Annotated in this window: 48 protein-coding genes and 1 pseudogene (1 of these 49 running past the window's edge); 48 read left to right on the forward strand and 1 reads right to left on the reverse strand. The window is 54.7% G+C overall.

Features of this window, described 5'->3' with window-relative positions; genetic code table 11:
- The 41 genes and pseudogenes from BUA65_RS02560 to pdxA form a co-directional block, all read left to right on the forward strand.
- On the forward strand, positions 1-287 hold a 287-nt coding region (locus BUA65_RS02560), incomplete at its 5' end, for a group II intron maturase-specific domain-containing protein (protein ID WP_278246248.1).
- A gap of 99 nt (positions 288-386) precedes the next feature.
- Positions 387-1,067, forward strand: a complete 681-nt coding sequence (modB, locus tag BUA65_RS02565) for a molybdate ABC transporter permease subunit (RefSeq protein WP_072867212.1) — start codon at positions 387-389, stop codon at positions 1,065-1,067.
- A 2-nt stretch (positions 1,068-1,069) separates the two neighbouring features.
- Complete coding sequence (locus BUA65_RS02570; protein WP_084061990.1) at positions 1,070-1,738, forward strand: ATP-binding cassette domain-containing protein; 669 nt, start codon at positions 1,070-1,072, stop codon at positions 1,736-1,738.
- Between the two features lie 527 nt (positions 1,739-2,265).
- The gene (locus BUA65_RS02575; protein ID WP_072867288.1) at positions 2,266-3,648 is read left to right on the forward strand and encodes an ammonium transporter; all 1,383 of its coding nucleotides are present in this window, start codon (positions 2,266-2,268) and stop codon (positions 3,646-3,648) included.
- Positions 3,649-3,710: 62 nt separating this feature from the next.
- Positions 3,711-4,049: a P-II family nitrogen regulator gene (locus BUA65_RS02580; RefSeq protein WP_013824337.1), complete on the forward strand. Its 339-nt coding sequence runs from the start codon at positions 3,711-3,713 to the stop codon at positions 4,047-4,049.
- A gap of 236 nt (positions 4,050-4,285) precedes the next feature.
- Complete coding sequence (gene nifH, locus BUA65_RS02585) at positions 4,286-5,113, forward strand: nitrogenase iron protein (protein WP_072867214.1); 828 nt, start codon at positions 4,286-4,288, stop codon at positions 5,111-5,113.
- Between the two features lie 84 nt (positions 5,114-5,197).
- Positions 5,198-5,515 (forward strand): P-II family nitrogen regulator, encoded by a 318-nt coding sequence (locus BUA65_RS02590; protein ID WP_072867215.1) that lies wholly within the window; start codon positions 5,198-5,200, stop codon positions 5,513-5,515.
- A 93-nt stretch (positions 5,516-5,608) separates the two neighbouring features.
- Positions 5,609-5,964, forward strand: a pseudogene (locus BUA65_RS02595) (P-II family nitrogen regulator).
- A 114-nt stretch (positions 5,965-6,078) separates the two neighbouring features.
- Complete coding sequence (locus BUA65_RS02600; protein WP_165613180.1) at positions 6,079-7,539, forward strand: nitrogenase component I subunit alpha; 1,461 nt, start codon at positions 6,079-6,081, stop codon at positions 7,537-7,539.
- Positions 7,530-9,008: a nitrogenase component 1 gene (locus BUA65_RS02605; RefSeq protein WP_072867216.1), complete on the forward strand. Its 1,479-nt coding sequence runs from the start codon at positions 7,530-7,532 to the stop codon at positions 9,006-9,008. The genes BUA65_RS02600 and BUA65_RS02605 overlap by 10 nt, the downstream gene beginning before the upstream one ends.
- 23 nt (positions 9,009-9,031) lie before the next feature.
- The gene (locus tag BUA65_RS02610) at positions 9,032-10,420 is read left to right on the forward strand and encodes a nitrogenase component 1 (protein ID WP_072867217.1); all 1,389 of its coding nucleotides are present in this window, start codon (positions 9,032-9,034) and stop codon (positions 10,418-10,420) included.
- The gene (locus BUA65_RS02615; protein ID WP_072867218.1) at positions 10,401-11,216 is read left to right on the forward strand and encodes a radical SAM protein; all 816 of its coding nucleotides are present in this window, start codon (positions 10,401-10,403) and stop codon (positions 11,214-11,216) included. The genes BUA65_RS02610 and BUA65_RS02615 overlap by 20 nt, the downstream gene beginning before the upstream one ends.
- Positions 11,217-11,285: 69 nt before the next feature.
- The gene (locus BUA65_RS02620; RefSeq protein ID WP_072867219.1) at positions 11,286-12,128 is read left to right on the forward strand and encodes a hydroxymethylglutaryl-CoA lyase-like TIM-barrel protein; all 843 of its coding nucleotides are present in this window, start codon (positions 11,286-11,288) and stop codon (positions 12,126-12,128) included.
- A gap of 129 nt (positions 12,129-12,257) precedes the next feature.
- Positions 12,258-13,766 carry a methyl-accepting chemotaxis protein gene (locus tag BUA65_RS02625; RefSeq protein ID WP_072867220.1) on the forward strand — a complete coding sequence of 503 codons (1,509 nt, stop codon included), beginning with the start codon at positions 12,258-12,260 and terminating at the stop codon, positions 13,764-13,766.
- 447 nt (positions 13,767-14,213) lie between these two features.
- Positions 14,214-15,959: an NAD+ synthase gene (locus tag BUA65_RS02635; protein WP_242656214.1), complete on the forward strand. Its 1,746-nt coding sequence runs from the start codon at positions 14,214-14,216 to the stop codon at positions 15,957-15,959.
- Positions 15,960-16,080: 121 nt separating this feature from the next.
- Positions 16,081-16,278, forward strand: a complete 198-nt coding sequence (locus tag BUA65_RS02640; protein WP_072867223.1) for a cold shock domain-containing protein — start codon at positions 16,081-16,083, stop codon at positions 16,276-16,278.
- 126 nt (positions 16,279-16,404) lie between these two features.
- A complete protein-coding gene (gene hpf, locus BUA65_RS02645) occupies positions 16,405-16,926 on the forward strand; it encodes a ribosome hibernation-promoting factor, HPF/YfiA family (RefSeq protein WP_072867224.1) in 522 nt (173 codons plus the stop codon).
- Between the two features lie 133 nt (positions 16,927-17,059).
- Positions 17,060-19,699 (forward strand): preprotein translocase subunit SecA, encoded by a 2,640-nt coding sequence (secA, locus tag BUA65_RS02650; RefSeq protein ID WP_072867289.1) that lies wholly within the window; start codon positions 17,060-17,062, stop codon positions 19,697-19,699.
- Positions 19,700-20,125: 426 nt separating this feature from the next.
- Positions 20,126-21,227 (forward strand): peptide chain release factor 2 gene (gene prfB / locus BUA65_RS02655; protein WP_114281447.1). Its coding sequence is split into 2 segments (ribosomal slippage): positions 20,126-20,194 and positions 20,196-21,227, totalling 1,101 coding nucleotides; the frame shifts between segments, so codons are not numbered across the junction.
- Positions 21,228-21,352: 125 nt separating this feature from the next.
- Positions 21,353-21,949 carry a hypothetical protein gene (locus tag BUA65_RS02660; protein ID WP_242656215.1) on the forward strand — a complete coding sequence of 199 codons (597 nt, stop codon included), beginning with the start codon at positions 21,353-21,355 and terminating at the stop codon, positions 21,947-21,949.
- Positions 21,950-22,403: 454 nt separating this feature from the next.
- A complete protein-coding gene (locus tag BUA65_RS02665) occupies positions 22,404-23,066 on the forward strand; it encodes a response regulator transcription factor (protein ID WP_072867227.1) in 663 nt (220 codons plus the stop codon).
- A 72-nt stretch (positions 23,067-23,138) separates the two neighbouring features.
- The gene (locus tag BUA65_RS02670; protein ID WP_072867228.1) at positions 23,139-24,506 is read left to right on the forward strand and encodes a sensor histidine kinase; all 1,368 of its coding nucleotides are present in this window, start codon (positions 23,139-23,141) and stop codon (positions 24,504-24,506) included.
- Positions 24,507-24,541: 35 nt separating this feature from the next.
- Positions 24,542-26,077, forward strand: coding sequence for an HlyD family secretion protein (locus BUA65_RS02675; RefSeq protein ID WP_072867229.1), 1,536 nt, complete (start codon positions 24,542-24,544; stop codon positions 26,075-26,077).
- Positions 26,078-26,218: 141 nt separating this feature from the next.
- A complete protein-coding gene (locus BUA65_RS02680) occupies positions 26,219-26,974 on the forward strand; it encodes an ABC transporter ATP-binding protein (protein ID WP_072867230.1) in 756 nt (251 codons plus the stop codon).
- Complete coding sequence (locus BUA65_RS02685) at positions 26,971-28,188, forward strand: ABC transporter permease (RefSeq protein WP_072867231.1); 1,218 nt, start codon at positions 26,971-26,973, stop codon at positions 28,186-28,188. The genes BUA65_RS02680 and BUA65_RS02685 overlap by 4 nt, the downstream gene beginning before the upstream one ends.
- A gap of 235 nt (positions 28,189-28,423) precedes the next feature.
- Positions 28,424-29,566, forward strand: coding sequence for a TolC family protein (locus BUA65_RS02690; RefSeq protein ID WP_072867232.1), 1,143 nt, complete (start codon positions 28,424-28,426; stop codon positions 29,564-29,566).
- 456 nt (positions 29,567-30,022) lie between these two features.
- Positions 30,023-31,897: a methyl-accepting chemotaxis protein gene (locus BUA65_RS02695; protein WP_207543839.1), complete on the forward strand. Its 1,875-nt coding sequence runs from the start codon at positions 30,023-30,025 to the stop codon at positions 31,895-31,897.
- Between the two features lie 369 nt (positions 31,898-32,266).
- Positions 32,267-34,297, forward strand: a complete 2,031-nt coding sequence (locus BUA65_RS02700; protein WP_072867233.1) for a sensor domain-containing diguanylate cyclase/phosphohydrolase — start codon at positions 32,267-32,269, stop codon at positions 34,295-34,297.
- A 43-nt stretch (positions 34,298-34,340) separates the two neighbouring features.
- The gene (locus BUA65_RS02705; protein ID WP_072867234.1) at positions 34,341-35,906 is read left to right on the forward strand and encodes a methyl-accepting chemotaxis protein; all 1,566 of its coding nucleotides are present in this window, start codon (positions 34,341-34,343) and stop codon (positions 35,904-35,906) included.
- A 149-nt stretch (positions 35,907-36,055) separates the two neighbouring features.
- A complete protein-coding gene (locus BUA65_RS02710; RefSeq protein ID WP_084061992.1) occupies positions 36,056-37,102 on the forward strand; it encodes an IclR family transcriptional regulator in 1,047 nt (348 codons plus the stop codon).
- Positions 37,103-37,266: 164 nt separating this feature from the next.
- Positions 37,267-38,115: a 3-methyl-2-oxobutanoate hydroxymethyltransferase gene (gene panB, locus BUA65_RS02715; protein WP_072867236.1), complete on the forward strand. Its 849-nt coding sequence runs from the start codon at positions 37,267-37,269 to the stop codon at positions 38,113-38,115.
- Positions 38,116-38,135: 20 nt separating this feature from the next.
- Positions 38,136-39,164 (forward strand): TRAP transporter substrate-binding protein, encoded by a 1,029-nt coding sequence (locus BUA65_RS02720; RefSeq protein ID WP_072867237.1) that lies wholly within the window; start codon positions 38,136-38,138, stop codon positions 39,162-39,164.
- 104 nt (positions 39,165-39,268) lie between these two features.
- Complete coding sequence (locus BUA65_RS02725) at positions 39,269-39,742, forward strand: TRAP transporter small permease (protein WP_072867238.1); 474 nt, start codon at positions 39,269-39,271, stop codon at positions 39,740-39,742.
- A 25-nt stretch (positions 39,743-39,767) separates the two neighbouring features.
- On the forward strand, positions 39,768-41,045 hold the full coding sequence (locus tag BUA65_RS02730) for a TRAP transporter large permease (protein WP_072867239.1): 1,278 nt from the start codon (positions 39,768-39,770) through the stop codon (positions 41,043-41,045).
- A gap of 46 nt (positions 41,046-41,091) precedes the next feature.
- Complete coding sequence (locus tag BUA65_RS02735; protein WP_072867240.1) at positions 41,092-42,495, forward strand: FAD-binding oxidoreductase; 1,404 nt, start codon at positions 41,092-41,094, stop codon at positions 42,493-42,495.
- 21 nt (positions 42,496-42,516) lie between these two features.
- Positions 42,517-43,599, forward strand: a complete 1,083-nt coding sequence (locus tag BUA65_RS02740; RefSeq protein ID WP_072867241.1) for an FAD-binding oxidoreductase — start codon at positions 42,517-42,519, stop codon at positions 43,597-43,599.
- Complete coding sequence (locus BUA65_RS02745; protein WP_072867242.1) at positions 43,592-44,821, forward strand: (Fe-S)-binding protein; 1,230 nt, start codon at positions 43,592-43,594, stop codon at positions 44,819-44,821. The genes BUA65_RS02740 and BUA65_RS02745 overlap by 8 nt, the downstream gene beginning before the upstream one ends.
- A complete protein-coding gene (locus BUA65_RS02750) occupies positions 44,818-46,062 on the forward strand; it encodes a nickel pincer cofactor-dependent isomerase, group 22 (RefSeq protein ID WP_072867243.1) in 1,245 nt (414 codons plus the stop codon). The genes BUA65_RS02745 and BUA65_RS02750 overlap by 4 nt, the downstream gene beginning before the upstream one ends.
- Before the next feature lie 39 nt (positions 46,063-46,101).
- Positions 46,102-47,820: a dihydroxy-acid dehydratase gene (gene ilvD, locus BUA65_RS02755; protein WP_072867244.1), complete on the forward strand. Its 1,719-nt coding sequence runs from the start codon at positions 46,102-46,104 to the stop codon at positions 47,818-47,820.
- A 19-nt stretch (positions 47,821-47,839) separates the two neighbouring features.
- Positions 47,840-49,099, forward strand: coding sequence for a four-carbon acid sugar kinase family protein (locus BUA65_RS02760; protein WP_072867245.1), 1,260 nt, complete (start codon positions 47,840-47,842; stop codon positions 49,097-49,099).
- Positions 49,096-50,100: a 4-hydroxythreonine-4-phosphate dehydrogenase PdxA gene (pdxA, locus tag BUA65_RS02765; RefSeq protein ID WP_072867246.1), complete on the forward strand. Its 1,005-nt coding sequence runs from the start codon at positions 49,096-49,098 to the stop codon at positions 50,098-50,100. Before BUA65_RS02760 ends, pdxA begins: the two co-directional genes overlap by 4 nt.
- Before the next feature lie 258 nt (positions 50,101-50,358).
- On the opposite strand, the gene BUA65_RS02770 is transcribed toward pdxA, so the two are convergent.
- Positions 50,359-50,835: a CBS domain-containing protein gene (locus BUA65_RS02770; protein ID WP_072867247.1), complete on the reverse strand. Its 477-nt coding sequence runs from the start codon at positions 50,833-50,835 to the stop codon at positions 50,359-50,361.
- A 526-nt stretch (positions 50,836-51,361) separates the two neighbouring features.
- On the opposite strand from BUA65_RS02770, the gene BUA65_RS02775 reads away from it, so the two are divergent.
- The 7 genes from BUA65_RS02775 to BUA65_RS02805 all read left to right on the forward strand — a co-directional run.
- A complete protein-coding gene (locus BUA65_RS02775; protein ID WP_072867248.1) occupies positions 51,362-52,204 on the forward strand; it encodes a YitT family protein in 843 nt (280 codons plus the stop codon).
- A gap of 40 nt (positions 52,205-52,244) precedes the next feature.
- Entirely contained in the window at positions 52,245-53,063 is an 819-nt protein-coding gene (locus tag BUA65_RS02780) for a transketolase (RefSeq protein WP_072867249.1), read from the forward strand.
- Between the two features lie 19 nt (positions 53,064-53,082).
- Entirely contained in the window at positions 53,083-54,027 is a 945-nt protein-coding gene (locus BUA65_RS02785) for a transketolase family protein (protein ID WP_072867250.1), read from the forward strand.
- Positions 54,028-54,319: 292 nt separating this feature from the next.
- On the forward strand, positions 54,320-55,006 hold the full coding sequence (gene ftsE / locus BUA65_RS02790; protein WP_072867291.1) for a cell division ATP-binding protein FtsE: 687 nt from the start codon (positions 54,320-54,322) through the stop codon (positions 55,004-55,006).
- Positions 54,996-55,883 (forward strand): permease-like cell division protein FtsX, encoded by an 888-nt coding sequence (ftsX, locus tag BUA65_RS02795; RefSeq protein WP_072867251.1) that lies wholly within the window; start codon positions 54,996-54,998, stop codon positions 55,881-55,883. The genes ftsE and ftsX overlap by 11 nt, the downstream gene beginning before the upstream one ends.
- A 19-nt stretch (positions 55,884-55,902) precedes the next feature.
- Positions 55,903-57,036, forward strand: coding sequence for a murein hydrolase activator EnvC family protein (locus tag BUA65_RS02800; protein ID WP_084061995.1), 1,134 nt, complete (start codon positions 55,903-55,905; stop codon positions 57,034-57,036).
- A gap of 169 nt (positions 57,037-57,205) precedes the next feature.
- Positions 57,206-57,671, forward strand: the start of a protein-coding gene (locus tag BUA65_RS02805) for a S41 family peptidase (RefSeq protein ID WP_072867292.1). 695 nt of this gene lie beyond the right edge of the window; only the first 466 of its 1,161 coding nucleotides appear in the window; its start codon is at positions 57,206-57,208; the stop codon falls past the right edge of the window.

Genomic DNA, 57,671 nt, shown 5'->3' on the forward strand with positions numbered 1-57,671 from the left:
TTGCCCTGGCCGAAACGCCCAGCATTTTCAAGAACCTGGAAGGCTGGATGCGGAGGAGGCTGCGCATGTGCCTCTGGAAGCAGTGGAAGCGAGTGCGGACAAGATACCGCGAGCTGCGTGCACTGGGACTGCCTGAATGGGTAGTACATGAATTCGCCAACGCTCGCAGAGGGCCATGGCGGATGGCCCACGGGCCAATGAACAGAGCCCTGGGCAACGCCTACTGGCAGTCCCAGGGCCTGATGAGCTTAACCGAACGCTATCAAAGTCTTCGTCAAGCTTGGTGAACCGCCGGATGCGGACCCGCATGTCCGGTGGTGTGAGAGGACGGGGGCTAGCCGCCCCCTCCTACTCGATACGGGAGTTCGTGGGAAGGAGGACGGGTTATGTCGGACGAAGCGCTGACCGCTTTACTTCTATCCTTGCGCGTGGCTCTTCTGGCCACGGCGGTGGCGTCTGTAAGCGGGGTAGCATGTGCCCGCCTGCTTACCCGCGCTCATTTTCCGGGAAAAGATACGTTGGAAGCTGTTTTGCTTCTCCCCCTGGTACTTCCTCCTACGGTGGTGGGGTTTGGCCTGCTTTTGTTCCTTGGCCGGAACGGCCCGCTGGCCTGGGTTTTTCCGGGCCAGATACTTTTTACCTGGTGGTCAGCGGTGATCGCTTCGGCGGTGGTAGCTTTCCCCTTGATGTACCAGAATGCCAAGGCGGCCTTTGAAAGTGTGGATATCAACCAGGAACGCGCCGCCCGTACCCTTGGGGCCGGAGAGGTACGGGTTTTTTTCACGGTGAGCCTGCCCCTGGCCTGGCCGGGGATCATGGCAGGTCTGGTGCTGGCCTTTGCCCGGGCGCTGGGGGAATTCGGCGCCACCCTGATGGTGGCCGGGAATATCCCCGGCAAAACCCAAACTGCTCCCATGGCCATTTACTTTGCCGTCGAGGCAGGTGATTATGGGACGGCCGTGCCCCTGGTGGTCATCGTTTTGCTCTTTTCATTTGCCGTCATTTTCTGGCTGAACTGGTGGTCGAGGAACAGGGTTGCGCGCCATGCGCTGCGGAGGAGGGGATGAGCATGCTCGAAGTTGACTTTCAGAAAAAACTACCGGATTTTATCTTGACGGCCAGGTTTGCTGTCCGTGAGGGAGAAATCCTGGTCCTGTCCGGTCCTTCGGGTTCCGGCAAGACGACCATCCTGGAGTGCCTGGCCGGGTTGCAAAAGCCCGATCGTGGATACATCAACCTGCGGGGGAAAATGCTTTTTAATAAGACAAAAAGAATTAACCTGCCACCGCACAAGAGGGGTATCGGTTTTATTTTTCAGGCGTATGCTCTCTTTGAGCACATGACGGTGAAGGACAATATTTTGTACGGGGCAGCAAGGGTTAATGGAAGAAAGAAGCGGGAACAGATCTTACGGGAAGTTTTGGAACTGCTGGGTATAAGCCACCTTCAGGACCGTTATCCCGCCCAGCTATCAGGCGGGGAAAAACAGCGGGTGGCCCTGGCCAGGGCGCTGGTGAGCGAACCAGCTCTTTTGCTACTGGACGAGCCCCTGTCAGCGCTGGATAGAAACCTGCGGGAGAGACTCCGCGGGGAATTAAAACAACTGCACAGGCAGTGGGGGATCCCCTTTGTGCTGGTAACCCACTGCCGGTGTGAGGAGGAACTGGCGGACATGGTTTTGCGACCGGTGGCGAGCATAAATGAGAAGGGCGAACAGGCCATTTGCTTTAGTATGTAACTAGCCCCGGCATATACTGGCTGATCCTGGGTTATGAGAAAGCCTGGATAAGAGAGTGCCTTCCAGCCGTTTTCTTTAAACTTTAAAAAAGGTGTTGACAAACAAATTCTCCCTGACTTATAATCTGGAACAGAGGCAGATACAGGGGAGTATCTAAGGAGGCAGTGGCACTTTCTAACGGAAGGTTCCGTTAGGAGGCGGTTTATCCCATACAAACGGGTTATCCAATGGTGGAGATCAAGCAAAGGCGCTTTTTCAGAAGGTGTGTCTTCTGAAGGGCGCCTTTTTATCTTACCAGCGTGAGCTCAAAGCAAGGGTGCTTTAAAGGGAGCAATGTTGCTCCATTAAAGCACCCTTTTTACGTTTTGCAGGAAACGTCCGGCCGGTGAATTGGCGCCGTTCACCACGGGCGATAAGATACAGGCCATCTTCGGCCGTTACAGCAGGATCCGGAGGCTGCAGCGGCTGGAGGTGCAGAAACCAGGGTTGGTTTGGATAGGAGGTTGGTGTAAGTGTACAGGCGAATCATGAATGGCCTTTACCTTTTGCCCCTGGTATTGCTGGCCGCACCCGGTCTGGCCTGGGCCGATGAAGCTCAAATTGATACGGGAGATACCGCATTCGTTCTTATCTCTGCAGCACTGGTGATGATCATGACCCTGCCCGGGGTGGCCCTGTTCTACGGTGGTATGGTCAGGCGCAAGAATACCCTCAGCACGATCATGCAGAGCCTGTTTATCATGGCCTTGATTTCAGTACAATGGGTGCTCTGGGGTTACAGCATCGCTTTCGGTCCGGATAAGGCGCACCTGTTCGGCAGTCTGGCCTGGCTGGGGTTAAATGGCGTGGGTCAAGCGCCAAACCCTGATTATTCGGCTACCATTCCTCACCTGGCATTTATGGCTTTCCAGATGATGTTCGCGGTAATCACCCCGGCATTGATTACCGGCGCCTTTGCCGAACGGATGCGTTTCCCGGCTTTTGTAGCCTTCACCCTGCTTTGGGCCACCTTTGTTTACGACCCCCTGGCTCACTGGGTATGGGGCGTGAACGGGTGGTTGCGTAACCTGGGTGCCCTGGACTTTGCCGGCGGCACGGTGGTGCACATTTCCTCCGGCGTATCCGGCCTGATCGCGGCCCTGATGCTGGGCCGGCGCAGGGGTTACGGCTCGGAGCCGATGGTGCCCCATAACCTGCCCCTTACAGTCCTGGGAGCGGCGCTGCTGTGGTTTGGGTGGTTCGGCTTTAACGCCGGCAGCGCCCTTTCGGCCAACGGCCTGGCAGCCAGCGCTTTTGTGGTGACCAATACGGCCGCTGCAGCGGCAGCCCTCTCCTGGGTCTTTGCCGAATGGATCCACCACGGCAAACCCACCGTTCTGGGCGGCGCCAGCGGCCTGGTGGCCGGTCTGGTGGCCATCACCCCCGCCTCGGGGTTTGTCGGGCCGATGCCTGCGGTAATCATCGGCCTGGTGGCCGGCGTGGTTTGCTACCTGGCAGTGAGTGTACTAAAGTCCACACTGGGTTATGACGATTCCCTGGATGCCTTTGGAGTTCATGGTATCGGCGGTACATGGGGCGCGCTGGCCACCGGCCTGTTTGCTTCCAGGGCTGTTAACCCTGCCGGTGTTGACGGTCTGCTCTTTGGCAACCCCCATCAGTTGTGGATCCAGTTTATCAGCGTACTGGCCAGTTGGCTGTTTGCCGCCGTTATGACTTTCGTCATCCTTAAAGTGGTGGGATTGTTCTTCAAGTTGCGGGCCAGCGAAGATGAAGAAGTACAGGGTCTGGATATTACCCAGCATGGTGAGGATGCCTACTCAGACATGGTGCTGGGCGCACCGGTGAGCCGTATTCAGAGCTTATCGGCTTCTCCTTCTACCATGGTCACTACCAGGGAAGCTGGTGTATAAGGATAAATTAAAACTGCTTTTTCCCGGGACATGGACTACTTGAAGTAAAGGGGGGAACCTCAATGACCAAAATTGAATGTATCATCCGCCCCGGTAAGTTGGAAGACGTTAAAGATGCTTTAGGAAGATTTGGCATACATGGTATGACCGTATCGCAGGTAATCGGTTGTGGCCTGCAAAAGGGTCGCACCGAGGTCTACCGGGGTACGGAATACAGCATTAACCTGCTGCCCAAAATCAAAGTGGAGATTGTCATTGCCGATAAATTTGTAGATGAGGTGGTAAAGCTGGTTACCGAAGCCGCACGTACCGGTGAAATCGGCGACGGCAAGATCTTTACCTATCCGGTGGAAAACGCCATTCGCATTCGTACCGGTGAAACCGGTGAAAGCGCCATCTGATGATTCCCTGGAAAAGGCAATTGCTACTCGCAGGTGAGGCTTTCCTGGCGTTAAAACAAAGATGTTTGAGAACTGGCATTGGCGCCTCGGGTTTAAAGGATCTACCCTCCTCCCTCTAATCCCGTGGCGCCTCTTTAATTTAGTGAACAGTGAAGTTATTGTGGGCAAAGGTGCCGGTATCCCCCCGGGGAAACGGCACTTTTTTACATTAAATATAAAAATATGGAGGGCTGATCATGACCAGAAAAATTGCCATTTACGGAAAGGGTGGTATTGGCAAATCCACTACCCAGCAAAATACCGCTGCCGCCCTTGCCCATTTCTATGGGAAAAAAGTTTTGATCCATGGTTGCGATCCCAAGGCGGACTGCACGCGGCTGATTCTTGGCGGCAAGCCGCAGGAGACGGTGATGGATACCCTGCGGGAATTCGGAGAGGACGCAGTGACCATCGACCGGGTGGTAAAGACCGGGTTCTGCGGGATCAAGTGTGTCGAGTCCGGGGGGCCGGAACCGGGTGTTGGTTGTGCCGGTAGGGGTGTGATCACGGCCATCAGTTTGATGGAAGAGCTGGGTGCTTACACGCCGGACCTGGATTTCATCTTTTTCGACGTACTTGGTGACGTTGTCTGCGGTGGTTTTGCCATGCCGGTGCGTGAAGGGAAGGCCCAAGAGATCTACATTGTGGCTTCGGGGGAAATGATGGCTCTTTATGCCGCCAATAACATCTGCCGCGGTATGGTCAAGTATGCCGAACAGAGCGGCGTCAGACTGGGGGGTATTATCTGCAACAGCCGTAACGTTGATGGGGAGAGGGAATTGATGGAAGAGTTTTGCTCCAGAATCGGTACCCAGATGATTCACTTTATCCCGCGGGACAATATCGTCCAAAAAGCGGAATTTAACCGCCAGACGGTGACCCAGTTCGATCCGAATTGCAACCAGGCCCGGGAGTACAGGGAGCTGGCCAGAAAAATTATTGATAACGATATGTTCGTCATTCCGCAACCCATGACCATGGACGAGATGGAGAGCCTGGTGGTCAAATACGGCCTGCTGGAGTAACGGAGTGGAAATGTCAAGGCGGCATATGTAACTGAAGCCTCAGAGGAATGAGGAAAAAAATTGTTACACCGGGGAGGTTATAGTATGAAAATGATCAGGGCCATCATCCGTCCCGAAAAAAGTGAGGAAGTGGTGGACGCCCTGGCTGAAGCTGGATACGTAGCCCTGACCAAAATGGATGTGGTTGGGCGGGGCAAGCAAAAGGGCATTCATGTGGGCAGCATATACTACGACGAACTGCCCAAGGTGATGATCATGCTGGTGGTAGAGGACGGCAAGGCGGCGGAAGTGGTGGAAATCGTTACGAAATCTGCTTATACCGGAAACTTCGGTGACGGGAAAATCTTCATCACCCCGGTGGATGAGGCCTACACCGTACGCACCGGTGCTGCGGGGCTGTAACCCGCGGGAGGTTAACGGATTCTTGCCGGAGGCCGGTAAAACGCCGCTGGCACCGGCACTCTCCGGTGGATTTTGCGCGGGGGTGAATATGCCATGAAGGAAGTAATTGCCATTATCAGGCCCAATAAGATTAACGCCACTAAAGAAGCCCTGGCCGTGCTGGGTTTTCCGGGTGTGAACGCCTGCAAGGTGGTCGGGCGGGGCAAGCAGAAGGGAATCACGGGTGAAGTGACCTTTGCCGTCAACCCCGAACTGGAAAAGCAGGAGGGCGGGATGAAATACGTGCCCAAAAGGATGATTTCTCTGGTGGTGGACGACCAGGACTGATCGTGGCTGCAATCATCAAAATCAACCGTACTGGGCGGATAGGAGACGGGCGCATCTTTGTCTGCCCTGTAGAAGAGGCGGTACGGGTACGCACGGGGGAAAAGGGCCCGGCAGCTATCTGATAACAGGACGGGTCATAAAGCGTCCGGGAATTACACGCTTAAATGAAGTGTGGACGATGGTCCGTCTTGCCGGGGGACGGCTGTCGCGAAAGATGTGAGGGGAGGAATGAAATCATGCCTGTGGTAAGAATGAAGTGCAACGAAACGATTCCCGAGCGGGATAAGCATATTTACCGCACGGAAAAGGAGAAATCCATAATTCCCGCCTGTAATATTGCCACCATCCCGGGAGATATGACCGAGCGCGGGTGAGCTTTTGCCGGTGCCCGCGGGGTCGTGGGCGGACCAATTTCCGACGTCATCCAATTGGTTCACGCGCCGGCAGGTTGCGCCTGGTACACGTGGGGAACGCGGCGGCATCTATCCGACTTTTATCCCTGGGCTACGCCCACCCGCCTGACCAATGTCGCCTTCAACCGCCGCTACTGCATGTGTACCGACATGCAGGAAAAAGACGTTGTCTTCGGGGGCATGAAAAAGCTGGAACAGGCCTGCCTGGAAGCCATCCGGCTGTTCCCCGAGGCAAAGGGATTGATCATTTTTACCACCTGCACTACAGGCCTGATCGGCGACGACGTGCAGGCGATAGCCCGGCAGGTCGAGAAGAAAACCGGCAAGCTGATCTTCACTTCCGAATCACCGGGTTGTTCCGGGGTGAGCCAGTCCAGGGGGCACCACGACTTTAACACCCAGTTTTACCGGCAGATACGGCAGTTAAGGGAACGCCGGCCGGAGCTGAAAATGTCTGAAGAAGAGAAAACTCCCTATGACATCTGCTTGATTGGCGAGTACAACATGGACTGGGATTTAAAGATAGTCAGGCCGCTCTTTGAGAAAATCGGCGTGCGCATTGCAGCCGTTTTCAGCGGCAACGAGCGCATCGAAAACCTGGTCAAGATGCCCGATGTGAAATTAAACGTGGTGCACTGCCAGCGTTCTGCCGAGTATATCGCCCACATGATCAAAGACGGGTTTAACATTCCATTTATCCGCGTCTCGCTCTTCGGGATTAATCAGACTGCAGAAGCGCTGCGGAAAACTGCCGCCTTCTTTGGCCTGGAGGAGCGGGCCGAGAAGGTGATTGCCGGGGAAATGAAGCGGGTAGAAAAGAGCCTGGCTTTCTACCGGGAAAAGTTAAAGGGTAAGCGGGTGGCCATTTACGTCGGCGGACCCCGGGTATGGCACTGGATCAAGCTGATGGAGGAACTGGGGATGACCGTGGTGGCCGTCGCCTGTACCTTTGCCCACGAAGACGACTATGAAAAGATCAACGCCCGGGCGCCGGAGGGAATGCTGGTTATTGATAACCCCAACGAGTTTGAGATCGAAGAGATGCTCAAAATCGAAAAGCCGGACCTGTTTTTAACCGGGCTGAAAGAAAAGTATATCGCGCGCAAGATGGGCATTCCCACGGTAAACTCCCACTCCTACGAAAAAGGTCCTTATGCCGGTTTTGCCGGTATGGTTAATTTCGCCCGGGATATCTACCAGGCTCTTTATGCACCGGTTTGGAAATACCAGTGGGGCATTGATGGTGCTCCGGCAAAAGACGAGGAGGAAGGGTCATGCAGCTAAAGGAAATTCCCGTTACGGGCATACCTTACGATCAGATAAAAATCGAAAAAGTCCCGGCGGCGCCGGAGTATTGTGAGCGGCCGGCGGAACTGATTCCCTCCGCGAACAGGGCTGTGGTAATCAATCCCAACCGCACCTGTATGCCCCTGGGAGCCATGTGGGCGGTGCTGGGAGTAAGGAAGGCGATCCCTTTTGTCCAGGGTGCCCAGGGATGTACCACTTACGTGCGGTATACGTTCTGCCGTATTTTTAAAGAACCGGCCGTTATCGCCACCGCCTCTTTCCATGAGGATGCGGCGGTTTTTGGCGGCCGGCGCAACCTGGTGGAGGGCATTCGCAACCTGGTGGTACGTTACTGGCCGGAGCTGGTTGGTGTGGTGACCACCTGTTCCAGTGAGATTATCGGCGACGATATGGTCAGCTTTATTAAAATGGCCAGGGCCAACCTGCGTAAAGAGATCGGACCTGAGAAAGCGGACCAGATCCCCATAGTGCTGGTCAACACCCCCAGCTTTGCCGGGTCCCATGTGGAAGGTTATGACCGGGCCTCCCGTGCCTTTGTGGAGACCCTGGCCACCACTAAGGGAGAACCCAACGGCAAGGTGAACATCATCCCGGGTCTATTTTACCCGGGCGACATCCGGGAAATCAAGCACCTGCTGCGCCACATGGGTGTAGAGGCGATAGTGCTCTTTGACATTTCCGATACCCTGGACGCCCCCCTGGAGCCGCCAACGTCCGTCCCTTACTATCCTCCTGGTGGTACTGCGGTGGGGGAAATCAGAGACATGGCCAATTCGCTGGCCACCTTTGCCCTGCAGCCCCACGCCGGCCAGGCCGGCGCCCGCTACCTGGAGCGCAAATACGGCGTGCGTGCCGTGGTTGGTCCACCACCGGTTGGGGTACAGGGTACCGATGCCTTTTTAAAGGCGCTGCGGGAGATAACCGGAAAACCCATCCCCGAAAGCCTCTTACAGGAAAGGGGACGGTTAGTCGATTCCCTGGCCGACACCCTGCACCACACCATGATGAAAAAGGTGGCTGTCATGGGGGATCCTGATATAGTGCTCGGTGTCACCCGCTTCGTGCTGGAAATGGGGATGGAGCCGGTGGCCCTGGCCGGTGGTACGGCCAGCAAGACCTTCGTCCACGATGTGGAGGCCATCCTGGCCGAAGCGGGGTACGAAGGCGAACCGCCGCTGATCATCAATGGCGGTGACCTGTTTGAGTTTGAGGAGTACCTGAAAAAACAACCGCGCCTGGACCTGATTATCGGTAATTCCCGGGCAGTGGACATCTCCCGTGAGCTGCAGGTACCGCTGGTGCGGGTAGGTTTCCCTATCTACGACCGCTTTGGTTATCAAAAACGTCCCATTGTGGGTTACCGGGGTGGGGAAATGCTGCTTGCGGAAATTGTAAACAGCATGCTGGATTACCAGTACCCCGATGACCGTACCCAGCAGCTATAGGTTTGGAGGGGAGAGAATAGGCTATGAAAATGCTCATTGAAATGATGCCCGAACGGGCCGGGCACCTGGAATTGACGGGCCTGCCCGAGTGTGAGCGGCAGACCCTCCCCGGGGTGATCTCCCAGCGGGCCTGCATGCTTTACGGAGCCCGCTGGATGATAGCAGCTATCAGGGACGTGGTTCACCTTATCCACGGGCCGGTGGGTTGTGCTTACTACAGTGAGACGGTGCGTAAAAAGAACTACAGGGTGTTTTCTACTGCCCTGGGTGAAAAGGAGATTGTCTTTGGTGCCGGGCAAAAACTGGAAGATGCCATCAGGGAAGCGGTAAGTTTGCGTCCCCGGTCTTCTGCCGTGCTGGTTTACACTACCTGCGCGGTAGGACTGATCGGTGAAGACGTGGAGGCAATCTGCAAACAGGCATCGGCTTCCCTGGGCCTGCCGGTGGTGCCGGTCAACTGTCCTGGTTTCGGCGGGGTGAGCCAGGGTAAAGGGCACGATGTCGCCGCGGCAGCCCTGCTTGAGCATTTTATCGGGCGTGGTCCGGCCGGGCCGCCCCTGGAAAATAGTGTGAACATACTTGGTGAGTTTGACGTTCAGGGCGATTTAAAGGAAATTGAGCACCTATTGCAGCGTCTCGGTTTAAATATTATCTGTGCCGTGTCCGGCCGGGCAACGGTAGAAAATATGGCCCGGGCTCACCGGGCCAGGCTCAATATCGTCCACTGCGGGCGTACCGGGCGCTGGCTGGCCCAAAAGATGGAGGAGCGCTTCGGTATTCCCTGGCGGAAGGTTTCCTTTTTTGGTTTGGCCGAAACCGCGGCGGCACTGCAGGCCATTGCTGCTTTCTTTAACCGCCCGGGGGAGGCAGCGTGGGTAGAAAAGGAGGCAGAAGCTGCCAGGCAGAGGGCGCTTCCTTACCTGAGACGCCTGGCAGGCAGGCGGGTGGCCCTGTTTTTTGGCGCTTCACGTATGGGTTCCATGGCCAGGGCCTTTGGCGAACTGGGCATGGAGGTGGTTTTGTGCGGCTCCCAGTTCGGCTGTCAGGAAGATTATACCGAGTCCCGCCGCTGCCTGGGCCGGGGAACGCCAATGATTGATGACGCCCACCAGCGGGAGCTGGAGGAGTTTTTACACCGGTACCGGCCGGACCTGCTGGTGGGGGGCACCAGGGAAAGGTTTATGGCCCATAAGATGGGAATACCCTTCCTGGTCTTTCCACAGGAAACAAGCCCTTATGCCGGCTTCAACGGTTTTGTGAACATGGCCCGGGAAGTGGCGGCCCTGGTGGGAGCCCCGGTGTGGCGGCTGGGTAACAGCGGGTTTTCGCGGAAGGAAGGCGAAGAAATGGTGGCCAAATACGTGCGGTATATGGAGAGGGGGATAAACGAAAATGAGAGATCCAGCCTGTGAGGAGATAACCAGGGAACATCCCTGCTATAGTAAAGCCGCCGCCAGGTGGTTCGGGCGCGTACACCTGCCGGTGGCGCCGGACTGCAACATAAAGTGTCGTTATTGTACCCGGCTCTATGATTGCGCCAATGAAAACCGCCCCGGCGTGACCAGCCGCCTGATGACTCCGGGGGAAGCCCTGCAATACGTGAAACGGGTAGTGGAAAGGGACGGGCGCATCCGGGTGGTAGGTGTTGCGGGTCCCGGGGAGCCCCTGGCCAACAAGGCCACCATGCATACCCTGCAACTGGTGCATCACCGTTTTCCGGAGCTGATAAAATGTATCAGTACCAACGGATTGTTGTTAACCGGAAGCCTGCCGGCGCTGCGGGAAGCAGGGGTGCGGGCGGTGACGGTGACGGTGAACGCTGTTTCACCGGCGGTAGGCAGCCGGATTTACGATTACGTATCTTACCGGGGGCAGGTATATAAAGGGACTGCCGGGGCGGAACTGCTGTGGCGGGCCCAGCATGCGGGCATCCGCCTGGCCCGGGAACTGGGCATGGTCGTTAAAGTAAACAGCGTGCTTATTCCCGGAGTCAATGACGTTCACCTGGAAGAGGTGGCCCGGGCGGTGAAGGCGGCCGGGGCGCATGTCATGAACATTATCCCCCTGATTCCCCAGGGGAAATTTGCCGGCTTGCTTCCACCGCCGCCGGAGCGGGTCAACCTGTTGCGTCAAAAGCTGTCTCCCATTATTGAGCAGATGACCCATTGCCGGCGCTGCCGGGCAGATGCAGCAGGACTGTTGACGTGAAGTTTCCGGGTCCCCCGCGGCAGGGTGAGTTCGCCCTGCCGACTTTCCACTCCTCAATTGGAGGTGACTATGGTGGGAGTCCAGTTTGTGGATACGACCCTGAGGGACGGAGAACAGGCACCGGGGGTGGCTTTTAACCTGCAGGAAAAGGTGACCATCGCCAGGATGCTGGACCGCCTGGGGGTGGCCCAGATCGAGGCCGGTACACCGGCCATGGGGGAAGTGGAGCAGCAGGCCATTGCGGCCATTGTCCGGCTGGGTTTAAGGAGCCGGGTGAGCACCTGGAACAGGATGGTGCCGGCGGATATTCGTGCCTCCCTGGCCTGCGGAGTGCGGCACGTGCACATTTCCGCACCCGTTTCGGACATTCAAATTAAATATAAGCTGGGGCAGAACAGGCAGTGGGTGTTGCAGCGTTTAAAGCAGACCTGCCTTTACGCCGCAGAGTACGGGCTGCCGGTAACGGTGGGAGCGGAGGACGCCTCCCGGGCAGATCCGGAATTCGTACTGGAATTTGCCTTTCTGGCCCGGGAGCTGGGCGCTGAGCGGCTTCGGTACTGCGACACCGTGGGTATCCTGGACCCCTTCACCACCTTTGAACGCCTCGGCCGGCTGAAGGAGCGGGTAAATCTGGAGCTGGAATTCCACGGCCACAACGACTTCGGCCTGGCCACGGCCAACACCCTGGCGGCCATAAAGGCGGGCGTGGAGTGGGTGGATGTTACCGTCGGCGGGATGGGGGAAAGGGCGGGGAATACTTCCCTGGAGGAACTATACCGGGTACTTACCAAACTTTACGGTCTGGGCCCGGGACTGAACACCCGTTATCTCCCCCTTCTGGGCCGCTTCGTGGCCCGGGCGGCCGGGCGGCCCTCCCCGGAATACGGGGAAAAACAGGGATGTTACGCTTGAAAACAGTATCCGGGTGGTAGATTTCCCTTCGCCGTGGTGCTAAAATAGTCGGAAAAGGGCAAAGGCGCTCTTTCCCGCTTCTTTCAACGAAGAAAGATTTTTTATGATCAGAGAAAGGGGCAGGAGGGAATGGAGAAGAAGACGGGATCTGCGGTGACGCGCTTTGTCCTTCCGGTTATCTTTGGCGGGTTGGCCGGCATCATTCCGGGCTGGTGGTGGCCGCTTCCGGTGGCCGTACCGGCCGGCACATTTCTGGGGGCACTGGTGGCTACGGCAGTGGTTACTTCTAATTGCAGGCGGGAAAACAGGAGGTTATTAGGCAAACTAGCGGCCGGGATCAAAAGCCGCCGGGCCGGTAAAGAGGCGGAAGTGGATCTTCCGGCTGTACATGATTTATGGCAGGAGATAAAGGAGCAAGTGGACAGGGCACGCATCCTGTCCAGGGATTACCGGGTGACGGCGGAACAGGTTTCCGCCGCCGTGGAACAGATGTCCCTGGTCAGCCGGAACGCCCGGCAGGCCGTGGCAACCTTTCAAAAACTGCAGGAGGCCGCCATGGCCATCTCCGGACTCGGTCAGGAACTGGGCCGGGAGGCGGAGGCAAACCGGCGGCTGGTGGAAAAGTGCCGGGAAGTGCTCCAAAGGGTGCTGGAGGCCATCAACCGCATCCGTTCCGATTCCTCCCGGGTGGCCGGCGAGATCGGCACGTTGAGCCAGGCCGTGAACCAGGTGGACGAAATTGTGGCCAGCATCGGGCAGATATCCCAGCACACCCGGCTCCTTTCCCTGAACGCCGCCATAGAAGCGGCCCGGGCCGGCGAGCACGGCCGGGGTTTTACCATTGTGGCCGGAGAGGTGAAAAAGCTATCCGACCGTACCCAGCAGGCCGTGGAAAGGACCGGTGCCATCCTGGAAGGGATTAAAGAAAAGGTGGTCCAGGTGGCTCTCCAGATTAGGGCCGGAGAAGAGGGGATTGCGGCCGGTGTGGAGGAAGCCGGGCACATCAGGGAGAGCATTGCCGACATTGAGCGGGGTGTGGCCGGTATGAGCCGGCGGGTCGGGGAGGCTTACCAGGAAATCGATAGTTACCTGCAGCAAATGGGTGCTGCGGTGGAGGTGCTGGAAAATAGTTTTGCCAGCATTCAGAATGTAGGCGAGCTGCTGGCCGGGGTGGCCGCACTGGTGGAGAAAAACGCGGCTGCCGGCGACCCGGAAGAAGAGGCTGGTAAGCTGAATGAATCGGAAAAAATGCACATGGAACAGGTGATGGAAGCTTTGCGGGAACTGGCCGCCCGCCCGGAGATACAGACCCTGGACCCGGCGGCTCACGGCGCCCTCCTGCAGGACTGGCTGGCCCGGCAGACCGGTATTGAAGCGGTTTATTCCAACCGCAGCGACGGCACCTTTATTTTCTCCCAGCCGCCGGCCGCCCTGGCCAACGCGCGTATCCGCCCCTGGTGGCAAAAGGCCATGGCGGGGGAGGAATACTTTTCTCCGGTTTATATTTCGGCCATCACCCGGCAGCCCTGCCGGACCCTGTCTTTGCCCATACGGGATGAGGCGGGTCAGATTATAGGGGTGCTGGCTGCGGATATCACCTTAAACAGTCAGTGGGATGGCTGCATGGAAATTAAATGAACCCCGCCCTGAGGGGGGAATGTCTTGCAGGGATGAGAATTCTTGTGCGGATTAACATTAAAGCATTTGTACAAGTAGCTCTGCCACCTCTATTTTAAGCCCGTCGAGAAGAGCGGAGGTCACCACCCCCTGGCGCCTCACTTGCTGGTGCAGTGTGAACCAGCCATCCTTGTTCAGGTATATTTCCACCGTTTCATCTTCCGGGTCCACGATCCAGTATTCTTTTACCCCGTATCTTTCGTCTATATTTTCCCTTCCAACGTCAATAGCACTTGCCGAAACAGCTAACCCTGCTGTACTTCTATTATAACTGTAGTTTCCTGATCTTGCGTAGTACCCACCCGGCCTTGCAGGGCGCTTTTGTTTTTGATACAATACGGGCAGGAAAACAGTCAGGGCAATGAGGCCCCGGCCATACGCTTTTTGAGCGGAGGGCGGGGTTTTATTATGGCCACAGAAAGAGGGTTCGGTCCAATGCGCATAGCCCTGGCCCAGTTGAATCCCACCATCGGGGACATCGGCGGCAACACGGGTAAAATGAGGAAGGTCGTGGAGGCGGTTCGCCGGGCCGGTGCGGATCTGGTGATCTTTCCGGAGCTGGCGGTGACGGGCTACCCGCCCCGGGACCTTCTCTGCCGGAGGGACTTTCTGCGCCGGGTGGAAGAAGCCCTGCGGGAAGAGGTGGCCCCTTTGAGCCGGGGACCGGCCCTTCTGGTGGGCGCACCGGTCCAGGGGGAAGGGGAATTTCTTTACAATGCCGCGCTGCTCTATACAGGAGGAAGTTTATGCTTCCGGCAGGACAAGAGCCTGCTTCCCAACTACGATGTCTTTGACGAAAGCCGGTATTTCAGGCCTGCCCGGGAAAGGGCTCCGGTGCGGCTGGGGGATTTTAACCTTGGCCTGACCATCTGCGAAGACATCTGGAACGACAAGGACTATTGGAACCGCCGGCTTTATGAAATAGACCCCGTGGAAGAGCTGGTGGCCAAAGGGGCGGACCTGATCATAAACCTGTCGGCCTCCCCATATCATTACGGCAAGATCGGCCTGCGGGTGGACATGATCCGGAGCATTGCCAGAAAATACGGCCGCCCCCTTATTTATGCCAACCAGGTGGGGGGCAACGACGAACTGATCTTTGACGGTTCCAGCCTGGCCGTGAACCCCTCCGGCCAGGTGGCCTGCCTGGCGGCCGGTTTTGAGGAAGACGTGGTCCTGCTGGAAGTAGCAAGAACAGACGCCATGGGGGTGCTGGTGAGGGCGATGGGAAGGCTCCGCTGCCCTGCCGGAGAACCAGTGGATGCCGCTCCGCAGCTTTACCCCTGTCTGGAGGTTTCCCCCGGACACCTGCCCGGGGAAGACATCGGCTACGTTTACCGGGCGCTCGTGCTGGGTATTGCCGATTACCTGCGCAAGACCGGCTTTCGTAAGGCCCTGGTGGGGTTAAGCGGGGGCATTGATTCCTCCGTCACTGCCGCTCTGGCTGCCGCGGCCCTGGGACCGGAGAACGTGCTGGGGGTTTCTATGCCCTCCCGCTACTCCTCTCCCGGCAGCCGTTTCGATGCCCGGAAACTGGCGGAAAACCTGGGCATTGCCTTCCGGGAAGTGCCCATCGAAAGAATGTTCAGTGCCTTTCTGGAATCCATGAATCAGGGTGGCGACCCGTGCGGAGACCTGGCGGAGGAGAACATCCAGGCCCGCATCCGGGGCAATATCCTCATGTTCATTTCCAACCGGGAGGGCTACCTTGTCCTTACCACCGGCAACAAGTCCGAGATGGCTGTAGGCTACTGCACCCTCTACGGCGACATGTCCGGAGGGCTGGCAGTGCTGGCCGATGTGTCCAAGGTGATGGTTTACCAGCTGGCCCGCTATATTAACCGGGAGCGAGAAATCATTCCCCACAGTGTGCTGGTTAAGCCCCCTTCGGCAGAGTTGAAACCGGGCCAGGTGGACCAGGACTCCCTTCCCCCCTACGAGGTGCTGGATGCCATCCTGCAGGCATACATCGAAGAGGAGAAGTCGGCTGATGAAATTGCCGCCCGGGGTTTTGACCCGGAGCTGGTCAGGGAAGTAATTCGCAAGGTGGACCGGGCCGAATACAAGCGCCGCCAGGCTGCGCCGGGCCTGCGGGTGACCTCCAGGGCTTTTGGTATGGGCCGGCGTATGCCCGTTGCCTGGCGGGCGGGGTAGATTTCGCCGGTACTATACGCCAGACTGGATGGTAACCCTTGACATTAGGGGTTGAATATGTTAGTATTCACCTGCGTGTGTGTGCAAGCACCCACGGGATTTTATGCTAGGAGGAATGTTCATGCAAGGAAAAGTCAAGTGGTTCAGCGCCGAGAAGGGTTACGGCTTCATCGAGATGGAGGACGGCAAGGATGTCTTTGTCCACTTCTCGGCCATCCAGGAAGAAGGGTTCAAAACCCTGAACGAAGGTCAGCTCGTGGAGTTTGATATCGTCGAGGGTGCCCGTGGGCCTCAGGCGGCCAATGTGGTAAAGTTATAAGTTAGGGAGCAAAACCCCGGCCTGCTGGGCTGGGGTTTTTGGCATTTTTGCCAGGCGACAGGCAGGAATTCCGGCTATTTTCGGGAATAATATTAATACCAGGGACCAGAAAGGAGAGGGTGCCAGATGAAAGTACAGGTACGGGGCAGAAACGTGGAAGTAACCAATGCCTTGAAGGAGTATGTGGAAAAGCGCCTGGGCAAGCTGGTGAAATATCTGGATCTGATTGAAGAGGCGCAGGTAACCCTCACCGTGGAAAAGGATTCCCACCGGGTGGAAGTAACCATTCCCATCAACGGTATTATTCTGCGGGGCGAGGAAAACACGGGCGACATGTACGCTTCCATCGATCTGGTGGTGGAAAAGCTGGAAAAACAAATCGAGCGCTATAAGGGTAAGCTGTACCGCCGCCTGGGCCGCCAGAACACGGAGGTGAAAGCCGGGGACAATAAAAAGGAGGAAGACGGCCCCCAGATTGTACGCACCAAGCGGTTTGCCATGAAGCCCATGTCGGTTGACGAAGCGGTCATGCAGATGAACCTTCTGGGGCACAGCTTCTTTGTCTTTTCCAACGCGGATACGGAAAAAGTCAACGTGGTGTACCGGCGCAAGGACGGCAACTACGGCCTGATCGAGCCCGAATTTTGAAGGTTTATCCTCTAGAAATCCGCTGGCAGCCGTCTGTACTTGAAACGATCCCCGGCGGGTGCTACAATAAATACCGGAGTTATTTTGGAAGAGGAACCTGTACGGTTCCTCTTATTTACGAAGGGTGATTTTTATGCTCAAGTTGCTGCGCAACTGGCTGGATGACAACGCGCGGGAAATCAAACGCCTGCAGCGGACAGTAGATCAGATAAATGCCCTGGAAGGGGAGATTTCCGCCCTTTCCGACGATGATTTGCGCGCCAAAACTGGAGAATTCAAGGAGCGCCTGGCCAGGGGCGCCACTCTGGAGGACCTCCTGCCGGAGGCCTTTGCCGTAGTGCGGGAGGTAAGCCGGCGGATCCTGGGCATGCGCCACTTTGACGTGCAGCTGATGGGCGGTATTGTCCTGCACCAGGGAAAGATCGCTGAAATGAAAACCGGTGAGGGCAAGACCCTGGTGGCCACCCTGCCGGTCTACCTCAATGCCCTGACCGGCCGGGGTGTCCATGTAGTTACGGTAAACGACTACCTGGCCCGCCGGGACAGCGAGTGGATGGGTCGGATTTACAAGTTTTTGGGTCTTTCCGTAGGGCTCATCGTGCACGGGCTGGATACGGCCGAACGGCGCAGGTCCTATGCCGCGGACGTAACCTACGGCACCAATAACGAATTTGGCTTTGACTATTTGCGGGACAACATGGCCATTCACCCGGACCAGCTGGTGCAGCGGGAGCTTTTCTACGCCATCGTGGACGAGGTGGACAGCATTCTCATCGATGAGGCCCGTACACCACTGATCATTTCCGGCCAGGCCGACAAAGCTACCGATTTGTACTACACCTTTGCCCGCCTGGTGCCCAGGCTGCAAAAGGACGTTGACTACACGGTGGATGAAAAGGCCCACTCGGTCACCCTCACCGAGGAGGGCGTGGCCAGGGTGGAAAAGATGCTGGGGGTGGAAAACCTCTACGACGACCAGCACATGCAGCTGACCCACCACTTGAACCAGGCCCTGAAGGCCCATGCCCTGATGAAGCGGGACCGGGACTACGTGGTCAAGGACGGCCAGGTGATCATTGTGGACGAATTCACCGGCCGGCTGATGTTCGGGCGCCGTTACAGCGACGGCCTGCACCAGGCCATTGAAGCCAAGGAAGGGGTGCGGGTGGAGCGGGAGTCCCAGACCCTGGCCACCATCACCTTCCAGAACTACTTCCGCATGTACGAAAAACTGGCCGGGATGACGGGCACTGCGGCCACGGAGCAGGAAGAATTCCGCAAGATCTACGGGCTGGACGTGGTGGTCATTCCCACCCACAAGCCCATGATCCGCAGGGACCTGCCCGATGTGGTTTACAAAACCGAGCAGGCCAAGTTCCGGGCGGTGGTGGAGGAAATTGCCCGCCGCCACGCCATCGGCCAGCCGGTGCTGGTGGGGACCATATCCATTGAAAAGTCGGAGATCTTAAGCCGGATGCTCAAAAAGCGGGGCATTCCCCACCAGGTGTTAAATGCCAAGTACCACGAAAAAGAAGCCGAAATAGTGGCCCAGGCCGGGCGGCTGGGGGCGGTGACCATTGCCACCAACATGGCCGGCCGGGGTACCGACATCCTCCTGGGGGGGAACCCGGAATTCCTGGCCCAGGCCGAGCTGCGCCAGCAGGGGTACGACCCGGGCGACGACGATCCCGGGGTGCAGGAACTCTACCGGGTCACCCTGGAGAAATATAAGAAGATTACCGATGAGGAGCATGAGCGGGTTGTGGCCCTGGGCGGCCTGCACATCATCGGCACCGAGCGCCACGAAAGCCGGCGCATTGACAACCAGCTGCGGGGCCGGGCGGGCCGCCAGGGGGACCCCGGCTCAAGCCAGTTCTTTATTTCCCTGGAAGACGACCTGATGCGCCTGTTCGGCTCGGAGAACATTGCCGGCATTATGGACCGGCTGGGCATTGAGGAAGATATGCCCATCGAGCACGCCCTGGTTACCAAATCCATTGAGACGGCCCAGAAGCGGGTGGAAGGCCGCAACTTTGACATCCGCAAGCACGTCCTGCAGTACGACGACGTGATGAACCAGCAGCGGGAAGTGATCTACCGCCAGCGGCGGCAGGTTCTCATGGGTGAAAACCTCAAGGAGGTCGTCCTGCAGACCATCGCCCAAACCGTTGAGCGGGCGGTGGACACTTACTGCCCCGAGGGAGTGCACGAGGAGGAGTGGGACCTGGCGGGGCTTTTGCATTATGCCGAGCAGCTCTTCCTCCCCGGCCACAAGCTGACCCCCGAGGACTTCACCGACATGGGGCGCCGGCAAATTGTCGAAGAGCTCAAGGAGAAAGCCCTGGCCGCCTACGAGGCCCGGGAGTCGGAGCTGGGCGCCGAGGTGCTGCGGGAGCTGGAGCGGGTCCTTCTGCTCCGTATTGTGGATGAGAAATGGATGGACCACCTGGACGCCATGGACCAGCTGCGGGAGGGGATTGGCCTCCGGGCGTACGGGCAAAAGGACCCCCTGGTGGAATATAAATTTGAAGCCTACGAAATGTTCCAGAACATGATTGCCAGCATCCAGGAGGACCTGGTCCGCTACATCTACCGGGTGAACGTGGTCCAGGCCCCCCAGCCGCAGCAGCGGCAGTTGGTGGAAAACCGCTACCAGGAGGAAGGCTCCCGGCAGCCGGTGCGCCGGGAGCAAAAGGTGGGCCGCAACGACCCCTGCCCCTGCGGCAGCGGTAAAAAATACAAGAAATGCTGCGGCCGGGCGGCGGCGGGCTAAAGTCATCGTAAGTATTCAGTTCCGCTAGGGGGGTGCGGCGCTGTCCGGAGCGAACGACTTGCGAAGCGCCGGTAACAGCACCCGGTGAAGCGAGGTTGCCGGCTCGGCTCTCGAGGACGCCAAATGACAGCAAATGAAAAAACACCTGCCAGTGACACATCGGTCAGTTTAATTATGATCGAGAGACAACAATATCGATGGTAATCCGCAGAGAGCCAGAGCCGGCCCGAAGCGAGTATGGCAGCGGCAGCGATTGTTTTAGGTAAGGCAAGCTTTTTCCGATGCCGCTGCGGCGAGAATTGTTTGCTTATGCGATAGATACTTTTTTTGTCGGCGCGGAGCACTGGAGTGAGCGGGGACAGCGCCGCACCCAACCGGGTTTACCGAATGTTTACAAGTCATCAAACAACAAGAGGTGAACAGGTTATGTACGCCGAACTGTCCCGGGAACTGGAAAACCTGGGTAAACGCATTGAAGAATTGAGGGTTTCTCTTTGACATCGCCCAAAAGGAAGGGGAAATAAAGCGCCTGGAGGAAGCCATGCTGGACCCGGGCTTCTGGAACGACCCGGAACAAGCCCAGCAGGTGACGCAGAAACTGGCCGCCCTGAAGGACCGGGTTGCCCAGTACCGGGAGCTGGCCCGGGCCCACGAGGACCTGGTTGTCCTCCTGGCTCTGGGGGAAGAGGAGGAGGACGAGGCGTTGGCCCGGGAAGTGGCCGGGGAGCTGAAGAAGCTGGCCCGGCGGGTGGAGAAGATGGAGCTGGAGGTGCTGTTGAACGGCCCCTACGACCGGGGGAATGCCATTGTCTCCCTGCATGCCGGGGCCGGCGGCACCGAAGCCCAGGACTGGGTGGAGATGCTCCTGCGCATGTACACCCGCTGGGCGGAGGAAAAGGATTACCGGGTGGCCATCATGGATATGCTTCCGGGGGACGAGGCGGGTATAAAAAGCGTTACCTTTTCCGTGACCGGGCCCAATGCCTACGGCTACCTGCGGGCGGAAAAGGGCGTCCACCGGCTGGTGCGCATTTCCCCCTTTGACGCCGCCGGGCGACGGCATACCTCCTTTGCCTCGGTGGATGTGCTGCCCGAGGTGGAAGAGGATGTGCAGCTGGAAATCAGGCCCGAGGACCTGAAAATCGACACCTTTCGTTCCAGCGGGGCCGGCGGGCAGCACGTGAATAAAACCGAGTCGGCAGTGCGCATCACCCACCTGCCCACGGGTATCGTGGTACAGTGCCAGAGCGAGCGCTCCCAGATCGCCAACCGCAACGCGGCCATGAAACTGCTCAGGGCTAAGCTGCTGGATCTGGAAATGAAGAAAAAGGAGGCCGAACTGGCCGCCCTGCGGGGTGAGCAGACGGAGATTGCCTGGGGCAACCAGATCCGCTCCTACGTCTTTCACCCTTACAGCCTGGTCAAGGACCACCGCACCGGGGTGGAGGTGGGGAACGTCCAGGCGGTCATGGACGGGGAAATAGACGAGTTCATTTCCGCCTATTTGCGGCGGCAGGCAAAGGGTTAGAACCAGTGCGAAGCGCACTGGTTTTTATTATTTCCCACAATTCCTTGATAATTTTTCCGCATTCCACCTGTATATTTTAAGTGTGGCGCCACATAAATACAAAATATTTACAGGAGGGATAAATCGTGAGCAACTGGAGAACAAGAGTTATATCAGCCGCACTGGCATTGTCACTGCTGGTTCCAGCTGCCGCTTTTGCCGGTAATGCCGTCACTGCCCGAAAAGATATTCCTGTTAAAAAGGGATTTGCCTACCACCAGCGTCTTGACGGCGAACAGCGCCAGCAAAATGAGCAAAAGCTGCTGGAAATGGTTAGCAAGTATACTCCGGAAATTCTGGGGGATTGGAAAAATGCCCTTGCTGAGCGGGAGCAATTAATGGGTGAGTTGAAGGAAAAGGCACCGGTTCATAAGCAAAGTCCTCAATTATCCGCCGAGTTGAAAGAAAAAGTCGAAGCCATCCGTAAAGATGTCGAGAACGGCAAGCTGACGCCGGAACAGGCGAGGGAAGAATTCAAAAAGCTGGGGCTCGGCAAAGAAGGCCCGCGTCGGGAATCCTATTTACCCAGCGCTGACAAAGAAAAGCAGTTGATGGGTGAGTTTAGAAAAGCGGTGGAAGCCAATGATGAAGCCAGGATTAAAGAGCTGCTGCCGCAGCTTTTGAAACAACTGCAGGAAAGAAACAAGGGGCTGTCTGAGATGCTGTCGAAAACAAATCAATGACAGGAAAATTTCGATAGACCCACTGCGTGTTAACTACAAAGGCACGGCGTTGTCCCATGCGGAAGCCCAGTGAGTTAGCGGGACAACGCCGTGCCTTTCTGAAGTAAAAAAACCGGCCGGCCTTTTCGCCGACCGGGCTGCAGATTGTCCTGCTCATCATGCCCGGCCTGTACAGAAGCATATGATCACGAAAAACCGGTTTTCACGATTTCCCACAATTCCTTGATAATTTTTCCGTAATCCACCTGTAATATGTTAATTTAAGTGTGGTGCCACATAATTGCTTAATATGAACGTAAAACATAACTTACCGGTTACGGGTTGAGCGGGAGATTGTTCTTGAAGCCCCTGGAAGCTGCCCAGGTAATGCCTGACCGGCGGCCAGTGGGGAGCGTCCTGGCCCGGCTTTTGGTATAATACCGTATAATACAGAAAAAGAGAGGGGGGCTGGCGCTTGTACCGTGTGTACCTGGTTGAAGACGAAGTAAACCTGAGCAAAATACTGGTTTCCTATCTGGAAAAAGAGGGCTGGGAAGTGCGGTCCTTTTACGATGGCCAATCCGCCCTGCAGGCCGTGGGAGAGCATCCCCATCTTTGGATTCTGGATATTATGCTTCCCGATATCGACGGGTACCAGCTCCTGCGCAGCATCAAAGAAGCGTCGCCGAACGTTCCGGTTATCTTTATATCGGCCCGGGACGCCGATCTGGACCGGATCATAGGCCTGGAGATGGGAAGCGACGACTACCTGGCCAAACCGTTTTCACCCCGGGAACTGGTTATTCGTGTTCACCGTCTTCTGGAACGGGTTTACAAATCAACGCCGGAAAACTCATTGATCAACCTGTATCCCTATGTACTGGATGAAGACAGGCGAATGGTTCTCAAGGGGAAGGAGAAGATTGAATTAACGTCTAAGGAATTTGATCTACTTCTATTTTTTGCCAGGCGCAGGGGTCAGGCCCTGTCCAGGGACCAGATTATCAACCACGTATGGGGGGTCGATTATGTCGGCAGCGACCGGTCCGTGGACGATCTGGTGCGGCGGCTGCGGAAAAAAATGCCGGACCTCCGTATTGAAACCATATATGGCTTTGGATACAGGATGACGGTTTAATGAAAAACTTTTAATTGATTTTATGGTAACGGAAAAGATGACCTTTTTACCTGAGAACGGGACGATGGCTCAATGAGGAAGATTTCGCTGACGGTAAAAATGTGGCTGGCTCTTTCGCTGGTCAGCCTGCTGGTATATGTGATTGTCATGCTGATCATGCCTTTTTTGGTCCGCAACTTTTTTACGCTCAACATGATAGGGTCACAGGCGCCGCCGGAGAAACCACCTGAAAAAAACGCCCGGGGAGAAGCACCACCCTACGGGCCTCCTTCCGGACCAGCCGTTCTGGGCAGGCCGGATTTCCGGATTCGCGATTTTATCGTTCTGGCGGACGGGACCACCATTCCAGAAAAGGCCGGGCAAATGTTTTCATCTTCGTTTATCCGGGAAATCCTGCAAAACGCCGGGGCCCAGCAAACATCCACACATCTGTATGAATATAACCGCGGTCAGGAAAATATTCGCTATGTCATAAGAAAAGAACAGGCCTACGGGCGTCCCCTCTACCGGGTGACGCTGATAAGGAAATCTGAAGAAGACAGGTTCATAAAATCGTTACTGCTGAACTTTGTGCTCTTCACCGGTATTGCCCTGATGATCAGCTGGTTTGCCTCTCTTTTTATCGCCCGTTACCTGACCCGGCCGCTGATTCAGATGGAACGGCATGTAAAGCGCATTGCAAACCGGAACTGGCACGAACCCCTGGAGGTGAGGCGCAACGACGAAATAGGCCGGCTGGCCCGGTCCATCGAGGTTATGCGCCGGCAGCTTGTTCGCCAGGACGAAATGCAGCAATCCATGTTGCAGAATATCTCCCACGAGTTAAAAACACCGGTCATGGTGATCCGCAGCTATGCCCAGGCCATCCAGGACGGTGTCTACCCGAAAGGCGATCTGGCCGGCAGCATCCAGGTGATCGACGAGGAAGGTGCCCGCCTGGAAAAGCTGGTTAAACAGTTGCTTTACTTAACACGACTTGATTACCTGGCCACGCGGGAACAGGTTCAAAAAGAAGTAAAATTAGACAGGTTGGTTGAGAATGTAGTTCAGCGTCTATGCCCGCAACGGCCGGAAATATCATGTCAGCTGGATTTGCAGCCGGTAAGTATTTCCGGGGATGAAGAAGTTCTGCGGGTTATGATTGAGAACCTGCTGGAAAACCACCTGCGTTATGCGGTTTCGCGTCTTGAGATCAGCCTCGGGTTAAGCGATGAAAAAACGGCGATGGTCCTCTCTTTCTGGAATGACGGTTCCAGGATTGAGCCCCATATTCTCGACCAGTTGTTCCAACCTTTCCATAAAGGGCGGGAGGGCAAATTCGGGCTGGGGTTGACCATAGTGCAGCGGATCGTAAAAATGCACCGGGGAGAGATCAAGCTGGAAAATGAGAGGGACGGTGTTTCTTCGACGGTTAAAATCCCTTTCAGGGGCATTGATTAAACTGGCTGTCGACCGGAATACAAGGAGGAAAGGTCATGCAAAGCGAACCGAATTTCTTTTTGAAACAACTTAACTTTCTTTCCAGCGGTATAAGAAGAAAAAAAATAATCATTGGCATATCAGCTATTGTTGTTTTGGCGCTCGCAGGCTTTTATGTTCTGGGAGGAGCAAAAAAAGCGGAGGGCAATTACATTACCGAAACCGTTAAAAGGGGTACCATCACCAGTACCATCCCGGCCAGCGGCGTAGTGGAGCCGGTGAATACTGTTTCGTTAAGTTTCAAAAACGCGGAAGTGATTAAGAAAATATACGTAAAAGTCGGCGATCGCGTGGCTGCAGGGCAGTTGCTGGCAGAACAGGACACTGCCAATCTGGAGGCGCAGGTAATCCAGGCCTCGGCGAATTTGAAAGAAGCTACAGCCAAACTGAACCTGCTCAAAGAAGGTGCCAGGCCGGAAGAAATAGCCAGGGCCGAGGCGGACGTCAAGATGGCCCGGGCGAGCTACGACCTGGCAAAATCCAACCTGGAACGTTATCAACAATTCTATCAGGAGGGATACATCTCACAGGCAGACCTTGACAAAATAGTTAACGACTATGTTACTTCGGAAGCTAAATTAAAGCAAGCTGAGGAATCTTTAAAGTTGCTTCAGGTGGGTAATCGTGCGGAAGATATTGCGGCGGCTGCCGCTCAGGTGGAAAGCCGAAGAGCCCAGCTTCAAATGGCCCAAAAAGAACTTGCGGAAGCAAAGTTGGTTAGCCCCATAAACGGTATAGTAAGTGCAATCAATGGTTCGGAAGGCCAGCGGGCTGCGGCCAACAACAATAATACCAGTGGAGGCGGATTTATTGTTATTATTTCGGAAGCCTTGGAGGTCAAGGCCCAGATTAACGAGGCCGACATCGGCAGGTTGAAAGTCGGCCAGAAGGCGGAGTTCAGGGTAAACTCCTTCCCCAACAAGACTTTTACCGGCAGGGTGAGCAGCATCTCCCCCCAGGCGTACACGGAATCAAATGTGCAGCTTTATGATGCGGTCATCCAGCTGGACAAGAACCAGGAGGGGTTGATGGCCGGTATGCCCGCAAACGTGAATATAATCGTCGACAGGCACGAAAACACCCTCACCATACCGAAAGGCGCCGTTACTTACGCTGTCAGCTACCTGAATAAAATGAGGCAGAGCGGTACCCTGAAGCCGGAATCGTCCGGGGGCGGGTTTGGTGGCGGCCGCCCGAACAGTTTACAGGCCGGCGGTAGTGCCGGTTCCGTCCGCGGCGGCAGCGGCAATGCGACCGGGACCTCCGGGACGGCAAAGGCAAATGAGCAGGGACAGCAGGCCGTCGTCCTTGTCCTGGATAAATCCGGCAACCCCGTGCCCCGGCGGGTGGTGTTGGGGCTATCGGACCTCACAAGCTATGAAGTTTTAGCGGGCCTGAATGAAGGAGACAGGGTGGTGGTAGGGTCTCCTGGCCAGGAGACTGCCAGCGTGCGCAGTCAGGGCAGCAACCCGCCGTTTATGCCGGGCGCCGGAGTCGGCATGCCTCGAGCCGGAGGCGGCGGAATGCGCTGACCGGGGCGGCCGGTTTGGTCCGTAAGCAAGCCGGAATGCGTATTTGACGAATACCAGGGGGTAAGCGAACGTTTTCGCCGCAACATAAAAGGTGATTTCACTGAAATGTTACAGAAAAACAGCTTCGGATGGTGATGCGGTATGGCCGGGAAAACGGCAATCGTGCTGGAAAACATCAAAAAAGTATATAGCATGGGGGAAACCCAGGTCTTTGCCTTAAAGGGTATCAGCCTGACCATCCGGGAGGGCGAAATGGTTGCCGTCATGGGTCCTTCCGGTTCGGGCAAGAGCACTCTCCTCAACATTCTGGGCTGCCTGGACAGGCCCACCGGGGGAACCTATTACCTGGGTGGCGAGGATGTTTCCCGGCTGAACAAGAACCAGCTGGCCCTTGTCCGCAACAAAAGGATTGGCTTTGTCTTTCAAAATTTCAACCTGCTGGGAAGATTTCCGGTACTGGCCAATGTTCAATTGCCGCTGGTCTATGCCGGGGTGGGGAAGAAAGAGATGGCGGACAGGGCAAAAGAGGCCCTGGACTGGGTCGGGTTGTCAAAATATGCAGATCACTATCCCGGTCAGTTGTCGGGAGGCCAGCAGCAAAGAGTCGCCATCGCCCGGGCCCTGGTAAACAACCCTTCTTTAATCCTGGCGGACGAACCTACGGGTGCCCTTGATTCAAGGACAAGCATAGAAATTATTTCGGTAATTCAGAAATTGAATATCGAAAAAGGCATCACTGTGGTGATGGTCACCCATGAAAAAGACATCGCCCTGTACTGCCGCCGCCTGATTAATGTGAAGGACGGCCGTGTTTTGGGCGATACCCCGGTGTCGAACCCGAGGAACGCCGCCGAGGATCTGGCAGCCATTCCGGAAGAAAGGGAGGCGTTAAGTTGAATTTTATACATAATTTAGAAGTGGCAATAAACGGCTTGAGGGCAAATAAAATGAGATCTTTCCTGACAATGCTCGGCATCATCATTGGTGTTGCTGCAGTCATAATCATGATCTCCGTGGGGCAGGGCGCCAGTAAAAAGATTGCCGGCCAGATTGCCAGCATGGGCTCAAACCTGCTTATAGTTTTCCCAGGGGCCGGGCAGGGACCCGTGCGCGGGGCCTCGGGGAGTGTCAACACCCTTACCCTGGAAGACGCTGAAGCCATAGCCGGGCTAAGCATGGTGGCCCATGTGGCACCGGAGTTGAGTACCAACGCCACCATAGGTTACGCCAGCCAGACCTGGACCGCCCAGGTTGTCGGCACCACCCCGGAAATGCAGATGATAAAAGATTGGCCTGTCAGCGCGGGGTCATTTTTTACCGGAGATGACGTAAGAAGTGCTGCCATGGTGGCGGTTCTGGGCAAAACGGTGGTTGACAACCTTTACCTGCCCGGCACCAATCCGGTGGGTTCAACGATCAGGATAAATAGATTACCCTTTACCGTCGTGGGGGTTCTTGCCCCCAAGGGCGCTTCCCTGACCGGTCAGGATCAGGATAATGTTGTATACATACCGGTAAGTGCGGCTCAGAAAAGGTTGATGGGTGTAAATTATGTCCGCCTGATCAATGTTCAGGCCGAAACGCCGGAGAGTATGAATTTCGTACAGAGCAGCATAGAAAACCTGCTGCGACAGAGGCATCGCCTGGTCGGTACCAGTTCCGACGACTTTAACGTGCGCAATTTAACTTCCGTCCTTGAAACCGCTGAAAGCACCACTGCCGTTATGACCCTGCTCCTGGCCAGTGTGGCGGCCGTGTCCCTTCTAGTGGGCGGTATAGGAACCATGAATATTATGCTGGTTTCCGTTACGGAGAGGACAAGGGAGATTGGCCTGCGCATGGCCGTGGGGGCTACGGAAAGCAATATCCGCAACCAGTTCCTGGTGGAATCCCTGGTTCTCTGTTTGATAGGAGGAATTGCAGGAATTCTCGTCGGGATCGCCGGGTCCAAAATAATCTCAAAAGCTTTCGGGTGGCCGACGTTTGTTACAGTGTCTTCTATATTGTTATCCGCAGGTTTTTCAGCAGCAGTTGGAATTTTCTTTGGCTATTACCCTGCTAAAAAGGCGGCAGGTTTGGACCCGATCGAAGCACTCCGCTTCGAGAGGTAGAAACTGTTCCGAAAATAGCACTTGCCTGCCGTTTGCACGCGCTCGCTCCGTTCCCCAGCACTCACCGGTTCCAGGTACCTGCGCAGAACTAAAGCCGCGTATGGTTAACAGTTACTATTAGAGAACCCGGTTACGGTGAGTGCTGGGTCGCTTCGTGCAAAACGGCGGCTACTTTCATCCTCTGTTGGTGTCACTGAATGCGACATGGTATCTAGTGGCGATGGGAGGTAAAGTTATGAAAAAATGGATTTTGTCAATTTTCATGGCAGCTCTGGCCTTTTTAAACGTGCTGCAGCCTGCAATGGCCGGGGAACCCACCTGGCCCGAGCTTTCGTTGAACAAGGCCATAGAGATGGCTATCACACAAAATAAGGCGCTTAAAAAAGCAGAACTGGAAATAAAACGTACTGAAGCGCTGCGTGATGAAGCATCGGACCAGCTTGACTTCACCCCCACGGGGGGCAGCGGTTACGACCCGCAGGTGGAAGCGGCGTGGTATTCTTTGTTGCAGGCGGACCTGACCTGGCGCATGTCTAAAAAAAGTTATGACGCCCGGCTCGATGGCATAGCCCTGGCCGTATGCCAGCTGTACTGGAATGTATTGAAGGCCCAGGAAAATGTAAAGGTAAAAGAACTGGCCCTGGAGCTGGCCCGCCTGGAGCTGCAGAAGTCCCAATCGGCATACCGGCTGGGCTTGACCGGTAAGTCGCAGAGCAGTTCGGTAGGCGGGACGGTGGCGGCCATTAAAGGGCTGGAACAGGCCGGGGCGGATGTCGCTAAAGCAGAAAGCGAACTGGCGGCAGCGCAAAATGAACTGGATAATGCCTGTGTAAAATTGAATCAGCTGGTGGGATTGCATCCCGACGACCGGCCGGTTCTGGTTGATAAGCTGGAGTTTTATCCGCTGCAGGTGGCAAACCTGAACACCGAGGTGAACCGGGTACTGGAAAGCAGCCCGTCCGTGTGGCTGGCTGAACAGGAGGTCACCCAGAAGAAATACACGACCGACCTGATGTTTGCCAGGGGGCAATACACTCCCTACGATGCCCGGCAGGCGGAAATGGAGCAGGCCGAAGTGGATGCCCAGAGCGCAAGAGATGCCGTGGAGATGCAGGTGCGCGAGCTGTACCACACCTTGAAAAGCTTAGAAGAATCGTACAAATCCGCGGAACAGGCGGCAGCTACGGCCCAGGAGGAGCTCAAGCAAAAACAGATCATGTTCCGGTTGGGTCTGGCAACCAGAGCTGATGTATTGACGGCGGAGGTCAATCTGGCCAAGGCAAAATACGCGCTGACGGAACTCGCCGCCCAGCATGCCTACAACAAAATGGTGTTCCAGAAACCCTGGGCGCCTGCGTACAGCAGCACCGGCGGGTAAGCCTTCGGCGGGTGAGTTCAGGTCACAACTCCATTTCCGGGGCAACGGCATTGCCCTGTAAACGGACCATATGAATTAAAGGAGATAAGAAAAGGGGCTCGGTGCAAAGCCCTTTTTCTTATTTGGCGAATTGTCCTGATTTGTATGTCGAATTTTTATCTTTTTTGCTGATAGTGAAGGAAATTTGCCGGTTGTTAGAGAACAAGCTGGAATAAGTTTGGTAGTCGCGGGGGTTCCTGAAAAAGGCTAAACCTGCAAAGAGAAGACAAATCTTTGGGAGGTGATGGCCGGGTTGCCGGTTGGGCGGGTGATTTTATTGAATTTTATACCGGTCATCCGTGGCTGCCGCAAAAAATCAATGATAAAGATTAAGAAAGAAAGGGGGTGCGGTCGACCGCATAAGGGAATTTGGACGTGGTCGACCCCGACAGGATGAGGCTGAAACTTGGAGGAAGTTTGCTCGTCAGGATGACTGCTTTGTTCGGGTTGATTGTGCTGGCTGGTTGTCTGGTGCTGGCCTATGTAAGTAAAAACCGCGCCGAAAACGCCCTGGAGAACGAAGCCAGAGAGGCCATGTTGAAACTGGCCAGGCAGGCTGCCGAGACCATAGAAAGCCGCCTCCAGGCGCGGATATACATAGTGGAAGGTATAGCCACCCGTTTTGTTATCCGCGGCCGGTCGGGGGACAAGGACGCCACTTTGAAGGAGAAGATGGCGGCCCTCCGCGATGAGCAGAAAAGGGGAGAAAGCCTGGGGTTCAAGCGGTTCGGCATCATCGACAGGGAAGGCAATGCCGTGTACCCCGATGGCAGCAAGGCCAACCTGGCCGACCGGGAGTATTTCAAGGCTGCCCTGGGGGGGAAGACGGTCGTCTCCAGCACCATTGTCAGCAGGGTTGACAATTCGGTGGTGTTTGTTTTTGCCACTCCCATACGCCACTACGCTACCAATGAGATAACCGGTGTGCTTATTGGCGTAATGGATGCGACAAAGCTCAGCCAGCTGGTGGGAAACATTACTTACGGACGTTCGGGCTTCGCCTTCGCCGTGGACGGCACGGGCAGGATTATTGCCCACAGGGAAATAGATAAAGTCAAGTCCCAGGAAAACGTCCTGGAGCGGGCCAAATCCGACCAGTCTCTGGCCGGTCTGGCGTCTGCTGTTTCCAGAATGACCGGGGGAGAAGAGGGCACGGCGGAATACACTCTTGAAAACCAGAGGTATATCATGTCTTACGCCCCCATTAAGAGCACCGGCTGGTCCATAGCGGTGACCGCTCCCACTGCCGAGGTGCTGGAGAGAACGGCGGGCTTAAAGCATACTATGCTGGTTGTGTCCCTCATAATAATCCTGCTTACCCTGGTCGTAACCTTTGTAACAGCCAGAGCAATTACCTCCTCCCTGCTGGCAGGTCTCAAAAAAGATGCTGAAGACCTGGCAAGCAATTCAGAAACTTTGAGCGCAGCATCGGAGGAAATTGCCTCTTCTTCCGGAGAGGTGGCCAGGGCTATCCAGCAGGTGGCTGCCGGGGCTTCGGAGCAGGCGGGTCACCTGCAGGAGATACTCGGTCTCATAGAAAATATAACTTCCAGCCTGGAGAAGGTTTACACCGAACTCGGCCGGGTCAGGGTAAACAGCGAAGAAACTTCCAAACTGGCCGGTGTGGGCAAGAAAGAGCTGGATGTTCTGGTTGCATCCATCAAGAGCGTGCGCGAATCTTTCAAGCTGGTTACCGAGAAACTGACGAACCTGCGCGGCTCAGTCGACCAGGTGGGCGAGATCCTGGAGGTGATCAATGGAATAGCGGACCAGACAAACCTTTTGGCCCTGAATGCGGCTATCGAAGCGGCGCGTGCGGGGGAAGCCGGCCGCGGTTTCGCAGTGGTGGCGGATGAGGTCCGCGAGCTGGCCGAGCAGTCCCGGGCGTCTTCGGAAAGGATCAAGGTTTTGCTGGGCACCATAGCCCTGGAAACCGGCGAAGTGGTCAACACTTCGGAGGAAGTGAACAGGAAGGTAGTTGCTCAACTGGAGAATGTGGAGAACACAATCAAGTCCTTCGACGACATCCTGGAATCGGTAACGGCCATGACACCCATGATTGAAGAGACCTATCGCCAGGTGGATGACACCGTGAAGGCCAAGGACGTCGTGCTTAATCGGGTTCAGAACATCAGTGCGGTAGCGGAGGAAACCTCAGCTTCGGCACAGGAGATTTCGGCTTCGGCGGAGGAGCTGTCGGCTTCCACCCAGGAGATAGCCTCCGCGGCCCAGCAGGTCCTGGCGGTGGCCAGGCGATTGGTGGACCGGGTGGAGCGGCAGTCCGAGGCGTAAGCCGGCCCGTTCCCGGCAACCTCTTTTTGTTGCTTTGAAAAGGTTCTTTATTGTCCTTTGGATTGTATGTAATCATGGAAAACCGGGGTGTCCCCGGTTTTTTTATCTTTTTCACGTGAAATTAGAAAATATTAAAAGGTTATTTCAAATATTTTGCATCCTAGCAGCTCAAATTGTTGCCTTCACCTTTTTGAGGCTTTGACAAAATGCTTATTATATCACATGCTGGGTATGTGATAAATAGCACATTCACAATCGGCTGTATCAAAATCCAGCAGGTATCTTGTTCTGAAAAATCTTCTCGCCTGCCGTTTGTCTACTTATAATCTTACACGGCCATCACAATCCATGGGGAAAGGAGCGGGGGTAATGGCTTCCGGGGATTTCCCGCGGGCAAAGCTGGTGCTGGGAGCCCTACTTGGGGTGCTGGCCATCTGGTCCTTCCAGCTTGTCTTTTTCCACCTCGCCTTCGGTCAAACGGAAAAAAACTTCGGCGAGAGGCTGGAGAAGCTGACTCTGTCAGCTCGGCTGGTGGAGCTCGCCTCCCGGAGCACCCTGCTGCCGGAAGAAGAAGCCCGGCTGCGGTCTTACGCCGGGCGCCTGGCGGAGTTGACCCACACCCCCCGGGGCCGGGAACTCTCCCGCCGCCTGGCCGAAGTGGTGGACCGGTTCCTTTCCCGGCATCCGGGGGCTCGGGCTCCGGTCCGTGGGGAACTGGCGGAACTGGCCCGGGAAAACGACGCCTTCCAGCGCCTCAGGCTTGAAGAGGAGGTTGCCCTTGTCGAGAAGGATTTCCGGCGCCTCTTCGGCGTGGTGGCGGCCACCAGCGGGGCTGCATTTTTACTGAGCGGGGCCGTGGTGGGCCTGTTGTGGATATGGCTTTCACGCCAGATGGAATTAAACCGACTGGTGGTCAGGTGCACCCGCAACGCCGTGCTGGTGGGCGACCGGCAGGGCAGGATAGCCCTGGTCAACCCGGTCTTTGCCGGGTTGGCGGGGAAAACCTCCGGGGAACTCACCGGTCTTCCCCTGGAAGCTGCGGGGCCGACGGGGGCGCTTCTGGCCCGCCGCATCAGGAGGGGCGAAGAGGTGATCGGGCGGGAAGTGCTGTGGCAGACTGCCGACGGGTGTCCGAAGTGTTTTTCCGTGGACGTCATCCTCTTGAAGGACCAGTGGAACCGGGTGCGGGGCGGCGTGGCCGTGTTGAGGGACGTCACGGCCCAGTGGAGGGAGCGGCAGAAGGCCGAGCAGGAAAAAGCCGCCTTAAAAGAGATGGCCCGGCGTGATCCCCTCACCAGGCTGTTGAACCACGGGGCGCTGATGGAACACCTTGAGGTATTGGTGAAAAAAGCCCGGAACGAAAACCAGCCCCTCGCCTTTTTGATGCTCGACCTGGACCACTTTAAAATCTACAACGATACCCTGGGTCACCCCGCCGGCGACAGGCTCCTGCAGGAATTTGCCCGGTTTCTGGAAAAGAACGTACGCGCGCAGGACCTGGTGGCCAGGTACGGCGGCGACGAGTTTGCCGTGGTTTTACCCGGTACCGACGGGGCCAGCGCCTACCAGCTTGCCGAACGGCTGCGCCGGGAAATCGCCGCGCATCCCTTTCCGGGGAGGGAGGTGCTGCCCGGGCGCTGCCTGACCGCCTCCATCGGGGTGGCCGACACCACCTCTGCGGGGACGGACTCGGCGGGTCTTTTAATTAAAGCAGCCGACGAGGCCCTCTATGCGGCCAAGCTGGGAACCCGCAACCGGGTAGAGCTTTACCACAGCGCCCTCTCCGAGATCAAGCAGGCCATGCAGGGGGACCAGCGGGAAGCCCTGCTGGTGGCCGTGCGCACAAATCTTCTTTTTCTCCACATGCGGGACCAGTACACCTATCATCACTCCGAGCGGGTGGTTAGGTACACGCAAATAATCGCCCGGGAGATGGGCCTCTCCCCTGACGAGGCACGGATGCTGCGCATTGGAGCCGTACTCCACGACATAGGCAAGGTGTGCGTCCCCCCCGAAATTCTCACCAAAGAAGGCCCCCTGACGCCGGAAGAGTGGGAGGAGGTGAAAAGACACCCGCAGCACGGGGTGGGGATTCTGGTGCCCTTTTCCCTTCCCGCGCCGGTAATCGAGATCGTGCTGCACCACCACGAGCGCTACGACGGAGCCGGCTATCCGGCGGGCCTGAAGGGCGAAAAAATTCCCTTCCTTGCCCGCATTGTCAGTGTGGCCGACGCCTTTGACGCCATGATTGTGGACCGGCCCTACCGCCGGGCCCTTTCCCTTTCAGCCGCCCTTGAGGAGCTGCGGCGCTGCGGGAAATCCCAGTTCGACCCGGAGGTGGCCCAGAAGTTTGCTCGGGCGGTGGAGGAGGGAGCGTTGGAAGAGGCGCCAACGTTATAAGCCGGCAACCATTAAAAACAAGCAAAACCGGGAGGGATGGAGGTTGTTTAAGGGACTGCGGGCACAGTTTTTAAGCGGCTTTGCCGTGGCCGCCCTTTTTGCGGTGCTGGTTTGCGGGCTGGTCATTTACCTGGTGAACCAGAGCATGGCCGATTTAATAGAGGTAGAAACTGTCAACGAGAGGGCCCAGCTGGCCTCAAAAATTGCCGAGCTGGGCTACCAGAAGAGCGCTTCGGCGCGCGGCTACCTCCTTTACGGCACCCCCGCCTATTACGAGCAGTGGGAAAACGCCACCGGCGAGCAGGCTAAAACGCTGGAGCACCTTTTGAGCATTACCCGCCGGGAAGAAAACAGGGTGCTGGTGAGGCAAATGATCGAGGCCTGCCGCCGTTACGACGATTTCGTGCGGGAGCAGGTGATGATGCCGGCCCGCGCGGGAAACCGCGAGGAGGCGCTGAAAGCGGCCCGGGAGCAGGGAAAGGACTTGGCGGAGGAAATGTTTGCGGCCATAAAAAATTACCAGGCCAAGCGCGCCAACGAAATAGCTGCGCTGCAGGAACGGGTGCTAGCCAGGGTTAAGCCTGCCCGGACCGCAGCCGTCCTCTTCACCCTTACCGGTCTGGTGGCGGGGGGGATTATTTGCCTGTGGCTGGCCAACCGGGTGGCGCGGGCGGCCGGTACACTGGCCGCTGCCGCGGCAGCGGCCGCCGCGGGGGAGCTTAACCGTATGGTGGACGTGCGGCGCAGTGACGAAATGGGCCGGCTGGCCGGCGCGTTCAACCGGATGATCGAGCAGCTCCGCACCCTGGTGGCCAAGGTGGCCGAAACGGCGACCGAACTGGCCGCCCAGAGCCAGGAGCTGGCTGCCAGCACACAACAGGCAAGCGCGGCTGCGCAAAACATGGCCGCCACGGCCGCCCAGATTTCCGCCGCTGCCGAACAGGCTGCCGCCAGCAGCGAGCGGGTGGCCGGCACGGCCGGGCAGGTGGAGGTGGCGGCCACGGAAGGTATCAAGGCGTTGGAGGAGGCCACGGCTCGGGTGGAAGAAGTTGCCCGCATCTTCCGGCAGAACAGCGATCTTATGCAGGTGCTGGGTGAACGATCGGCACAGATTGGAACCATTACCGAGGCCATTGCCGGCATTGCCGACCAGACCAACCTCCTGGCTTTGAACGCCGCCATCGAGGCGGCCAGGGCCGGCGAGCACGGGCGCGGCTTTGCCGTGGTGGCCGAAGAGGTGAGGAAACTGGCCGAGGGAAGCGCCAGGGCGGCCCGGGAGATAGACGGGCTGGTGCGGTCCATACAGCAGGATACCCGGCAGGCCGTACAAGTAATGGAGGAGTCCACCAGAGCGATGCAGCGGGGGGTGGAGTCCATGGAAGGCACGGAGAACAGGTTGCGCCAGATCCTGGAGCAGGTGGCCGGAACCCTGCGGGCCATCCGCGATGTGGCTCAGATTGTCGAGCAGTTCAACAGGAGCAGCCAGCAACTCGGCAGTGCCGCCCCGGACATTGAAAACGCCGTCCAGCAGACATCCCAGTTGGCACAGGAGCTGGCCAGGCGGGCGGAAAACCTTAATGTTGCGGTGAGCGTTTTTCGCCTGGCGTAAAGACGCAGGAAAAGTCCGCGCTTTCACTGCTTCCAGGGGCGCATGCGTAGTCTTTACGCGTCCAGCTTTCTAAGTTTTTGAAGATGCTGGGCGTGTCAGCCAGAGCAAAATTTCTATCCACCCGCTCCCAGGCGGCGTTTTAGCGCTCAATGCGCTCAGCCATGCTTACGGTTTTATTCCGGGAGGTTATTTCCCGGATTTTCTTTTTTACCCGATTGCAATTAGTTCAAAAATTATTGCGTCAATTCGAAGAGAAAAATTTTTTTAACTCGAGACATTTTTTTGTTTATTCAGCAGGAAAAACCGAATTTTTGTCGAAACACCTCCTATGTTCAATATGTGATTATCTATCTCAAATAATGAGACAAAGACAAGAGGTATCGTATATGAAATCAGGGCAGAGGTCAGGAAAGCGGAGTTATACTAATCAATCTGTTGAAAAAACCATTTCGATTCTTAATGCCTTCCGGCTGGACCGGCCGGAGCTTTCCTTTGCCGAACTGCAAAAGATTACCGGTTTCAACCGCAGTACCCTGCACCGTTTTCTGGTCACATTATTGGACCATGGTTACCTGGAATACGACACAGGTGCCGGGGTATACCGTTTAGGCATCAGGCTTTTTGAATTGGGTGCCATTGTCATGAAGAACATGGACCTGCGGCGGGTGGCGATGCCCTTTTTAAAGGAATTGGCCGAAACGTTAAATGAAACTGTACATGTTGTCGTTAGGGAGGGCATTGAGGGCATCTATGTTGAAAAATACGAGCCGCCAGGGGCTATGGTTACTTATTCACTGGTCGGCAAACGTCTGCCCTTATACTGTACAGCAGTAGGTAAAGTTTTGCTCGCTTTTCTGGAGGAGGCCGAACGGGTCGATTTACTGGCACAGCTGGTGTTGGAGCGGCGTACCCCGAAAACCATAACAGATAAAGAACAACTAAAAGCACATTTGCAACAGGTTTATCATCAGGGTTATGCCGTAGATGATGAAGAATTAGAAGAAGGTTTAATCTGCGTAGCAGTACCCATTTTTGGTCAGAACCAAAAGATAGTGGCCGCCATGAGCGTGTCGGGTGCAGCGCACAGGATAAAAGCCAAGCTGGCTTCACCTGACGGGAAACTGATAGCTTTGTTGCAAAAAGTAGCCGCTGCCATTTCGCGTCAGCTGGGTTATGTGCCAGAACGTAAGAGTTAGTTGGGAGTCCATCATGGTGATCCATCGCCGCCACCGTGAATGAAAATGGGCTCTGGCAGGTTTACTTTTCGAGGGGGGTGGGAAAAACCTGTTATTAATCAGCCAGCAAACTGCACGAAACAGAATACTTTACGGAACAACTCATTTCAACAGGAGGTAGCAGAATGCGTAAAAAAATTATGATCCCCGACCTGTATGCCAAATACGAGAAAGGCGAGCCCATTACCATGTTGACAGCCTATGATTACCCCATGGCTTTGTTAGAAGAAAAAGCCGGGGTGGATATTATCCTGGTGGGCGATTCCATGGGCATGACGGTGTACGGTCTTGATACTACCTTGCCGGTAACCCTGGATATGATCATTCGCCATGCCCAGGCCGTGCGCCGGGGTGCACCAACGGCCTTCATTGTAGGCGATATGCCCTACATGACCTACCAGGTGAACAAGGACGAGGCGATCCGTAACGCCGGCCGCCTCATGGCCGAGGCAGGGGTGGACGCGATCAAATTAGAAGGCGGCCGGGAGATGGCGGAAACCATTGCGGCTATAGTTAAAGCCACCATTCCTGTGATGGGACACATTGGCTTAACGCCGCAGTCAATTTCACAGCTGGGTGGTTTTAAGGCTCAAGGGAGAACTGCCGAGTCGGCACTTAAGCTGGTTGAGGATGCCAAAGCCTTAGAAGCCGCCGGCTGCTTCAGTATCCTGGTGGAAGCTGTGCCGCCGGAAGTTAACAAAGTAATTGTTGAAACAGTGAAAGTACCTATCATCAGCTTGGGTTCCGGTGTCTATGGTGCCGGTCAGTGCCTGATCGTCCATGATATGCTGGGCTTTTTCGATCGCTTTACACCCAAATTTGTTAAGAAGTATGCCAATTTGAATGCAGAAATAGTAAAGGCCTTGGAAGCTTATGTTGCCGACGTTAAGGAGAAAAATTTCCCCGGTCCTGAACACGTTTACCCCATGAGCCGGGAAGAAGTGGAAAAGTTCCTGGCCGAGCTGAATAAATAAAAAGACAAGGAGGAATAGTTATGCGTAAGCATAAGAAGCTAATTGCCCCGCTATTAGTGCTGGCCTTGTTGGCGCTGACTTTGACAGGTTGCGGCGGTGCCAATACTGGCGGTAAGACGGACGCAGCAAAAAGCAGTGACAGCGGTCCCATCACGCTGAAAGTAGGTCACGTATTAGCACCAGACCATCCCTATAATTTGGGGCTGGAGAAGTTTGCTGAGCTGGTAGACCAGAAGACCCAGGGTAAGGTCAAGGTAGAAGTTTTCCATAGCTCTCAACTGGGTAATGAGCGAGAAATGATTGAAGGCTTGCAAATGGGTACGGTGGATATGGCCTTGGTTTCCACCGCACCTTTGATGGGATTTACCAAGAAGTTCATGGTCTTCGACCTGCCCTATATCTTTGAGACCCGGGAACATGCTTACAAAACGTTGGACAGTGAATTTGGTCAGGAACTGCTCAAGTCACTGGAAGAAAAGGGTATTGTGGGTCTGGCCTATTGGGAAAATGGATTCCGCCATTTAACCAACTCCGTCCGCCCCGTAGTGCACCCCTCTGATGTTAAAGGCTTAAAAATTCGTACCATGGAGAATAAAGTGCACATGGAATCATTCCGGGTTCTAGGTGCCGACCCCACGCCCATGGCTTTTGGCGAATTGTTTACCGCCTTACAGCAAAAGACTGTTGATGGTCAGGAAAACCCGCTGGCTCAGATTGAAACATCGAAGTTTTATGAGGTTCAGAAATATCTCTCCATGACCGGTCACTTCTATGCCCCGGCACCGCTATTGATTAGCAAGCAAAAATGGGACTCCATACCCGCTGATTTGCAGGATAAAATTAGGAGTGCTGCCATTGAAGCGAGAGATTACGAGCGGGGACTCGTTCAGAAGGCCGACTCCGAGCTAAAAGAAAAGCTCAAGTCCCGCGGCATGCAGGTAATTGATGTCGACATTAATGAGTGGCGCGAAGCCATGTCGCCGGTATACCAGATGTTTGAAGCTGAAATTGGCAAAGATGTAATTGAAAAAGTCAAAAGCTATAAATAATTTGGGTATGAATTAACTAGGCAAAAGTAGTGGCGGGGCACGGTCTCCGTGCCCCCTCCTACTCGATCATATTTTAATACCACTGTTTAGAGGTGGGTGGGTTTATGCTGGACAAGATAGAGAAGGTTATCAAGGAGAGCGGTTCCTTTTTTGCCGGGTTGCTGTTGTCGGCAATGACTGTTGTGGTTTTTTTGCAGGTGGTTTTCCGCTTTGTTATTAAGGGTTCTTTGCCGTGGTCAGAAGAATTAGCGCGCTACCTGATGGTATGGGCCACCTTTATCGGTGCCGGTTTAGCTGCGGCCAATAATGCTCATATTGGTGTCGAATTTTTTGTGAAACTTTTTGGGTCCAGGTCTAGCAAGTTATTTTTAACCTTAACTTATCTAGTTGTTATGGCCACCTCCCTGGTCCTGGTCAACTATTCGTGGGTAATAGTTAATTACCAGATTAAAACCGGTCAGGTTTCGCCAGCTATGGCCATACCAATGGTTATACCCTATCTGGCTTTACCAGTTGGGATAATTTACATGGCCATCTGCTTTACCTTAGCTTACTACCGCAACATGAAAAATTTTTGAACGTTAAGTTCAAGGAGGATAAAGAGTGGGTTGGCTAATATTTCTCTGCTTTGCCATCCTTGTTCTATTAAACGTACCCATTGCATATAGCCTGATTTTATCTTCCGTTATTTATATCTGGGTAACGCATTCTGTTCCCGTTCACGTTGTAGCCCAGAAGATGTTTACAGCGGTTGATACTTTTCCCATTATGGCAGTACCCTTTTTCATGATTGCCGGTAATTTGATGGAGAAAGGCGGTATTTCCCGCCGTCTGATTAATTTTGCCAGCAAGCTGGTGGGTTCCCTCCCCGGCGGCCTGGGGATGGTAACTATTCTGGCTTCGATGTTCTTTGCAGCCATTTCCGGTTCCGGTCCGGCTACGGTGGCGGCAATTGGTTCCATTATGATTCCAGCCATGATTAAGGCAAAGTATGATGAGGGTTTTGCTACCGCCGTTCAGGCTACATCTGGTTATATTGGCGTCATTATACCACCCAGCATTCCCATGGTAACGTTTGGAGTAGTGACAGGTGTTTCGATTGGTTCTTTGTTCTTGGCGGGGTTTTTGCCGGGTATTTTAATTGGTTTGTGCTTAATGGCTGTTACCTACGTGGTGGCAAAAAGAAATGGCTATGTCGAAAGGCAAACAGTATCGTTAAAAGAACTGCTCGTTGCTTTTAAAGAGGCGGCTCTTGCGCTGTTAATGCCGGTCATAATTTTGGGCGGCATTTACGGGGGTGTGTTTACGCCTACAGAGGCGGCAAACGTGGCGGTAGTTTACGCCATTATTGTTGGCGTGTTTGTTTATAAAGAACTCACCTGGAAGGAAGTTTTTCAAATCATTTCCCGTTCATCCATTAGCTCGGCCATAGTGCTGTTAATAATTTCCACCGCGGCCGTCTTTGGCTTGATTTTGACCCGTGAGATGATCCCCAACCAGGTAGCCAGTATGATGCTTGAGATTGCCGGGAACAAGTATGTTTTGTTGTTGTTAATTAATATAATGTTGCTGATTGTTGGTACCTTTATGGAAACCAACGCGGCGATAATTATTTTGGCGCCCATCTTCTACCCGGTAGTTGTCCAAATGGGAATTGATCCCATCCACTTCGGTTTGCTAATGGTGGTAAACCTGGCCATTGGTATGATTACACCGCCCCTGGGTGTGAACCTGTTTGTTGCTTCCAGTATGACCAAGTTGCCCATTGAAAGAATAGTGAAGGCGAACTGGGGCTTCTTAATTGCTTCTCTAATCGCTTTACTGCTCATTACCTACTTCCCTTCCATCAGTCTGCTCTTACCAAAGATCTTTATGAAGTAGGCATAATAGGCATTATGAAGTAGTCGAGATGAAAGAAGGAAGGCCTATGCATAGCAACGTTGAGCTATTCCTGCGCGCACTGCGCCAACATTTCCGGGTTGACCAGATAGTGGTAAACAATGAGGCGCTCTATCTCTATAGTTATGACAGTTCCCCATATTCTGGTCAACCCGCCGCCGTTTTTTTTCCTGAAAGCACCCGGGATGTAGCCGTTTTTTTCACTCTGGCTGCAAAGTTCAAAGTAGAAACGCTGCCCCGGGGTGCAGGGACCAACTTGAGCGGCGGAACTGTCCCCCAGCGGGGACAGGCTGTTCTTTGCCTGACCCGCATGCGGCGCATTCTGGCCGTTGATTGGGAGCGGGAGTATGCCGTTGTCGAGCCGGGGGTAACCAACCTGGAGTTACAAAAGGCTGTTGAGGCCGGGGGCTATATGTTTGCGCCCGACCCGGCCAGTATGAACGTGGCAACCATTGGCGGTAATGTGGCCGAAAATGCCGGCGGCATGCGGTGTGTTAAATATGGCGTCACCCGTGATCATGTCCTGGGTCTGGAACTGGTTACACCTGAAGGCAAGGTACTCCGCTTGGGCAAGCTGGCGCAGTTAGACGGTGGGTATGCCATTAACAGCTGGGTAAATGATGCGAACCTGGTAGACCTGATAGTTGGTTCGGAAGGAACGCTGGGTGTGGTGACCCAAATTATGGTCAAGCTGGTTAGAAAACCAGTAGCCTGCAAAACCCTGCTGTGCAGTTTTAATGATCTCCGGCAGGCAGGAGAGGCGGTAAGTGAGATAATTAAGGCCGGGATTGTGCCCACCGCCATGGAAATAATTGACCAGAAGCTTACCCACGCCATTGATGACTTTGTAGGCCTGGGTCTGCCGCGGGATACTCGGGCCCTGCTCCTGATTGAACTGGACGGGTGGGAGGAAGAAGACTTAAACGCCCAAATGGACCGGGTAATGCTGATATTACGTTCCATTGGAGTGACGAGGGTTGATGTGGCCACAGACAGTAAAGAAAGGGAACAAATATGGCTTGCGCGGCGTTCAGTAAACGGGGCACTGGGCCGAATTAAGCCCTATTACGTGGTCCAGGATATTACCGTGCCGCGCCATAAAGTAGCGGCCATGATTAAAAAGGTAGAAGAGATTGGGCAAAAACACGGGGTTACCATTGGCCTTTTGGCCCACGCAGGGGATGGCAACTTGCATCCGCACCTGCTTTACAGCGACCGGGAGCGGGAAATGCCGCAAGTTGAGGCGGCAGCGGAAGAGATTTTTAAGGCGGCAGTTGAGTTGGGAGGAACCCTTTCGGGTGAACACGGAATCGGCATGGAAAAACGTCCCTATCTCAAGCTGGTATTTAAGCCGGCTGAACTGGAATTCTTAAAGGCAATTAAAGAGGCATTTGACCCGTCCTGGTTGTTAAACCTGGAGAAAGCAATTTAAACGCAATTGCAGGTGAAAGTAATGAAGGCAACCGGCATCATGGCGCGGGAATTTAACCTATCTAGCGGCCTGGAAGTGGCCGTTTATTACCCGCAGCATGAAAAAGAGTTGCGGGAACTAATTAAGTTGGCCGAAACTTCCGGGCGTAAAATTTGCCCCGTGGGCAATTTGACCAGGTTAACAAGATACATCTCACCCGAAAAATTTAAGCATGACCGGTATATGCTGGTCAGCATGAGTAACTTTAACCGCATTATAAGCTATATCCCGGAGAATATGGCTTTAACTGCCGAAGCCGGTGTAACTTTAGGTCAAATATTAGAGTTAACGGGGCCACAAGGGCAGTTTTGTCCTGCTTTATTGTTTTTGCCGGTACAGGCTACGCTGGCTGGTACGGTGGCTTCTAACCAGAGGCACTTGCTCGAGCACGCCTATGGTAGCATTGCCAATTACATGGGCGGGGTAGAGCTAATTTCAACCTTTGGGGTGCTCAATTTTGGCGGAGCCAATGTTAAAAACGTAACCGGTTATGAGGTTAGCCGCTTTTTGGCCGGTTCCAGAGGCATGTATGGATTTATTAGCAAGGTAACGCTTTTTTTAAAGCCGGTTCCTGATGAGATGGCTTATATTCTTTGGAAGGTTCCCTATATGCAAGCTATCTTCAGCAAAATGGCAGAACTCAAGCGGGTGCTGTACTCTCTTAAAGGGTGTTGGGTCTGGCCGGATGCGAATCAATTATATAATGTACTATTTGCCCTCTTTGGTACCCCAGGCCAGGTCCAAAAAGAGCAGGGGCAAATTAGACAAGCTTTGGGACCAGATGTCTTTCCCATTGCGGCACCAGAAATTCAAGCGGAATTGTTTTCTCTAAACGAAAAGAAACACCAGGCCAAGGTAATTGTTTGGGATAAACAGCAAATAACTAACTTCGTTAACCGGCGTGATTTTGTTTTATATGACTACCTGAGCGGGGAACTATTTACCCGCAGCGTTCCCGGTGAAACAGTTGGGGTTACGTTTGATGATCCAATTACCCTGGTCCGCAAGCTAAAAGTCACATTGGACCCGGCGCAAGTATTTATTGGAGATGAGTTCTATGCTTGAGAAGGAGCAGGTTTACAAGGAATTGTTACGTTGTAACAAGTGCGGGGGGTGCCAGGTTATTTGTCCCACCTATAAAGCTACTTATTATGAAGGAAATGTGGCCCGGGGGCGCCTTTTTTTGGTACGCAAATACCTTGAGAATGGTGAGCAGGCTTTATTGAAAACGCCAGAGATTGTCCAGGTCTTGGAGCAGTGCTTGTTATGTGAAAGTTGTACGAAAGTGTGTCCATCCGGGGTTCGCACGGCAGAGGTGGTTTTGCACTACCGCCAGCAGCTATTAGAAATCAAGGGGTCAAAAAACAAATGGAAGGAAAGACTTTATCGCCTTGCCTTTTTAAACAAAGCATTTATACCCCTGGCTGCTAAGCTGGCCTACTACTATCAAAAATATGGTATGATACCTGACCCCTACCAGCTAAGGTCATTTTTAAGCCAGTATCTTGATGGTCAGGTGTTGAGGGATAATCCCGGAACGGGCATAACACTGCCTGCCACGGGACAGCGTAAATACAAAGTTACTTTCTTTGTGGGCTGTGCCAGTAATACTTTTTACCACGGGGCAGCCCTGGTGGCTATCAATTTGCTTCGCCGCTGGGCTGACGTAACCCTGCTGGACAATTACTGCTGTGGGGCACCGCTTTTAAGTTTGGGTGCTGTAGACGGCTTTCGGGAGGTGGCAAACCGCAATTTGGAGCTCATTAGCCGGGAGCAAACTGATTTTATTGTCACCGACTGTTCCACCTGTGCCAGCGTTTTAAAGCAGTACCCCGCAAGGTTGGGTGTTGCCGCACCGGCCCTGACAAAGCTCAGGGACCTAGTGGAAATCTTGATCCAGGAGCGGGAGCACCTGTCCCAAGTTAAAGGCCGTGGGAGACAAAAGTTTACTTTTCATTATCCCTGTCATCTGGCCAGAGGGCAAAACCTGAAGGAGCCAACCCAAAAACTGCTCGACGACTTATTTGGTTCATCCTACCAGCCTCACCTGGAGGATGATAGCTGTTGCGGTGGGGCAGGCACTTTCGGCATCTTACACCGTGATCTTGCGCAAAAGATCACGGCAGCCAAGCTGGCCAATATCCAGAACAGCGGGGCAGCGCAGGTTGTTACTTCTTGCCCGGCCTGCTTAATGCAGTTAGGTGCCGTGGTCAAAAGGTTAGCCCTGCCGCTGGTGGTAAAACCTTTAGCCGTATTTTTAGAGGAAGCAATGGGGGAGAGCAGATGAAGCTTATCTTTTACCGCGTGCAGGATTTAGAGGTGCCGTCCAGTTTATCGCCTGAGGAGATACGGACAAAAATTAGCCAGGGCCTAAAACAGTACTTCGGGCAGCAAAATTTTGCAGGCAAAAAAATTGGCATTTTAGTAGGGAGCAGAGGGATTCGTAACCTGGCCCTCATTGTAACCGAAACCGTTAAGTACTTTCAAAATAAGGGGGCCAGGGTGTATCTCATACCGGCTATGGGCAGCCACGGCGGGGCTACATCCCAGGGCCAGAGGCAACTGGTAGAACAATACGGGGTAACAGAAGCTACTACGGAGGCACAGTTCCTTTCCTCCATGGAAGTGGAGTGTCTTGAGGAAATTGACGGTTTCCCGGTCTATGCAGCCAGGGATGCCCTGGCCATGGATGGACTGGTGGCGATAAATAGAATCAAGCCGCATACTGATTATCATGCCCGGCACGAAAGCGGCCTGGTTAAAATGCTGGCCATTGGATTGGGCAAGCAAAAAGGTGCAGAGACCATACACCAGTATGGTCTGCATGGTTTGACCGAACTAATTCCTTTAGCGGCTAAAGTGATCTGGGAGAAGCTACCCGTGTTGGGCGGTATCGCCATTGTGGAAAATAAGCTCGATCAGACGGCACTGGTGGAAGTAGTGCCCCGGGAAACATTTTTTGACCGCGACGCAGAATTATTGTCTTGCGCCCGCCAAATGATGCCCAGGTTGCCCGTGGCGGACCTGGATGTGCTGGTGGTCCGGGAAATGGGCAAAAACATAAGCGGTGTGGGCATTGATCCCAATGTCACCGGTCGTTTCCGGATTGCTGAGTACGGTGAAAAAACCGGGTTGGCCCGCAGAATTGTTGTTCTTGACCTTACCGATGCCAGCGGCGGTAACGCTTTAGGTATGGGTATTGCCGATGTTGTAACAGAGAGATTTTACCAAAAGATTGACCTGAAGAAAACATACATAAATACCATCACTTCTACCTTCCTGGAGCGGGCTTTTATACCCATTGTGGCACCTGATGATCAAGAAGCTATTAAAATTGCCATTGAAACCTGCGGGCGTTATGTGGACCCCGGGCAAGTGCGCATGGTGGTAATTAAAAATACCTTGGAACTCAAAGAATTTTACATTAGCGAGGCTTTGCGGCCAGAGTTGCCGGAAGGTTATAACATTGTGGAAGGACCGCTTGCACACGTGTTTGATGCGGATGGGAATTTGCTTCTTGCGTTTTAATTTACTACTTTGAATTTGTTGCCCTGGAGGGTTGGCAAGATGGAACTTAAAAGTCAAATGTTGCGGCAGGTTAATTTTCAAGGTGATGGCCTGCGCATGGGCACGCTCTGGGATGAAAAAGACCTGGCTAAACCCCAGATCTTAATCGATAGCGCCTTTGGGGATAGCCATCCCGGCAGCAAGCACTTAGATAAGCTGGTGGAAGCGGCCAGGATCAGTGTTTACGAGCATCAAGGTAAGCCAATTTGTTATACAGTTACAGATATTTGCGACGGCATGGCCATGGCCCATGACGGCATGAATTACTCCCTGGTTTCCCGGGACATCATGGCTTACATGTATGAAATTCACGCTCTGGCCACCCCTATTGACGGAGCCATTTTTATAGCCAGCTGCGATAAATCCATTCCGGCGCAGTTGATGGCCATGCTGCGGGTTAATATGCCGGCCATACAGGTGCCCGGCGGTTCCATGTTGAGCGGTCCTGACTATATGTCGTCTGAAATCCTGTACGGCTGCGGTGACCAGGTTCTTACAGGCAAAATGGGATTAAAGGAACTGGGATATTACACCCGTAACTGCTGTCCAAGCGCCGGAGCATGCCAGTTTATGGGGACAGCCAGCACCATGCAGTGTATGAGTGAAGCGATGGGGTTGGCCCTGCCCGGTAATGCCCTGGTTCCCGCCTATTCTAATCTGATTGTGCGGTATGCCCGGCAGGCTGGCCGCCAATTAATGGAACTGGTCAGGCAGAACTTGCGGCCGCGGGACATTGTAACTCATAAAAATATTGAAAATGCCATTATTGTGCACGCGGCCATCTCGGGATCCACCAATGCTTTGCTGCATCTACCGGCCATAGCAAAAGAAGCGGGCATTAAAATTGACCCCGATTTATTTGACCGGCTTAACCGGAAAATTCCTGTTCTGGTTAGTTTAAAAACCGGTGGCCAGTGGCCAACCGAGCTGTTCTGGTATGCCGGCGGTGTTCCCGCCATCATGCGTGAATTAAAGGATTTCTTGCACCTCGATGCCTTGACCGTAACCGGCAAGACGGTGGGGGAAAACTTGCGTGAACTGGAAAAAAGCGGCTTTTTTACCGAAATAAATAGTTACCTGATAAACTATAATTTAACTCCCGACGCTATAATAAAAACCTGTAACAATCCGGTAAAACCGCAGGGCAACATAGTTATTTTGAAAGGCAACCTGGCTCCCGCAGGAGCGGTAGTTAAGACCTCAGGGCTGGCGCCGGAAATGTACTGTTTTACGGGCCGGGCCCGGGTTTTCAACAGCGAAGAAGACGCTGTTGCCGCCCTGCTGGCCGATCAAATTGTCCCAGGAGATGTTATCATCATCCGGTTTGAAGGGCCTCAGGGATCCGGCATGCCTGAGATGCTGCGGATGACGGAGGCGTTGTATACCAGACCTGAATTAGCGCAGCAGGTTTTGCTCATCACCGATGGGCGTTTTTCGGGTGCTACCCGCGGTCCTGCTGTGGGGCATGTAACGCCGGAAGCTTATACAGGTGGCCCCCTGGCTTATGTCAAAGATGGTGATTTAATCCGCATGGATATACCTGCCCGTAGATTAGACGTAATTGGTACTGAAGGACAGGTAAAAGACCCGGCGGAAATCGAGGCCGTTTTAGTAGAACGAAGCAAAAATGCTGTGCTGCCGCAAAAAGAAAGCACGGGTGTTTTGAGTTTATACCGCCGCCTGGCAACATCGGTGGCCGGGGGGGCAACCATCGGGTAAAGATAAGGGGAGAGAAGATTTGTACGAGGTAATCGTAATAGCCGATGATTTTACAGGCGCCAACGATAGTGGAGCCCAGCTTGTAAAGCACGGTTACCTTACAGTTACGGTAATGGATAAGGACGATATACAAAGGTACGAAGGTGTAGCAGACGCATTGGTAATAGATACCGAAACCAGGAACATTCCTGCTCTGGATGCCTACGAAAAACTTAAAGAGGTTTCCAGGGTGGTAAAAGAATATAAAGCGGCCATAGTGTATAAAAAAATTGATTCCACTTTAAGAGGCAATATCGGTATAGAGCTCAACGCTCTTAGAGAGGTTTTTGAGCCGGAATTCACCGTATTTGCTCCGGCCTTTCCTAAAAACGACCGTACCACGCAAGAAGGCATTCATTTTTTGAGGGGCATCCCGGTAGATAAAACTGAACTGGCCAGGGACCCGAGAGCTCCCATTGTCACTTCAAACATAAGGGAATTTCTGGAAAACGAGCTGCGTGTCAAAGTCAGGCATGTGACTTTAAAGGAAATACGGCGGAACCTGGAAGCGGTTCTGCTAAGAGAACTCAAAGATGGCGATACTTTTTCTTTCGATACGGTGAGCGATGATGATCTGAAAAAGATAGCAAGGGGTGTGTTGAATTTAAATAGAAGAACGCTATGGGTGGGTTCAGCCGGTTTAGCGGAAGCCCTGATAGATTGTCTTAAGGATAAATCAAGGATTGACCCGGTTTTAGTTATAGCAGGAAGTGTCAGCCGGGTCACCCGGATGCAGATTTATAAAGCTCTGGAAGATAGCAGCACTGAGCTAGTGAAAGTGGATGTAAAGAAATCCCTGATCTCTCCCGCCCGGGAAATAGAACGAGTTCGGAGTTTGTGTTTGGAGTTTATGAGTTATGGAAGAAATGTGGTAATTGCTTCGGCGCCCGATGAGGATTCCATAAAAGAGGCGCTGGAAGCGGGGCGGCAAAAAGGGCTTTCCCCGCAAATTACCAGCGAAGCAATTTCCGAAGTCCTGGGAGATATCGCCCTTTCAATAGTCAGCCTGAAGAAACCGGCTGGCATGGTTTTAACGGGTGGGGATACGGCTTTTCATGTTGTTAAAAAACTTTCAGCTGGTGGGTGCAGGATAGATTCGGAAATTGAACCAGGACTACCGGAACTGCTGTTGATGGGAGGGCCCTTCCATGGGCTTAAGTTAATCACGAAAGCCGGAGCTTTCGGGAGCAGGGATTCCATATTAAACGCAATGCGATTTTTGAGAGGAGAAGGAAAATGAAACCTCTTGTGGCAATAACCATGGGAGATCCGGCGGGTGTAGGTGCGGAAATTAGCCTGAAAGCTGCAAGTTCCACCCAATTATCTGATATGGCAAGGATTTTAATTTTGGGTTCCGGGCCTGTACTGGAGTACTATAGGAAATTATTAAAAATATCGTTTCCGCTTAAGGAAATAAAAACGCCCGAACAGTATGAAGAGGGATATATAAACTTCATTTCGGTCAATAAATTATCTTTATCTGACTTCGAAGTAGGTAAAGTTTCCCCGGTTTGCGGGCGGGCTGCGTATGAATACCTGGAAATGGGCGTTAAACTCGCATTGGAAGGTAAAATTTCGGCTATAGCTACTGCTCCGATTAATAAAGAGGCCCTCCATAAAGCGGGGCTGGATTATTCCGGTCATACGGAGATCCTGGCAAGGCTTACGAGAGCGGCGGATTACGCGATGATGCTGGTAAGCGGAACATTGAGGATAATCCATGTTTCCACCCATGTGGCTCTTAAAGAGGCCTGCGAATTAGTAAAAAAAGAAAGGGTATATAAAGTCATAAAACTGGCCGATAAAGCTGTAAAGGCCCTTGGTATACCGGTTCCCCGCATTGCCGTCGCCGGCCTTAACCCCCATGCGGGGGAAGGGGGCCTTTTCGGCAGTGAAGAACGGGAGGAAATAAGGCCTGGAATAGAAAAGGCCCGGGAAGAAGGTGTGCAGGTTTCTGGTCCATTACCCCCGGACACCGTTTTTTTGAAGGCATATAAAGGTCATTATGATGCGGTGGTGGCTATGTACCATGACCAGGGGCATATACCGGTAAAAATTCTGGGTTTTGAAACCGGTGTAAACATAACCGTTGGACTGCCCATCATTCGTACTTCGGTAGATCATGGCACGGCCTTTGACATCGCGGGCAAGGGAATTGCCGACGAGCGCAGCATGGTGGAAGCTGTTAAAATTGCAGTAAAATTAAATCAGGGTTGCAGGAAGGTAACTGTCACCGGCTGATTGGAAGACCGGGTATACGCAGAAAACAGGGGCACCTGGCCCCTGTTTTTAAAAATCCTTATTGTTAATGCCCTCTTGGCACACAGGGCTCCGGCGTGGGCCGGCTGCCCGGCAATGACTTGCCGGCATATATCCGACAGGCCATCCGGGGCGTCAGGATCGTAAAAGACATTTTAGCCCTTCCCGTCCAGCCAGGAATGGTGAAAATGCCCGCCACTGCCACTGGCTGCGCAAGGCCGCGGTTATTTTTCGCGGGAGTTAATCCTTTAGAAATTTGGCCAGGACATCAAGTATATCTATGGTCCGGACTACCCCGACGACCTTGCGCTCCTTGTTAAGAACGGGAATATGGTTTACCTGATTGGCCAGAATAACGCGTGCCACTTCTTGAATAGGGGTGTTTTCGTCAACAAAAACCTGTACGACGGGCCGCATTACTTTTTTCACCTTCGTATTCTTTAGCCGCTCCCTTTCAATGCGTATAAAGAAGGTTCCCCAACTGTCCGCAGACCAGATGTCTTCTTCAACGCCATAGGCGGCCAGGGCCTTAAGGATTGTTCTGGTAGTTAAAAAGCCCACTATGTTGCCGTGCTCGTCCAGAACGATTAAGGTGCGGTAACCTCTGGAAACGGCATTTCCAAATACCTCCAGGGCATGCTTTAAACAGTCGTCAGCATTAACGGTGGCATAGTTGGAAATGGGGACCATAATATCTTTAGCCATTCGTTCGGGCATTTTTGTTGACCTCCCTATCTGGTTGTTTTAATTATTAAAGAATAGTAAATCGTTTTTCTTGGCTTTTTCAACAACCCGGAGCCGAATCGTTATTTTTCATCCCCGGCGCTTTAGGGGAAAAAGGCGAAAATTTCACAAAAACTGTTGTTCCGCCTGCTTTAAATAATAACCTCTCCGGCAGGCCAACCTACTGCCGGGAGGTGTTTTTATGATCAAAACGCGCAATCTTTACAACAGGGGGAAAGTTCGGGGGATCCTCAGTCTATATTTCCCGCCTCCGTTTAAGGTATCCGAACTCACGACCCAGAATTTACCTGAGACAGCCGGCAACAGGTTCGTGAGCAAGGGAGGAAATCCTGAAAAACCCTGAACTTTTTGTTGCTCCATGCAGGATTCTGTTGCCAGAGTGAGAATAATTATATCCTGTGTTTTTGATAGGGCCGCTTTATTCTGGTTAACATAATCCTGGTTTGTTCTGGCGTTAAACCGGCCCTATTTCATTTTTACTGGAGATGGTAGTTCTCCCATGGCCATTCTTAGCGAATTTTTGGGAGTAACGCTGGGGGTGGTCCTTACCGCCCTTGGACTGGATCTCTTCCTGGTGCCAAATAAGATTGCCGCCGGAGGAGTAAGCGGCCTGGCTACAGTCTTCCACTACCTCACCGGGGCTCCCGTGGGGATGACCATGCTGGCGCTAAACGTCCCCCTTTTTGCCATGGGCATTTACCGGCTGGGCCTGAAATTTGGCTTTCGCTCCCTTTATGGCACCATCAGCCTGTCCCTGGTGGTGGACGCGCTGGCTCCCCATCTCCCCGTGCCCACCCACGATCCCCTGCTGGCCAGCATCTTCGGCGGGGTGCTCACCGGCCTGGGGCTGGGTCTGGTTTTCCGCTACCGGGGTACCACCGGCGGCACGGACCTGGCCGCCGCCATTTTGCGTACCTACACCGGCGCCAACGTGGGCCAGCTCCTTTTCCTGGTGGACGGCATGGTAGTGCTCTTTGCGGGGTTTACCTTTAACTCCTGGGAGCTGGCCATGTACGCCCTGATCACCATTTTTGTTACCGCCTGGCTCATCGACTTGGTACAGGAGGGGATCAGTTATACCAAGGCTTTCTTCATCATTTCCCCAAGGGCGGACGAAATTGCGGCCGTGGTGCTGCGGGAGCTCAAACGCGGCGCCACCGCCTTAAAGGGCCGGGGAATGTACACCGGTATGGAGCGGGATGTCCTGCTGGTGGTGGTGAACCGCTCCGAGGTGACCCGTTTAAAGGATCTGATCTACCGGGTGGACCGCCAGGCCTTTGTCATCCTGGCCGACGTGCACGAAGTGTTGGGAGAAGGATTCAAACAGTGGCGGGAATCATGATTTCATTACATAAAAATTTTTCATCCAGGGAGTGTTCAAGATGGATGGGGAAAAAATCAAAAGGCTGGAAGAGAAGGCCCGGGAAATCCGCCGGCACATAATCCGCATGACCGGTGCCGCCGGTTCGGGCCATCCCGGCGGTTCTTTATCCAGTGCCGATATTGTCACCGCCCTCTACTTCGAGGTAATGCGCATTGACCCCCAAAATCCCCGCTGGCCCGGCCGGGACCGCTTTGTCCTTTCCAAGGGGCATGCCGCGCCGGTGCTTTATGCGGCCCTGGCGGAAAGGGGATTTTTCCCTGTGGAGGAACTCCTCTCCCTGCGCCGCCTGGGCAGTCCCCTGCAGGGGCACCCGGACATGAAAAAATTGCCGGGTGTGGAGCTCTCCACCGGCTCCCTGGGCCAGGGGTTGTCCGCTGCCAACGGGATGGCCCTGGCGGCCAGGCTGGACGGCCGGGACTACCGCGTTTACGTTCTTTTGGGCGACGGGGAGATTCAGGAAGGTATGGTTTGGGAGGCGGCCATGGCGGCGGCCCACTACCGGCTGGACAACGTGACCGCCTTTTTGGATTACAATGGCCTGCAAATTGACGGGCCCGTTGGCAGGGTTATGTCCGTGGAACCGGTGGCCGAGAAATGGCGCGCCTTTGGCTGGGACGTGCAGGTGATTGACGGCCACAACATGGAAGAAATTCTCCAAGCGGTGGAAAAGGCCCGGGCCGTGCGGGGTCAACCCCAGATGATCGTGGCCGAAACGGTGAAGGGCAAGGGGGTATCCTTTATGGAGAACATGGTGGAATGGCACGGTGTGGCCCCCAAACCCGATGAAGTGGAACGGGCCCTGGCCGAGCTGGCTTGAAAAGGGGGTACTTGGAGTTATGAAAAAGATTGCCACCCGGGATGCCTACGGGAAGGCTCTGGTGGAGTTGGGGCGGGAAAACCCCGACGTGGTTGTGCTGGACGCGGACCTGGCTAAGTCCACCAAAACCATCGAGTTTGCCAAACACTTCCCGGAACGCTTTTTCGATATGGGCATAGCTGAACAGAACATGATGGGAACGGCCGCTGGCCTGGCCGCCGCGGGAAAAATTCCCTTCTGCAGCACCTTTGCCATCTTTGCCACCGGCCGGGCCTTTGAGATAATTCGCAACAGCGTGGCCTACTCGCGGCTCAACGTGAAGATTGCCGCCAGTCACGCCGGCATCACCGTAGGGGAGGACGGCGGCTCTCACCAGTCGGTGGAAGACATCGCCCTGATGCGGTCCCTGCCCAACATGACCGTGCTCGTCCCCGCCGATGCGGTGGAAACCAGGGCGGCGGTGCGGGCGGCCGCGCAAATCCAGGGTCCGGTTTACATCCGCCTGGGGCGCCCGGGGGTACCCGTACTGCACGAGGACGATTTTCATTTCGAGCCCGGCCGGGCGGTGACCATGCGGGAAGGCAATGACGCTACCATTATCGCCACCGGGATTATGGTGGCCGCCGCCCTGGAGGCCGCCGGCATGCTGGAGCAGGAGGGTATCCGGGTGCGGGTGGTCAACATGCATACTATCAAGCCGCTGGATGAGGAGGCGGTGATTGCGGCCGCCCGGGAGACGGGGGTCATCGTTACCGCCGAGGAGCATTCCGTCATCGGCGGCCTGGGCGGGGCGGTGGCGGAGGCTGTCTGTGCCCACCATCCCGTGCCAGTCTGCCGGGTGGGCGTACCCGATGTTTTTGGCGAGTCGGGCAAGCCCGGGGAGTTGCTGGAAAAATACGGCCTGACTGCCGCGCACCTGGCGGCCAAAGTGCGGGAGGCAGTAACAAAGAAAGGTAGGAGGTAAAATATTACAATTTATACAACCCCTCTCTTTTTGGGAGGGGTTGTCTGCTTTTTTCTGGTTTTTTAAGAGGATTTCTGGAGAGCCTGTCGAAGTGTATACGAAAAAGCTGAAGTATCCCCAGTTTTTTTAAAGCCCCTGTTTTGGCCCGGTATCGAGCGACTTGAGCCGAGCGTTATTATGGGGAGGATGCGGCGCTGCCCGCGCGTGAAAGCGCGGCAACATGGCGGGATTACCAGATTTACCTGAAAAAGCTTGTACAACAGGGTTTTTTGACGTAACTGAGGTGGCGGTAATGATCCGTTTTTACGGTGTAACTAAAGTTTACCCTAACGGGGTTAAAGCCCTGGATAATGTGAACCTGCATATTAGAAAGGGTGAGTTTCTCTTTCTGGTAGGCCCCAGCGGAGCGGGCAAGTCCACCCTGACCAAGCTGATTTTCCGGGAAGAGTTGCCCACCCGGGGACAGGTCCTGTTTAACGGCAGGAACGTGGCCCGCCTGCGCTCCCGGGAAATACCCTACCTGCGCCGCAAGATAGGGATGGTATTTCAGGATTTCCGTTTGTTGCCTCAAAAGACGGTTTATGAGAACGTGGCCTTTGCCCTGGAGGTAACCGGAGCCTCCTCCCGGGAGATTAAAAGGCGTGTTCCGGAGGTGCTCAAGCTGGTTGGTCTGGAGGGTAAGGCCAACGTGTTGCCTGCGCACCTTTCCGGGGGGGAACAGCAGCGGGTGGGTATTGCGCGGGCCATTGTGAACAACCCCGTGCTTCTCATTGCCGACGAGCCCACCGGCAATCTGGACCCGGAAACTTCCTGGGGGCTGATGGAGTTGTTCCAGGAAATTAACAACGCCGGAACCACCATCCTTATGGTTACCCACGCTCGGGATATTGTGGACGCCATGAAAAAGCGGGTGGTGGCCCTGGAATCCGGGCGTATTGTGCGGGACGAGGAATGCGGAGGGTACCGCCATGAGGATTAGAACCCTCGTCTACTATTTCCGGGAGGCATTTTTATCTATCTTCCGGAACAGCTGGCTGTCCCTGGCCGCGGTGGGCACGGTGACCATATCCCTGCTTATTTTGGGTTGTTCCCTGCTGCTGGTGGTGAATACGGACCGGCTCGCGGATCAACTGGAATCCAGTCTGGAAATCAGCGTTTTTTTAAAGGATGGCCTCAAACAGGAAGAAATCCGGGAGTTAAACGAGAAAATCCGCTTCCTTCCCGGGGTGGTACAGGTGCAGTTTATTTCCAGAGAAGAGGCCTTAGAGGAAATGCGCCGCAGCTTCGGTCCGCGCAAAGAGATTCTGGATGGCCTGGAGGAGGATAATCCCCTGCCCGACACCTTCCGGATCAAAACCCGGCGGGCAGATCAGGTGGTGGAAGTGGCCGAAAAGGTTGCCTCCATGGACGGGGTAGAGGATGTGCGCTACGGCCAAGGCGTGGTGGAGAGGCTGGTGGTGGTGACGCAGTGGGTGCGGGTGGCCGGAATAGGAGCCATGATCCTGGTGGGTGCGGCGGCGGTATTTTTAATTTCCACCACCATTCGCCTCTCGGTGTTTGCCCGCCGGCGGGAAATAGGGATTATGAAGTACCTGGGGGCCACCAACTGGTTTGTGCGTTTTCCCTTTTTAATTGAGGGAATGGTCCTGGGGTTGCTGGGTTCTCTGTTGGCGGCAGTGCTGGTGTACACCGGGTATTTATCGCTGGTGGAACATCTGGCCCGGGCCATGCCCTTCATCCCCCTGGTTTCCGACGGGCAGGTCCTGTTTAGCCTGCTGGCGGGCCTGGTGGGGCTGGGGTTGTTTATAGGTGCCCTGGGCAGTACCATATCCATTCACCGGTTTTTAAATGTTTAGTTTTTGGGGGGGAGATGGTTTGAGCGGTCTTACCGGCAAGGTCATGGCCCTGGGGCTGGCTTTGGCCCTGTTCGGGGCCGGGATGGGTATGGCTCAGGGGGCCAGCTTGCAGGAAAAGTTACAGGAGACCAGGCAAAAGCTTCACCAGGAACAACAAAAAGTGCGGGAGTCAAAACAGGAAGTGCGCGGCTATGCCGACCGGGTGGCCGAATCGGAGCGGGCCATCTCGGCTATGGAACAGCGCATCCGTGAGCTGGATGAAAACCTGCAGGTGGCCCTGCGGGAGGTTAACCGCGCCCGGCAGGAATTGGCCGAGGCTGAAGCAAAGCTGGAAGAGAGCCGCCAGGTGATGAAACAGCGTCTGCGGGAAATATACCAGTGGGGAGAAATCGACTACCTGGAAGTTCTGCTGGCCGCCCGGGATTTCAGCGATTTTATCAACCGTTACGAGTTATTAAAGCGGGTGGTGGCCCGGGATGCGGCCATAGTGGACGATTTTACGGCCCGGCGCCAGGAAGTGGCCGAAAAGAAGGCCCGGCTGGAGGAGCGTCGGGACCGCATAATAGCTTTGATGCGGCAGCAGCAGTTCGCCCGGCAGCAGCTGGTGGAACAGCAAAGGCAGCAAAAGGTGCTGCTGGCCCAGGCGCAGCAAGAATTGAGCCGTCACGAGGAAGAGGCGGATAGGTTAAAGGCCCAGGAGCAAGAAATTTTGCGGCAGATCGCCCTGGAAAGGGCCCGCAGCCACCCCTCGGCGCCCCGGGGCAGCGGTGTGATGACCTGGCCGGTACCCGGTTACTCGTCCATTTCCTCGGGGTTTGGCTCCCGCCGCCACCCCATTCTGGGCTATGTGCGCATGCATAATGGCATTGATATCCCGGCTCCCACGGGTGCGCCGGTGGTGGCCGCCCAGGAAGGAACGGTCATTTACGTCGGTTACATGAGCGGCTACGGCAATATGGTTATGCTTGATCACGGCGGTGGCATAACCACCCTTTACGCCCACCTTTCGGCTCAGCTGGTTTCTGTCGGCCAGGAGGTGGACAAGGGGCAAACCATTGCCCGGGTGGGCAGCACGGGAATGTCCACCGGTCCCCACCTGCACTTTACCGTCATGGTCAACGGTTCGCCGGTGGATCCTACGGGTTATTTGTAACTGTGATCCCTGCCGCGATTCCGGATGTCCCCGGAGCCGCGGTTTATTTTTTTCCGGGCTGGCCCCCTTCCAGGTTCATTTGCTCGGCAACTGTTGTAATTACCCCGGCGTTGTTGTAGTATAATACGTGTGTACAGGAAAGATAAGGCAGGTGGGTGTCAAGGTGGGCATGATAAATTATCACCGGACGGGGAATAGATGGATCCGCTGGCTGGCTGCCCTGAGTGTCGTGGTTTTTTTAGTTATCGTGGCTTTTGGCGGCATGCTGGCCAGTAACTATAAGCACCTGGGGACCCTGCTGGAGGTCATTCACCTGGTCCGCACCAGGTACCTGGAACCGGTGAGTGCCACTACTCTTATTGACGGGGCCATTCGCGGCCTGGTCAAATCTCTGAACGATCCCTATTCGGTTTACCTGGACCCCGGGGAGTATGCCCGCTTGCAGGAGCAAATCCGGGGGAGTTTTGGCGGCCTGGGTATCTTGGTGAGCATTAAAGAAGAACACCTGACAGTGGTGCGGTCCTACCAGGGTACACCGGCCTACCGGGCCGGGATCAAGCAGGGAGACGTGATTATTCGCATCGACGACCGGGATGCCCGGGGAATGGACCTGGATACGGCCGTGAGCATGATGC

The organism is Desulfofundulus thermosubterraneus DSM 16057, from assembly GCF_900142025.1.
GTDB classification, from domain to species: Bacteria; Bacillota; Desulfotomaculia; order Desulfotomaculales; family Desulfovirgulaceae; genus Desulfofundulus; species Desulfofundulus thermosubterraneus.

Excerpts from the sequence above, each read along its gene's own strand:
- BUA65_RS02670 (WP_072867228.1), top strand. The coding sequence starts at position 23,139 with ATGAGGAAGATTTCGCTGACGGTAAAAATGTGGCTGGCTCTTTCGCTG.
- hpf (WP_072867224.1), top strand. The coding sequence starts at position 16,405 with ATGAAAGTACAGGTACGGGGCAGAAACGTGGAAGTAACCAATGCCTTG.
- BUA65_RS02735 (WP_072867240.1), top strand. The coding sequence starts at position 41,092 with ATGCATAGCAACGTTGAGCTATTCCTGCGCGCACTGCGCCAACATTTC.
- pdxA (WP_072867246.1), top strand. The coding sequence starts at position 49,096 with ATGAAACCTCTTGTGGCAATAACCATGGGAGATCCGGCGGGTGTAGGT.
- BUA65_RS02625 (WP_072867220.1), top strand. The coding sequence starts at position 12,258 with ATGGAGAAGAAGACGGGATCTGCGGTGACGCGCTTTGTCCTTCCGGTT.
- secA (WP_072867289.1), top strand. The coding sequence starts at position 17,060 with ATGCTCAAGTTGCTGCGCAACTGGCTGGATGACAACGCGCGGGAAATC.
- BUA65_RS02700 (WP_072867233.1), top strand. The coding sequence starts at position 32,267 with ATGGCTTCCGGGGATTTCCCGCGGGCAAAGCTGGTGCTGGGAGCCCTA.
- BUA65_RS02640 (WP_072867223.1), top strand. The coding sequence starts at position 16,081 with ATGCAAGGAAAAGTCAAGTGGTTCAGCGCCGAGAAGGGTTACGGCTTC.
- BUA65_RS02780 (WP_072867249.1), top strand. The coding sequence starts at position 52,245 with ATGGATGGGGAAAAAATCAAAAGGCTGGAAGAGAAGGCCCGGGAAATC.
- BUA65_RS02690 (WP_072867232.1), top strand. The coding sequence starts at position 28,424 with ATGAAAAAATGGATTTTGTCAATTTTCATGGCAGCTCTGGCCTTTTTA.
- BUA65_RS02750 (WP_072867243.1), top strand. The coding sequence starts at position 44,818 with ATGAAGCTTATCTTTTACCGCGTGCAGGATTTAGAGGTGCCGTCCAGT.
- ftsX (WP_072867251.1), top strand. The coding sequence starts at position 54,996 with ATGAGGATTAGAACCCTCGTCTACTATTTCCGGGAGGCATTTTTATCT.
- BUA65_RS02615 (WP_072867218.1), top strand. The coding sequence starts at position 10,401 with ATGAGAGATCCAGCCTGTGAGGAGATAACCAGGGAACATCCCTGCTAT.
- ilvD (WP_072867244.1), top strand. The coding sequence starts at position 46,102 with ATGGAACTTAAAAGTCAAATGTTGCGGCAGGTTAATTTTCAAGGTGAT.
- BUA65_RS02610 (WP_072867217.1), top strand. The coding sequence starts at position 9,032 with ATGAAAATGCTCATTGAAATGATGCCCGAACGGGCCGGGCACCTGGAA.
- ftsE (WP_072867291.1), top strand. The coding sequence starts at position 54,320 with ATGATCCGTTTTTACGGTGTAACTAAAGTTTACCCTAACGGGGTTAAA.
- BUA65_RS02725 (WP_072867238.1), top strand. The coding sequence starts at position 39,269 with ATGCTGGACAAGATAGAGAAGGTTATCAAGGAGAGCGGTTCCTTTTTT.
- BUA65_RS02680 (WP_072867230.1), top strand. The coding sequence starts at position 26,219 with ATGGCCGGGAAAACGGCAATCGTGCTGGAAAACATCAAAAAAGTATAT.
- BUA65_RS02580 (WP_013824337.1), top strand. The coding sequence starts at position 3,711 with ATGACCAAAATTGAATGTATCATCCGCCCCGGTAAGTTGGAAGACGTT.
- BUA65_RS02720 (WP_072867237.1), top strand. The coding sequence starts at position 38,136 with ATGCGTAAGCATAAGAAGCTAATTGCCCCGCTATTAGTGCTGGCCTTG.
- nifH (WP_072867214.1), top strand. The coding sequence starts at position 4,286 with ATGACCAGAAAAATTGCCATTTACGGAAAGGGTGGTATTGGCAAATCC.
- BUA65_RS02635 (WP_242656214.1), top strand. The coding sequence starts at position 14,214 with ATGGCCACAGAAAGAGGGTTCGGTCCAATGCGCATAGCCCTGGCCCAG.
- panB (WP_072867236.1), top strand. The coding sequence starts at position 37,267 with ATGCGTAAAAAAATTATGATCCCCGACCTGTATGCCAAATACGAGAAA.
- BUA65_RS02590 (WP_072867215.1), top strand. The coding sequence starts at position 5,198 with ATGAAAATGATCAGGGCCATCATCCGTCCCGAAAAAAGTGAGGAAGTG.
- BUA65_RS02740 (WP_072867241.1), top strand. The coding sequence starts at position 42,517 with ATGAAGGCAACCGGCATCATGGCGCGGGAATTTAACCTATCTAGCGGC.
- BUA65_RS02605 (WP_072867216.1), top strand. The coding sequence starts at position 7,530 with ATGCAGCTAAAGGAAATTCCCGTTACGGGCATACCTTACGATCAGATA.
- modB (WP_072867212.1), top strand. The coding sequence starts at position 387 with ATGTCGGACGAAGCGCTGACCGCTTTACTTCTATCCTTGCGCGTGGCT.
- BUA65_RS02575 (WP_072867288.1), top strand. The coding sequence starts at position 2,266 with ATGAATGGCCTTTACCTTTTGCCCCTGGTATTGCTGGCCGCACCCGGT.
- BUA65_RS02775 (WP_072867248.1), top strand. The coding sequence starts at position 51,362 with ATGGCCATTCTTAGCGAATTTTTGGGAGTAACGCTGGGGGTGGTCCTT.
- BUA65_RS02710 (WP_084061992.1), top strand. The coding sequence starts at position 36,056 with ATGCGCTCAGCCATGCTTACGGTTTTATTCCGGGAGGTTATTTCCCGG.
- BUA65_RS02675 (WP_072867229.1), top strand. The coding sequence starts at position 24,542 with ATGCAAAGCGAACCGAATTTCTTTTTGAAACAACTTAACTTTCTTTCC.
- BUA65_RS02570 (WP_084061990.1), top strand. The coding sequence starts at position 1,070 with ATGCTCGAAGTTGACTTTCAGAAAAAACTACCGGATTTTATCTTGACG.
- BUA65_RS02745 (WP_072867242.1), top strand. The coding sequence starts at position 43,592 with ATGCTTGAGAAGGAGCAGGTTTACAAGGAATTGTTACGTTGTAACAAG.
- BUA65_RS02620 (WP_072867219.1), top strand. The coding sequence starts at position 11,286 with ATGGTGGGAGTCCAGTTTGTGGATACGACCCTGAGGGACGGAGAACAG.
- BUA65_RS02770 (WP_072867247.1), bottom strand. The coding sequence starts at position 50,835 with ATGCCCGAACGAATGGCTAAAGATATTATGGTCCCCATTTCCAACTAT.
- BUA65_RS02785 (WP_072867250.1), top strand. The coding sequence starts at position 53,083 with ATGAAAAAGATTGCCACCCGGGATGCCTACGGGAAGGCTCTGGTGGAG.